We start from the raw sequence: 44,756 nt of genomic DNA on the forward strand, positions 1-44,756 counted from the left end.
GGAGTAGGCGGTTCAGCTAAAGACGGAGAGATAATGGTACAAGGAGATTTCAAGACCAAGATCATAGATCTACTCATCAAAGAAGGATATACTAAAACCAAAGGCGTAGGAGGTTAAATTAAATAATACAAGATATGAGAAAAGTAATATTATTCTGTGCGGCAACACTATTCTCGCTGCTGTCATTCGCACAAGAAAGTGATATGGATATTGTCAAGGTAGGTGACAATATGCCTGCTTTCACCCTTCATTCAACAGCAAACGGTACTGTAAACTCTGCAGATCTAAAAGGGAAAGTTGTATTAATCAATATTTTCGCCACCTGGTGCGGTCCTTGCCAAAGCGAACTGGCTGAAGTTCAGAAAACACTCTGGCCTAAATATAAAAACAACAAGGATTTCTGTATGTTAGTAATCGGTCGCGAGCATACAGACGACCAATTAGCGGAATACAATAAAAGAAAAGGGTTTACATTTCCCCTCTACCCGGATCCCAAACGGGAAGTTACAGGTAAATTTGCCACCAAAATGATTCCCAGAAGTTATTTAATAGACAAAGAAGGAAAAGTAATATCAGCTACTACCGGCTATGAAGATGGAGCCATAGATACGCTGATGAAGCAAATAGATAAAGCACTGAAATAGTCCCTATCCCTAAGATATGCCTTAAAGAAAAAGAGTCCGGTGCAATACCGAACTCTTTTCCTGAATTTTAAATGTAAAAAATGACTTGGCAAGTAAGTAATACTTAACAAGAATTGAATCTGATTATTCAGCTTTCAAAGTGAAACGCTTGAAGTCAACAATCTTCAGTTCAGGATCAGCAGCAGCCAACACTTCTCTTACAGTCTTCTTAGCGTCCATGATATCTTCTTGGTTCAGCAGGCAAACTTCTTTCAAGAACTTAGCCAGACGACCCTTAGCGATGTTCTGAATCATTTGTTCAGGCAGATGTGCAGCCTTTTCAGCAGAAACAGTAGCAATGATTTCTTTTGCTCTCGCTACATCTTCAGCTGTAATCCAACCTTTAGCCATATTGCTTTCCATGTGGTCTTCACTGTCTACATGAGCCGGGTTGATGTTAGCTTTCTTCAGAGCAGCTTCTACAGCCTTCTGTACCTGTTCAGCCTTTGTCTTTTCGATAGCTACTTCGATTTCTTTTTGCTTCACTTCTTCAGAAACACCATCCTCATCAATAGCGATCGGATTCATGGCAGCAATCTGCATAGCTACTTGCTTAGCCAACTGCTCGTCAACGTTCTTGTTAAAAGCAACAATCGTACAAAGACCATTTCTGTTCATGTGGTTGTAAACAGCAGTGCTTGCACCTTCTACAGTCATGTAACCATCAAGTTCCATTTTTTCACCTGTGATACCGCTACGGTCAGTCACTGCATCCTGCACAGTACCGTTACCCATCGGCAATGCTTTTACTTCGTCCAATGTCTTGCATTTGTTAGCCACAGCAAGATCAAGAATATCCTGAGTCAGTTTCACAAAGTCAGCATTCTGAGCTACGAAGTCAGTTTCACACTTCAAAGCAATGACAACGGCATAGTCACCGGTAGTCTTAGCCAGAACGCAACCTTCAGAAGCCTCACGTTCAGAACGCTTAGCAGCAACAGCTTGTCCTTTCTTACGGATAATCTCCATTGCCTTGTCGTAATCGCCATCAGCCTCTGTTAATGCATTCTTGCAATCCATCATACCAGCTCCGGTCATTTTGCGCAGCTTGGTAATATCAGCCATAGTTACAGCCATAATAATTTCCTTTATTTAAATGAATAATAATTTTCGAAACAAAAAAATGTGCCAATCTGCCAATCAAGATGCAAGTGTATAACAATACCCTTGCACATTAGCAAATTGGCACATTTTATATATTAAGCCTCTTCGTCTTCCTTGATGAAAGCAGCAGCTTTAGCTGCGTTGATAGCTTCTTCGTCAGACTTGTCGAGTCTAGCTTTTACTGATTTCTTCTTGCCTTTGTTAGCAGGAGCCTCACCAGCTGCTTCCATGTCGATCTTTTCAGCTTTTCTTTCTTCCAAACCTTCGATCATTGCAGCGCAACAAGCATCCAGGATAACTTCTATTGATTTAGTAGCGTCATCATTAGCAGGAATTACGAAATCCACGTTTGAAGGATCAGAGTTAGTATCAACGATACCAAATACAGGGATACCCAAACGGTTAGCTTCGCGAACTGCGATATTTTCTTTCATTACGTCGATTACGAACAATGCAGACGGCAGACGAGTCAGGTCAGCGATAGATCCCAAAGTCTTGTCTAATTTTGCACGTTGACGAGAAATCTGAAGAACTTCTCTCTTAGAGAGGTTAGAATATGTACCATCGTTAGTCAATTTATCGATAGTAGCCATCTTCTTCACAGCCTTACGGATAGTCGGGAAGTTAGTCAACATACCACCCGGCCAACGCTCGATTACATAAGGCATATTAACAGATTGAGCTTTCTCAGCCACAACTTGTTTAGCTTGTTTTTTAGTAGCAACAAAAAGAACTTTCTTGCCAGATTTGGCAATCTGTTTCAAAGCTTCAGCAGCTTCGTCTACTTTTGCAACTGTTTTGTGGAGGTCAATGATATGAATACCATTGCGTTCCATGAAAATATAAGGAGCCATTGCAGGGTTCCACTTTCTCTTAAGGTGTCCGAAGTGGCAACCAGCCTCCAATAATGTATCAAAATTTGTTCTTGACATCTTGTTTTTTCTTTAAATCGTTTACTTTCTTTTTTGTTTTTTCTAAACCAACCGCTGGGTAGTCTATGAGCAGAGTCCCAGTAGTTTAGATACTAAACATATTCCTCTATCAGGCAGCACATTAACGCTTGCTGAACTGGAATCTTCTACGAGCTTTCGGCTGTCCCGGTTTCTTACGTTCAACAGAACGAGGGTCACGAGTCATGAAGCCTTCTGCACGAAGAGCAGCTTTATCTTCAGCGTTCATCTTAACCAGTGCACGAGCGATTGCCAAACGCAATGCCTGAGACTGACCTGTGAAACCACCACCACACAAGTTAACCTTGATGTCATACTTCTCAGCAGCACCCAGCTTGTTCAATGGTTGTTTTACAACATACTGAAGAATAGTTGATGGAAAGTACTCTGCAAGGTCTCTCTTGTTAATAGTAATCTTTCCTGTACCTTCGCTTACGAATATGCGTGCAATAGCACGTTTACGTCTGCCTAATGCATTTACTACTTCCATTATATCTTATTTATATGAATTAATATCAATCATTTTCGGGTTCTGTGCAGCCTGTTTGTGTTCGCTACCAGCGTAAACATACAAGTTGTTCAGCAATTTAGCTCCCAGAATATTCTTAGGAAGCATGCCCTTCACTACTTTTTTCAGTAATCTCTCTTCACCGTTCGGTTTTGTAATCAAACGGGCAGGAGTCATTTCTCTCTGACCACCAGGATAACCAGTATATGACAAATATACTCTGTCATTCCATTTGTTACCAGTCAGTTTTACTTTGTCTGCATTGATGATGATAACGTTATCACCGCAGTCTACGTGAGGAGTAAAGTTTGGTTTGTACTTTCCTCTCAGCAATTTTGCAACTTTTGCTCCCAGACGACCTAAAGTCTGGTCTGTAGCGTCAACGATAACCCATTCTTTGGTTACAGTCGCTTTGTTTGCAGAAATGGTCTTGTAACTTAAAGTATCCACTCTAATTTTGTTTTTTAAATGTTACTACTAAAATTGTCTTCACCACTTATTAGTCTTCCCCGGACAAAGGAATACTAACTAGCTATGAATTAATCTCTTATCATTTTGTGATAATAATCGGCTTGCAAAAGTACGGCTTTTCTTTGAATTGGCAAACAATTTCTTCCTTTTTTTGGATTTATCCGGTTGAATAACAAGAGATATAAAGATATTATCGGAAAACAAAAAGTCATCTCTGGAAGATTTCAAAGTAAATTATAATTCAGACTATTATATAAATAAGGTGTAACAGAGATCTGCCACCTTCCCTACAAGCATCACAACAGGTATCGGGATAAATTCTAAAGGGTTTTAGACGATTTCAAAAGCCCCCTATCTGTTTTCAAAAAAAGGAAAAACAATACTAAAATAGTAATAGAAAGAAAAGCATCTATCTTTGCCATAGATTCTTAATCCAGAAAACAACGAATAGAATTGATATGAAAAACATTCAAAAACTTCTCTTTCTTGCGGTTTGCCTTTGCACCGCACTTACGGTCAAAGCACAAAACCTGACTGTCACCGGAAAGGTCATAGACTCGGAAGGTCTTGAGGTGATCGGTGCCAACATTACTCTGAAAGGTACTCCCGGCGTCGGTGCAATCAGTGATTTAAGCGGAAATTACAAGATTCAGGTAAACAATGCCGCTAAAGACATTCTCGTATTCTCTTATATAGGAATGAAAACACAGGAAGTACACGTAAAAGGAAAAACGGTCGTCAATGTCACGCTGCAAAGTGATGCCAAAGCATTGGACGAGGTGGTTGTGGTAGGTTACGGAACCAGTAAGCGTAGTGACCTGACCGGTTCTGTGGTTTCTGTAAAAAGCGAAGATTTGATGAGAATGCCTACTTCCGACGTCACCCAAGCATTGGCGGGACGGGTGGCAGGTGTACAAATAACCCAAAGTGAAGGTGCCCCGGGGTCTACCATTTCCATACGTGTACGCGGTGGTATTTCCATTACGCAAAGTAATGAACCTCTTTATATTATCGACGGCTTCCCCAGCGAAGACGGAATGTCTACTATCGACCCTGCCGAGATTGAAACGATTGATATCCTGAAAGATGCCTCGGCAACTGCCATTTACGGTGCACGCGGAGCAAACGGGGTAGTGGTAATCACCACAAAGCAAGGAAACAAAGACGGTTCCAAGATGAGTATCAGTTTCGACAGTTATGTAGGCGTGAAGACTCTGGCACGCAAACTGCCGGTACTCTCTACCAAGGAGTTTGTCCTGCTGGATTATGAGCGCAGATTACAATTCAACGGTGAAACAGGAGTGAAAAGTTTCCAGTCTATCTACGGTTCTTTCCTGGATATTGATGAAAACTACGGCAACTACGCCGGAATCGACTGGCAGGAAGAGACTTTAGGAAGAGTAGCCACTTCACAGAATTACCGTGTACGCATCTCCGGAGGAAACAAGGAACTGCAATACTCCCTGAACTATACTTATTTCAAAGACCTTGGAGCTATGCAGTACAGCGGAAACGACAAGCATAATATTTCATTCAGCCTTTCCCACAAACCTACCAAGCGTATTTCTGTCAATGCCCGTGTAAACTACGACCAGACCTATATATATGGTATGGGGACTTCCGACCAGTCCACCCGTTTCAACAAGATGGAGCATATCCTGCAATATCGCCCCACCAAAGGGATCTATGGAGATGACGAGAGCCTGCTGAAGAATGAAGAAGACAATATCACCGACGAAGAAGGCAATCCGATGCAGAATCCGCTCACCTCTGCCGCCCAAGAAATAAACAAAAGGCAATTGCGTACTTTCCAAGCCAATGGAGGGCTGACTTTCAATATTGCCAAAGGATTCAGTTTCCGCAACAATACCGGTATGCGTTACCAAACCACGCGCTTTGATGTCTTTTATGGAGAGAAATCCAGCATCGGAAAACGTTCCAGCGCCAACGGATATATCCAATACGCGGAAAACAACAGCTTCCAGACTTCCAATGTGCTCAACTATGAATACAAGAAGAAAAAGCATAAATTAGTCGCTATGCTCGGACAGGAATGGGTATCACGATGGACACGCAATATGCGCGCCAGTGCCACCAATTTCCCCAATAACGATATTAACCTGGATGATATGAACCTCGGCATTCCGGGTTCCATTACTTCCAATGCCAATTACGATGACAAATTACTGTCCTTCTTCACCCGGTTCAATTACAATTTCGGAGAAAAATATCTGGTGACCGCTACTTTACGTGCCGACGGTTCTTCCAAATTCAGTGAGGACAAGAAATGGGGACTTTTCCCCTCCGTTTCTGCCGCATGGCGTATGGGCGAGGAGAAGTTTATCAAGAACCTGAACTTGTTTTCCGACCTGAAGTTACGTGTCGGATATGGTATGTCGGGCAACAACCGCATCGGCAGTTATGCTTCACTGAACCTGCTGAATTCCGTGAAATATCCGAATGGTGAAAGTAATATGCCCGGATACGTACCGACCGCTATCCCGAACGAAATGCTTCAATGGGAATCCAACAACACACTCAATATCGGACTGGATTTAGGTTTTCTGGAACAACGCCTGACTATATCCCCGGAGTTTTACGTGAACGAAAGTACCCACTTACTCCTGAACTCACGCATACCCAGCTCTTCAGGATACAGCAATATGATTCGCAATATCGGAAAGACGCAGAACATCGGCGTCGACCTGACCATCAGTTCCGTCAACATACAAAAACGCAACTTCACATGGAATACCAACTTCAACTTGTCTCACAACAAGAATACGATCAAAGCATTGTCCGGAGAGCAATTCTTCCTCGAAGAAGCCAAATTCGGTTATAACCAAAAGACACACAAGATAGAAGTAGGCAAGTCAATCGGACAGTTCTACGGATACCGTACCCTCGGACTTTATCAGGTAGAGGACTTTGATTATGACCCGAACACTAAAAAATACACATTGAAAGAAGGAATCCCTTACAGAGGTTCCCGCAGTGAAACGCAACCGGGTATGTGGAAATTTGCCGATACCGACGGGAACAAAGTGATTGATGAAAACGACCAGACGGTTATCGGTGAAGCCAATCCGAAATTCTTCGGCGGATTGAACAACACTTTCACTTATAAGAATTTCGACCTGAGCATATTCTTTACCTTCTCCTACGGAGGCGAAGTATTGAATGCCACCAAACTGACCAATACCCAAGCCGGCAAATCCGGATACAACGTACTGGATGCAGTGAACAGCAGCAAGCGCTGGATGACCATCAACCGGAATGGTGACATTATAACAGACCCGCAAGAGCTTGCCGCATTAAATGCAGGCAAAAGCGCAGCCGTTGTCAACGATATGGAACAGGGAGACACCTATATCCACTCATGGGCAGTAGAAGATGCCTCTTACCTGCGGCTAAGCAACGTGACTATCGGGTACAACTTCCCCAGAAAATGGATACGGAAAGCCGGCATCCAGAAACTCCGCCTGTATGCGACAGGCAGCAACCTGTTTGTCTGGACTCCCTATACCGGATTCGACCCGGAAGTTTCTACCAAAGGCAGCAACCTGACTCCCGGAGTAGACTACGGAGCATATCCGAGAAGCCATTCCTACGTATTCGGTCTGAATGTGACCTTTTAATTCACCTTAAAATAACGGAAAAATGAAAATCTACAAAACATATCTTTATGCGCTCGGTATATTGGCAGGAGGCCTGCTCAATACTTCCTGTGCCGACCTGTTGACTGAAGACCCCAACTCTTATTACGAGAAAAAGGACATATTCTCCACAAAGGCAAAGGCCGCCATGGCCGTTACCGGAGTATACGAACGACTTCCGGAACTTTATGGGTATATGGACATGGCGTTTCCCTGTTCGGACGATACTTATTATGTGTCGGGAGTGACTTCGGACAAAGGCCGGCGGGACATCGCCCACTACAAAGTGACCAGTTCAAACACATGGGTAAATAGCGTCTGGCAAGGCAACTACACCGGAATTGAACGTGCCAATTATACCGTTGAAGGTATTGAAGGCATGGCTGATTATGAGAAAGACAAAGAGCTGCAATCACTGGTCGGAGAAGCTAAATTCCTGAGAGCCTTGTATGCATTCAATCTGGTGCGTTACTGGGGAGATGTTCCCTTCAAAACGACTTCTACGAATGTAGACAAAAATGTCTTCCAACCACGTTGCAGCAGAGAAATAATCTACGACCAGATTATTGACGACCTGAATTTTGCCAAGACTCATTTATCGTGGGCTACCCCGGCCGTTACCCCGGAGAAAATCACCCAAGGCGCTGCACGCGGATTGCTTATGCGCGTACTATTGCAACGTGCCGGATACAGTCTTCAAATGAACGGAAGCATTACCCGCCCGGACGATGCCAAGCGCAAAGAATATTTTGAAGCTGTCATCGAAGAGTGGGAAGAGTTCAAAGCAAACGGCTATCATGATTTCTATCCCGAAGGTTACAGAGAGCTGTTCAAAGGTTTCTCGGCAGGAACACTTAACTCTGTAGAAAGCATCTTTGAAATCGCATTTTATAGTCCGGACGGAAATACAGGAGCCAAAGGATACTGGGGGACTTACATCGGCCCGCTGGTTGCGCATCCCGGCATCTCCGTCACTGAAGTCAACCAGTTCATGGGACGTGCCAATGCGATGTTCCGGGTGGTTCCCGAATGGAAAGCATTCTTTGACGTACAGGAAGAAGACGCAGACGGTAATGTAATAACGGGGGACGAACGCCGTGACGTGATGATTTGCGACTACAAATACAACTGGGACAAAGAAATCTACAATCACGTGAAAGTGGTTAACAAGAACGGAAAAGACTGGTATCCCGGCAAATGGCGCCGCGAATGGATGCCTATCGGATACAAGAACCCGAACGTTACCGATGTCAATTTCTGCTATCTGCGCTATGCGGATGTCGTACTGATGGCAGCCGAAGCCTACAATGAAACGGGTGATACATCCGAAGCATGGAAACTGCTCAACAGCGTACGCAAACGTGCCGGAGCCAGAGAAATTACCACAGAAAATTACACCGAACTGATGAAAGAGAAAGTGTACAAACTCAACTTTATTTCCGATGCTGATGATGCCGGCAAGTTCCGTACGGCACTTTATTGGGAGCGTGGTTTTGAACTCGCTTTTGAAGGGCAACGTAAATACGACCTTATCCGCTGGGGAGTTATCAAAGAGGCATTAACCTTGTTCAGCAGCCGTTCATCAGTGAAGAGCTCTTATCCTGCCGGAGACAATTTCCAAAAGGGCAAACATGAGTTATTCCCTATTCCGCTGGACGAACTACAATTGAATCCGATGTTTGAAAGCAAAAACAATCCTAATTATTAAATAATACCATGAAGAAATTAATCAGCAGCATACTACTTTGTTGTCTGGTGTCCGGTGTACAGGCACAAGAGAAGCCGGCACGGATCAGACTTACGGACGTAACGCTTATGCACGAGATGCGTGCCACCCCGTCGCCGTTGGACAAAGCAACGGTGTCCGACCGTGCAGTCTCGTTCCAATGGCCTTTGCAGGCAGATATAGATACTTCCGAAGAAGTATTGGACGGAATGAAGTCCCGCAAGAAGAAAGTAGACAAGTCCCGTTTGAAATACCAGTTACGCTACTCGCAAGATGCAGCGCTGAAAAGTAATGTGATTCAGGAAGAGACCCGCTGGCCTTTCTTCAATCCGGAGAAAGATTTAGCTCCCGGTGTATGGTACTGGCAATACGGATATGTGAATGAAGGAGGAAAGACTCAATGGTCTTCCGTTTTGCAGTTCACGGTTGAAGCCCATCCGGACAAGTTCTGCCCGCCATCATTCAAGACGATGCAGGCAAACCTTTCCAAAAGTCATCCGCGTATATTGGTGCAGAAAGACCAATGGGCGGACTTTATGAAAAACAGCCGGTCGAAACCGGAGTACCAGTGGTATTTGGAACAAGCCGATAAAGTATTGAAGACTCCGATGCAGTCTGTCAATAACATTAATACCAAACTGGCTGACGGTCTGGACAACGCCATGCAACGCAGTGCCATGTTAACCAGGGAAAGCCGCCGCATCATCGATCAGGAAGAAGCCAATGTAGAGCTGCTGATACGTGCCTATCTGCTGACACAGGACACGAAATATAGCAAAGAAGCTATAAAGCGTGTGATAGAAATGGTCGGCTGGGATGAGAACAAAAATGTCATGGGCGACTTCAACGCTTTTACCATGCTTTCGCTCAGCTCATTGGCTTATGATTCATTCTACGACCTGCTGGACGAAGGGCAGAAGCAAACTTTGCTGAAAGAGATTAAAAAACGTGGCAGTGAATCCTACAATAACTTCAACAACCGGTTGGAAAATCATATAGCCGACAATCACGTATGGCAGATGACCCTGCGCATTTTCACATTTGCAGCATTCAGCGTGTACGGTGAGCTCCCTGAAGCGGATACATGGGCGGATTACTGCTACAACGTTTGGCTGGCACGTTTTCCCGGTCTGAACAAAGATGGAGCCTGGCACAATGGCGACGGTTACTTTGCGGTCAATTTCCGCACGCTTGTCGAAGTGCCCTACTTCTATACCACCGTCACAGGATTCAACTTCTTCAACGACCCGTGGTATCAGGGTTCCGTGATGTACACCCTCTACCAGCAGCCCCCTTTCTCCAAATCAGCCGGCAACGGTAGCGGACACCAGGGAAATATGAAGCCGAACTCTATCCGTGTGGGATATGCCGACGCATTAGCCCGCATGACCGGCAATACGTATGCCGCCGATTATGTGCGCCGCATCGCCACTACTCCCGACTTCCACAAACGTTTCCTGACTTCCAAATCCGGCAGCCTGGCATGGTTCCGCCTGCAATGCGACAGACCGTTGCCCGAAGGCGAAGGGCTTGCCAATCTCCCGATGGGGTATGTTTTCCCGGAAAGCGGACTGGCTTCCTTTATGACCAACTGGGAGCGTGTGGGTGGAAACGCCATGTTCAGTTTCCGAAGCAGCCCTTACGGCAGCACCTCGCACGCCATTGCCAACCAAAACGCATTCAATACATTCTTCGGCGGAAGCTCGCTCTTTTACAGTAGCGGTCACCACATCGCATTTGTAGACAAGCATAGTATGCTTTGCCACCGTTCCACCCGCGCTCACAACACTATTCTGGTGAACGGCATGGGACAGCGTATCGGTACGGAAGGGTACGGTTGGATTCCCCGTTACTATATAGGCGAAAAAATCGGCTACCTCTTGGGGGACGCTTCCAACGCTTACGGTGAAGAAATCTCCCCTATCTGGCTGGAACGCGGAAAAGAAGGCGGAATAGAATACACTCCTGCCAACGGCTGGGACAAGAGCCACCTGAAAACTTTCAGACGTCACACCGTCGCTTTAGGCAAGACCGGATTAGTATTCATCTACGACGAACTGGAAGCCGACGAACCTGTCACCTGGGACTATCTGCTGCATACGGTCATCCATCCGATGAATGTCACCAAGAAAGATAAGTTCGTACACATACAGGCTACCAACAAAAACGGAGCTTCCGACGCTTATCTTTTTTCAAGCGGCACATTAAAGACCGATACGACCAGCCAGTTCTTCGCTCCGGCTGTAAACTGGTTGCGCGCAGACGCCAAAGGACAGTTTGCCGCTTATCCCAACCACTGGCATTTCACAGCGACTTCCGAGAAACAGAAGACGTACCGTTTTGCCACCATTATAAACACACATCTTCTCTCCCGCCCTGTCGCCGACCCGGAGATACTTCCCGACGGACGCATCAAAGTGGGGAGCTGGATTATCAAGGTGAATGTCTCGGCAGAGGGTGCTCCTTCGTTTTTCATCCGCTCTACCCGGAAAGGGGAAGATGTAAACATCACCTATAAAGGCGGAGCGACGATAGTACGTGAAGACGGCTATGAAACGACTCTTGTAGACAAACGTCCGGAACTGGAAATCTAACCGATTATAAGAAACATATGAAAACAAAAAGATACTTAGTACAAGGATTCCTGCTGCTGTTCTGCTCCATGACAGCCATAGCCGGTTCTCCTTCCGAAGAACTGCAACATCCGCAGCATCCACAGAAACAGGAAGGTAAACGTCCGCGCATACAGACTTCCGCAAGCGAGAAAGAAATTGTGTTCAAACCCAATGCGGAAACGGGAAAAGTGGAGACAGCAAAGACCCAAGCAGTCAAAGCCATCGGGAAGGAGCGGAAAGAAACGGCAGCCAAGCCTAAAAAGAAGCCTCATCCGAAGAAAACTTCCGAACGCTACCGGGCGTTCAAGACCAATATTGCTTATGATGCAATCGCCGTGCCGAATCTGGCTTTCGAGATACAATGCAGCGAGCATATTTCCGTAGAGCTTCCCGTCATGTTCAGCGGCTGGGACATCAGTGACAAACACGCAGTCCGTACTTTTGCCGTTCAGCCGGAAGGACGCTGGTGGTTGGAAAAAGCAGGGACAGGCCATTTCTTCGGTGTACACGCACACATGGCATTGTTCAACGTGAAATGGGACGAAAACCGTTATCAGAACACGGGGCGTCCGTTATTGGGCGCAGGTGTCAGCTACGGATACAAACTCCCTTTCTCCAAACATTGGGGAGCGGAATTTACCTTGGGAGCCGGCTATGCCAACATGAAGTATAATACCTATTATAATATAGACAACGGTGCTCTGATTGAAACAAAAAGCCGGAATTACTGGGGAATCACCCGTCTCGGTCTATCACTGTCCTATCATTTTTAAGTCTGTTTGATTATGAAAAAGAATACCTATATATCCATTATCCGCACGTTGGGCTGTTTGCTGTTACTGTCGGTTTTCGTAAGCAGTTGCCTTTATGAAGAACCGGAATTGACGGCCGACGGTGAACTCGGAGTAGACCCCACCGCTGTCAACATCATGACGAACCTGACACTGGAAACGTCGTTTGACCCCGTGAATGTGAATCGCGGTACACGCGCGGCAGCCACCACCTACTTGCACCGTTTTGTCGTTGCCGTTTACGAAGGCTCGCAAAAAGTAGCCGGTCAGGTTATCTATCAGGAGATGCAGAGCGGTGAAACAACTGTCAATATCCCGCTTAGCATGAAGTTACATGCCCGTAAGTATCAGCTTGCCGTATGGGCAGACTATGTGGAAAAGCCGGAAGAGGAAACTTATCAGACTTTCTATGATGCAACGGACATGGCATTCATACTACGTGCCACACCCTACAAGGGAAACTCCCGATACCACGACGCTTTCTACGGAAATACCCCATTGGATTTGAGTGCCTATCGCGACCAGTGGAACGTAACCGTTCCCGTAGATGTCAAGATGCTTCGTCCGATGGCATCGTACAACCTGATAGCAACGGATGTAGCCAAATTCCTGAAGAAAGTGGCCGACAAGGAAATCACCGGAAAAAGATTTACCATGACTGTCAAATACAACTACTATCTGCCCACAGGGTTTGATGTGTTCACCGGCAGACTGAAAAACTCTTTGCAATATATAGAGTACAATAAGACGGTTGACCTGGCAACTCTCCAGAAAGAGGAAAACAAAGAAGAGTTCAACATCGGTTTCGACTATCTGCTTATCAACAATGAATCCGTATCGTCCATCCCGGTGACTATCGAGATAACGAATGAGAGTAAAACCGTGGTAGCCCGTTACCAAAATCTGAAAATCCCCTATCAACGGAACAAAGAAACAAACATCCGGGGATATTTCCTGACAGCCAGTCCGGGTATCAGTTTCGACCCTGATTTCAACGACGAGGACATCATCATAGATGTGACTCCTATTGTAAAAAACAACTAATAATTATTATACACTTTAATCATTACCATTATGAAAAAGAACTTTGCCTATTTAGCGATTATGCTATTCATGGGATTATTCGCCTCATGTAGTCAGGAGAATGACCCAACTACTTCGGACAGCCGGAACAAGCTGGTCAATATCTCCGCCGAACTACCGAAGGAATTTGCCCAAACACGTGCCGTTCCGTCAGCAGACGGACATTACCTGCGTTGCATCCTCGAAATAACGAATGAAAACGGCGACCGGGTGTATAGAGAAGAGAAACTGGGAACTGAAGGCAATGCGGACGGTAAACTCTCCTTTACTTTTGCCCTTGAAGAAGCTGGTACGTACAACTACAAGATGTGGGCTGACTTCATTGAAGCCAACGGACAGGAAAAAGATCCTGTGACAGGCCGCTACACCGACAAGTTTTATAACACGGAAGACCTTACAAAGATTACAATCAAAGATCCGGCTTTGCTTTATAACACCGATGCGTGTGACGCATTCTCCGGCAACGGAACTTTCGAGAAAAGTCAGGCAACGTTAGAGAATCCGCTTAGTGTCACATTGATTCGTCCGTTTGCCAAACTGATTGTATCGGACAAGAGTAAGGAGAATTTCGCTAAATGTACTTCTGTCAGTATCAGTCAGGAAATTCCTGGCGGATTCGATGTATCGACAGGTAAGATTTCTACGGAAACAGTGGAAGCCGTTCTTCCGGCTACTGCTCCTATCGGCACAGGAGAACAAGAAGGAGAAGGATTTGATTTAAGACTCTTCTCATGCTATATCTTTGCAGACAACGACGCTCTGGGAGAAATCGGACTGACTTTTGTAACTACCGACGGTGGCCGTACAGTCGCCATTCCCGCCAATGTGCCGGTGAAAAAGAACACACGCACACTGGTAAGAGGATACCTTGTAGCCGAATCACAAAACAACGGACAGATTGATACTGATTTCGGTGAATGGAATCCGGATATAGACGGAGGAGACGTTGAACCGACAGAACCGACTATCGACCCGAAAATTGGTGATTACTATTATAAGAACGGTGAATATTCTTCGGAACTGAGGACGGATGCCGAAAACCCATGTATCGGAGTTGTATTTGCCACTAAAGCTATAAACGGCGATGAAGCAAGCAATTATGGTGAATATACCCGTATCAAAGGATATGTGATGGCTTTGGAAAGCGCGCCGAGCAATACACGTAAAGAATTCTGTGATAAAGCTATGAATGGTACAATTGATTTCACCGGTATGGAATTGGTAAAAACAGGCTATGAAAATACGAAAGCCTTTTTAGCGGACAGTCGCTATACAGACAACAGTACCTCTTATCCACTACTTCTCGACTTTATCGCATTCAAAGAAAAAACAGCCACTCCCGAAAAGTCCAGTGGATGGTATATACCTTCTATCGAAGAGTTAAAAGAAACAATGATTAAATATCACGGTTTTGAGGAAACTCCAGCCAACAATGTATTCGTTGAAGCCGTAAATGCCATAGAGGGTGCCAACCAGTTTGTTCACACTACATCTGCACGTTACTTACTTTCCAGCAGTATCAGTAATAAAACAATTACCCCTGTAACGTTAACCGACGGTGTATTAGATACCAATACCAGAACGCAGGCAATATTTAATTCAGATCCGCAAAAAGCCGGTGTGCAAGGACAAATCCGTCCTATCCTCACTATCTTGGAATAAACAGCCAAAAGCGAAACACAATAGAAGAGCCAAGATAAGCAAGGCATCCCCTGCTAGCCTTGCTTATCGGCTTTTCCTCTTTATTTGCTATTTAATTTCGTTTTATTTCCTCTTTATCTCCCAATCAATCTTTTATTTAATTCATCCTTATGAAAACAACTCTCCGCTTCAGCACTCTTTTCTTCATGCTTGCCTGCCTGTTTTTAGGCACTGCTTGCAGCGACGATGCGCTTCCCGAACCGACAGACACGGGAACGGAACAGCCGGGAGAATCTCCCGATGCCTTACACGACAAGACACGGGAAAAGCCCTATCCTAAAGCGGACAATGAACTCTACATCAATCCCGCTCCGTTCATCGTGCCCCAAGCCATGAAGACCGGAGACAAACTTCAATTTGCCTTTTCACAGTCGAAAGACTTTCCTGATACGGAAACCACTGTATCCACTCCCCGGCAATGGTGTATGTACAATGCGCACCGGACACTCAAAAGCGGTACATGGTACTGGCGTTTCCGCTCTGTCGGCAATGACGGAACCGAACAGGCATGGAGCGAAACCTACTCTTTTGAAGTAAAAGACGAAACGCCCAAATTCGTAACTCCTACCTTTGAGACATTGCTCAAGAATGCTCCCCGCACTCATCCCCGCCTGTTCTGTTTTCTCGACAACGGACTGGAACAGGCACGGCGTAATGTCAAGTCGCATCCCGAATACAAACAATTAACAGGCCGTGCACAAACGGCATTGGGCACGGATTACTCTCTTCTTCCCAACCCTTACGACGCAGCCGCCCAAATAAAAAACTCCGTCCAACATCTGTATCAAGCCTATCACCTGATACAAGACAAAAAATATGCAGACAAACTGCACGAGATACTGACCATTCTGCTGGCATATCCCGTATCGGACTCCCAACTGTTTGCCAGTAATTTCGGCGCTACGGATATCGCCATCAGCTTTATCGAAATCTACGACTTACTCTACAACGAACTGGCTCCGGAAGAAAAGCTCGGAATTGAAGAACTGTTGATGCGTGTTTCGCGCTACTATTTCCAATCAAACTGCGGAAGACAGGAAAACCATATTTTCGATAACCACTTCTGGCAACACAATATGCGCATATTGTTCCAGGCTTGCTTCATCCTTTACGATAAAGCAGCCTATGCGGACGAAATTCTCCCGATGCTGGAATACTATTATGAAATATGGAGTGCCCGCGCACCGGCTTCGGGGTTCAACCGGGACGGAATATGGCATAACGGAACGGGCTATATCGCCACCAACATAAAGACACTGTATTATATTCCTTCCCTCTTCTCGCACATCACGCGAAGTGATTTCCTGAAACATCCGTGGTATCTGAACGCAGGGAAAGCACTGGTCTATACCAGTCCACCCCACTCCAAAAGCATCGGATTCGGTGACGGAAGCGAGAGCGGAGAAGAGCCGAGCCGGGTATTAGCCGCTTTTGCCGACTTTCTGGCTAAAGAGAACGCCGACCCGTATTCGGGCTGGTATGCCGACCAATGCAAGGAGTTGGTACAGCAAGACTATGAGTTCAGGCTCTACCGCATGGTACGCACTCAAAGCTATGCCACCGAACTGCCATCGAACACTCCCAAGCTAATCTGGTATAAAGATGCGGGAGAAGTTGCCATACATACCCATCTGGCGAATCCGGAACAGGATATGGCTATCGGCTTCCGTTCCAGCACCTTTGCTTCGGGCAGCCATACGGTAGCCAATCAAAACAGTTTCAATCTCCTTTACAAAGGAGTGGATGTGTACCGCAGCAGCGGATACTACCAGAACTTCAGCGACGCGCACAACTTGATGTCTTACCGCCATACCCGCGCCCACAACACTATTTTAGTCAACGGCATCGGCCAGCCTTATTCCTTGAAAGGATACGGCAACGTCACCCGTGCCATGGGCGGCGACCACATTTCCTATTGTCTCGGAGATGCCTCTCACGCTTATAGCGGCATCAGCGACGACCCGATGTGGGTGGCCGCCTTTGCAGCCGCAGGCATCACCCAAACCCCGGAAAACGGATTCGGCAAAACTCCGCTTACCAAATACCTGCGCCACCTGTTGTTGCTGCATCCTTATACCGTAGTCATCTACGACGAACTGGAGGCTTCCGAAGCTGTCCGCTGGGACTGGCTCCTACACAGCCCCACGCAATTTCAACCAGACAAGGACAGGAACATGAGTGTCACCGAAAACACGACGAAAGGATTCAAAACCGTTGTTCGGCAATTCAGCAATTCTTCTTTTGAATACTCGCAAACCGACCAGTTTGTTGTACCGCCTGCCACCCCCGCTCCTGCCCAATGGCATCTGACTGCAACCTACGGTCCTTGCGCCCAAAACCGTATCCTGACTATTATTCAGATTACGCCGGATTCGGAACAGGCTCCGGCAATCGTACGTACCGGAGACAGCTTCCAATGTGACGACTGGAGCATCCAAGCCGTCCTAAGTCCCTCCCAACCGGCCGAACTGATAGTCACCAACCGGACAAACAACGCGCTATTCAGCTATTCGGCAGACAACCCGGTCATCGACGGAAGTATGTATCTCCGGAAGTCTCCCCGTTCTTCTTTACTCTACGACCAATCGAACGGCAGATATGGCGTGACGGAACAAACGGATTATATCCCGGCTTCCACACGGGCTGTCGGCTATGAACATAAAACAAATCCCTAATTGACTATTATGAATATGAAACAAGTATCTATCTTTCTAATTCTACTGTTCGCTTATTGCGGCGCTTACTCTCAAAGCTCCAAAGAAACCATATCGGCTTTTTACACTTTCGACAACGAAGAAGAAATTGCCGACTGGCTGGTGGAAGGAGAAGGCAAAGCGTATATCGAAAACGGAAAGCTGATTCTGGAACCTCTGTTCTTTCCACTTATGGAAACGTTGATGAAAGCCGGAGCAATCTCTGACGACAACCGCATGAAAGAATACGAGCCCTATCTCTATGCAGCCATGAAAGCCAAATACGGAAAGGACGTCAGAAACTATTTTCTTTTAGGAAAAGGAAAGCCCGTATTCATGGGCGGACATTTCAACGTATGGAACCGGCGCATCCGGACATCCGATAACTTTGCCATCGAATTTGATTTCACCCCGCTTTCACCCGCTCCCTTGCACATGCTGATGTTCTGCGGCTCCGGCTTGGAAGGAGAAAGCGTTTTCGATGCTTCCCTGCCCGCACGCTACGGAGTGGAAGACGAAACGATGTACGACATGGCAATGTATCGCGTCTCATTCTTCCATAAGTCACGCCGGAAGGCTAACTTGCGCCGTGCCCCCGGCAAGATTATGGTTGCGCAGGGAGCAGATGTGGTGGTTTCGGAAGACTGGACGACAACCAGCCGTTGCCGGGTGGAAAGAATCGATGGGACAGTGCGATTCCTGATAAACGGAAAAGAAAGTTTCTCCTTCAAGGACGAGCAGCCGTTGAAAGGCGACAACTGGGGATTCAGACTAATGGCTTGTGCCAAAGGAGCGTATGACAATATTAAAGTACTCACAATTAAATAAGGTATCCTTATGCATATCAGACAGACATTTATATGGCTGCTTTTACTGCTCGCTTATAGCAGCATTCATGCGCAAATTCCGAAGGAAGCCATAAATCCGAAAGAAACCGTATCCGCGACCTACACGTTCGATACGGAAGAAGAGCTTGCCGACTGGTTGGTGGAAGGAGAGGGCAAAGCATCCATAGAAAACGGGAAACTGATTCTGGAACCTCTGTATTTCCCGCTTATGGACTCTTTGATGAAAGCCGGAGTAATCTCCGAAGATAACATCATGGAAGAATACAACCCCTATCTCTATACGGCAATGAAAGCCAAATATGGAAAGGACATCGGCAGGTATTTCCTGCAGGGAAAGGAAGAAGCGACATTTACAGGCGGACACTTCAATATCTGGAACCGGAAAATCAAAACAGCCGGAAACTTCGCCATCGAATTTGATTTCACTCCCCTTTCGCCCGCCCCCTTGCACATGGTTCTGTTTTGTGCTTCCGGACTGAAAGAAGAAAGCATCTTTGCTCCTTCCCTGCCCGCACGCTACGGTCTGGGCGAAGAACTGATGTATGACATGAAAACCTACCGCCTTTCATTCTTTCATCAGTCACGCCGGAAAGCCAATTTGCGCCGGGCTCCGGGCAAAGTCATGATTGCCCAAGGAACAGATGTAGTTACTTCGGAAGACTGGCGTACAACCAGCCATTGCCGGGTGGAAAGAATCGACGGAACCATACGCTTTCTGATTAATGGAAAAGAAAGTTTCTCCTATAAAGACGAGGAACCATTGAAAGGCAACAACTGGGGATTCAGACTAATGGCTTGTGCGAAAGGAGCGTATGACAATATACGGATTATCACAATCTATCAATAGCCAACTCCAGTCGGCTATGTGGTCAAGTAGAGTTGTCTATTCAGCCAACTACTGTCAGCTATGTGGCCGACTGCATTTGGCTAACCCCATCTTACCTGTTTCCACCCGGTATTCAATCGTATTCGCCTTCTTATGTCCTTTCAGATTAAGGAAGCACCTACACTTTTGTCTTAACCGGGACTTCTTTCTTAAAAGTGTGAACAGAGTGAAGGGTGTGAAAGGCTAAAAAGAGAGCCTTAAATCACAGTATACATCTGTCATACTACAACTTACGGATTGGTGAAACTTGTGAAAAGCAAAAGTGAATTATAAAACCAGAATGAATCAGAATCAGTTTTGATTTCGTCTTTTACAGCTTATTGTCAGAAAATGAAATTCTTTAAATAGAATCTGAAAGTCATTTAATCTCCAGTTACCTATCTTTGCCCCCATGATAAAGCATAATCAGCGTTAAAGAATTAAATAACACAATACCATGAAAAAAGATTTTCTACCTTTTTTAATTGCATGTTTCATCTGTTCATGCATCAGTTTTCAGGCATACGCACAGGAAAAAGTGTTTGCCACTTATTTTGATATTCCTGTCAATAGCCCGGAAGGAACGGAAGTTACCGGACGCATTCATCTGGAAAGGAATAAAGATGTACTGACTTCTCCTATCCCCAAGGGATATAAGTTCGAGATTGTCACACAGCCTGCGGAAGCACTGTTCAAGATAGAAACCCGCTACGATTTATCCCAGCGTATCATGGGAATATTGAGCGTTGACAAAAAGAAAAAGACCGGCCCCAAAGCCATCTCCTATCCCATGACAATCGCCCTGAAAGACGGGAACAGGGAAATAGAGAAATTCGATATTACGGTTCATATCGCTAAAAGCACTTTATGGACGTTATTATACGACCGCTACCTTCCCCATGCCATCGGCAACAGCCGCCTGTATGGCCGGATGAAGTACTCGGACAAAGAAGTAGCGGAGATAATAGATGAATTAGAAAAGAACAACGGACGTTTCAGCGGATTCAGATGTTATACTGCCCGTCCACAGGATTATAAAGCGGAATTCAATCCTAAGAACGACCATCTCAACACAAAAACCATTGAATATGACTGGGAAAAAGTAGCCAACCGGATTGGAGGACTCGGCTATGCGTATGCCACATCGAAAGTCTATGGTCCGGAAGGTTCGCCGGAGAAAAGGAAAGAATTGCGCGATGCTTTATACAAAGCAATATTAGCCTATACCCTGTCTGTTCCAGTGGAAGGGAAAGAGGTGGAAATAAACGGGAAGCCTATCGGCAATTGCACCGGCGACGCTTTCAGCCTGCTTCAAGCCAACAAGCTGTCGGGCGTTCAGATACCGACTCATCAGTGGGTGCTGACAGACCCGTTGGTGGTGCCTGCACTCTACCTTATGCCTGACATTCTGAAAGGGATGCAGGAAAATGACGAGACCTGCCTCAAAGTGCATAATGCACTGGTACGTTATAATCAGTTATTTATGTCCATCATAAAGGGGCGCAGAGCTATTGACAACCCCAAAGAACGCTGGGGGGAAATACAGGATACCCTTTATTCGTCCGGAGCGTGGACAGATGCCAATCTGGGACATCGCTCGCGCACCATGTTGGCTCTCCCGCTTATCTGGGCGGACTACAACCGTCCGCTGACGTACGTACAATACTGGTATAGCGACTTCTATAAGGATAAGCCTTTCAAGAATTTCAGTTTCTCTCCCGGATGGAGTCCGCAAGGAGTGATAGCCGACGTCAGCCGATGGATGACGAAATACAATATTCCCGCACACAAGTATATCCAGTCGGGATTTCAACCGGATGGCACCATATCCCACCACATTGGCCGTGCTACTGACGCAGCTATGGTAGCCTACGGCTTTGAATGGCTGACGGATTGCAACGTGGGATACCAATATTTCAAGAACACGCCCTTCAAAGTAGCTGCCCCGCAGTATCAGTTCCAGTTAGACCATTTATTGAATGTATATCCCAAGTTAATCTATAAGCAGCACATGGACTTCCTCGTCGCCGGACGTTCTTATCTGGACGATTTGAAAGGATTTGCAACCAAGCGCTATCCCAGAGCGGTCAATGAAATGCTGAAAGCCCGAAGCAAAGATACCCAATTGAGTGGAGTGGAAGAATTGCAGACAGTAATCAAAGCAATCAAAGCGAATACTCATGAATATTCGGGTACGGATGCTTATTGGGTGAATGAATATCTCGTGCACCGCCGGGGCGAAAACGAACCTGCGTTCTATGCGTCCCTGAAACTGAAATCGGAACGTACGGTAGGAGCCGAAGATTTCAGCAAGGTACGCAAGTCCTGGCATCTGGGATATGGTATCCTGCAACTTAAAGTACGCGGAGATGAATACGCCAGCCGCGTTTTGAAGAATTATGACTGGCACGCCGTGCCGGGACTGACGGAAGAATGGCGTACCGACGCCCTGCCCGCCGAAGGTGGCGCACAGGCTTCTTTGCCCGGATTAAACAAAATATCCGGTGTACTGGCCGACGGCAAAACGGGTATGGGAATCTACCACCATCTGCCGAAAGAGAAATACAGTTCCTCAACCGCATTCAAGACGTACCATTTCATCGAGGATAAAATCATCGCACTGGGAAGCGGCATCTCCCGTCTCCGTCCGGGACAGGGAAAGGAAATCACCACATTCCTCGACCAGTCTGCCTTCAACCGCGAACTGACCTGGTGCGTCAACAGTAAAGAGCAAACTGTGAATCCGGGTGAATCGGTGAATATCACCGAAAATATAGAATCTGTCTGCTGGCTTCACCAAGGAGAGAAAGGATATATCATTCTGCCGAAAAAGAGGCTGCAACTGGTGATTAAAACCGGAAAAGAAATCAATATCACCGACCGGGCAATAGCCGACAAACAGCCTAACTTTATTATCGCCCTCAATCACGGAGTCACTCCGGGAAGCGGTCTGGATGATAGTTATGCCTATTACCTGATACCCAATATCGGCAAAGAGGAGATGAAAGCCCGCGTGGCAAACCTGCAAAAAGAGATTACGACCGTAGAAAACACGGCTTCCGCCCATGCGGTATATTCCGCTGCCGACAAGACCTGGCAATATGCTTTCTTCAAGCCCGGAACGATTTCCGCAGGAAAGACTGAAGTGACTTCCGACGATGTGGCATTAATCATGCTGCGCGATAACGGTGACAGTTGGACTTTATCTGCTTCCAATCCGATGCCGGACGGCAAAAAGCAGAGACTGACTTTCCGTGTCAGCACTCCTCTGGCGGCAGGCACTTATACCTACCGGACAAAAGGCGTTTATCCGCTGGAAGGAGAAACCGTGACTGTTTCTCCGGATAAAGGGGGTGCAAAGGTGGTGGTTGAGCTGCCGGACATCAGAGATGAGAAACAGTACAATTATCAGTCCGACTTATATGCGGCAACCCCGATTGTAGTTACTATTCCTAAATAAATCGTTTTCAATATAATACACCAGCATCATAAGAAGATGCACTTATCATCATTGGTTGAGATATGAAATCACTTCAAAAAAGAAATATACTTATTCTTCTACTCCTGACCGCCTGTTTCTGCGGAAACTCGCAGAGCTTTGCCGCCGAACCGGGAAAGAAGGTTCCGCAATGGGTTCAACACGCTTTTTCCGTGATTGAGAAACAGGCACAGAAGATGTCTGCCAAAGTAGAAAAAACATCTTGCCTTCCCCGTTCCATCCAACGGGGAATGGTAAGTCCGACCGACTGGACCAGCGGCTTTTTTCCGGGAATGTTGTGGTATGTGTACGAATATACCGGAAAAGAAGAATGGAAAGCGCGTGCCGAACGTGCCACTGCCTTACTGGAAATGGAACAGTTCAATGCTTTCGACCACGACATAGGTTTCAAAATGTATTGCAGCTACGGTAACGGATGGCGGCTGACCCGGAATCCGGACTATAGCAAAATTATTTTCCGTTCTGCCAAGACTTTAAGTTCACGCTATTCATACAAGACAGGGCTTATCATGTCTTGGGAAGAAGACAGCACACGTGACTGGCAGTTCCCGGTTATTATCGACAACATGATGAATCTGGAATTACTGATGGAAGCCTATAAATTATCTGGAGACACCACATTGCGCCACATCGCCCTTTCCCATGCCGACAAAACAATGAAATGCCAATACCGCGAAAACTATTCATGCCCCCATGTGGTAGACTATGATGCGGAAACGGGCGAAGTCCGCAAATTCGACTGGAACAACGGCTCCGATGATGTCCGTGTTTCGACCTGGGCACGCGGACAGGCATGGGGACTTTATGGGTTCACGATGATGTACAGGGAAACAAAGAACCCGAAATACCTGCGCCATGCCGAACATATCGCCGACTTTCTCATACAGCATCCCAACCTGCCGGCAGACGGAATTCCTTATTGGGACTATTCCGGCAGCCAGGTTTCAACGATACGGGATGCTTCCGCCGCTTCCGTGATGGCATCGGCGCTCATTGAGCTAAGCACCTACTCTCCCCATAAAGGCTACTTCAAAACCGGAGAAAAAATGCTGAAAAGTCTCTCTTCCGATGCGTATCTCGCCAAACTGGGAAAACATTCTTTCTTTATTATAAAGCAGGCTATCGGGAATTATCTCCGAAACAGCGAACTGGAAGGTGGATTGTCATACGCCGACTACTACTATGTGGAAGGGTTGCTGCGCTACTTAAAACAAATCAACCCATCCATGGAACAGAAGTAAAAACATCGAATAGGCTGGAAATGTGAGATGAATAATCCGAAAGTATATTTGGCTATTGAATGAAAGATGATTATCTTTACCTTACATTTGTAGTATTCACATTTATCATTCAGCACACATGAGAAACCGATATTTGCAAACAAGCCTCATCTCCGGCCTCTTCCTCTGTTTACTATCCGTTTCGTTCTGCCATGCGGCGACCGGCGGATCGGAACACATTCATTTCCGGCGTCTGTCGGTCAATAACGGAATGTCGCAAAATACGGTTCTCGCCCTCACGCAAGACCATAACGGTAAAATCTGGGTGGGAACCATGGATGGTCTGAACTGGTATGACGGATACCGTTTCGCTCTCCTCTACAAGAATCTGAACGACAGCACCAGTTTATCCAACAATCATGTTTACTCACTCTGTACCGACGCAGAAGGTACTGTGTGGGTAGGCACTTTAACCGGACTATCCAGATATAACATTGTAGGAAACAACTTCACCAATTTCTACTTACCCGGAAAATTACCCATACAAATATTCGCCATAGAAGACCTGAACGACAAGAACCAGCTCTTATTGGGAACCAATAGCGGGCTTGTTGTCTTTGATAAAAAAACGGGGTACATGAACCTGCATCCCCTTCTGCGGAAAGTCAACGTTTATTCCATTTGTAAAATAAAAGATGAAGTGTTGCTTGGAACTTCATCCGGTCTCTACCATTACCATCCCCATGACAATTCTGCCGTGCAACTGCTTCCGGAATTGAAAGAAGAAGTGTTCTCGTCCATTCTCCACGACCCGAGAAAACAGGTCAGCTGGCTGGGGTCGCTGACCAACGGAGTCTATTGCATAGATGAAAAATTCCGGATAAAGAAACATTATTATGACAAAAGCCCGCAGCAACTAGCTGAAAAGGCCGTCCGCACATTGGCACAGGATGACAAGGGAAGAATCTGGATCGGTACCATAAATGCCTTATTCATATTGGAACCTGAAACCGAAAAAATACAGAGACACGCCTTCTCCCATGAGGATCAAAATTCATTGGGACATAACTCTGTACGTTCCATTCTAAAAGATAATCAGGGAGGAATGTGGGTAGGTACTTTCTATGGCGGACTGAACTATCATCATCCCATGGCTCCGGCATTCGGGACGTTAGTTTATTCAGCCTACAAAAATTCCATCAGCGACAACACGGTCAGTTGCATCGTCGAAGACCCGCATACCGGCAATCTCTGGATAGGAACCAACGATGGCGGGCTGAACGAGTATGACCGTAAGAACAACCATTTCTCGGTTTACCGGGCCAATCATCACAACGCCCGCGCATTGCAATCGGACAATATCAAATGTGTATTGCCCGACGCGGACGGCATTTATATAGGAAGCCACGGCGGTGGATTGAGTTATTTATCCGCCCGCACCAAGCAAATTGAGAACTATACTTTCCCCGAAGCTGTCTCTTTCAGCAACAGTTGTTACTCTTTACTGGACGGACAGGACGGAACACTTTGGGTAGGTTCCATCATCGGATTGTACCGTTTCGATAAAAAGACCGGGCAGCTATCCCTGCATCCTCTGGCACAAGAATATCCCCGGCTGAACTCCATCCTCATATCCGTCCTATACCGCGATTCGGCAAACCGGATATGGATTGGAACGGAAGAAAGCTTGTTCGTATATGCCAACGGCAAACTGGAAGAATGGAAAGACGGCACATCCGGCGTTCCGGCTCTGATACAGGCTTTCTGCATACAGGAAGACAGCAATCATCGTATCTGGATAGGCTCCTCCGACGGCCTGTATAAGTCGGATGACGGAAGTGTCGGACAGCAAGTCCGCTATTCTACACAGAACGGATTGCCTAACAATTTCATCTATGGCATACTGGAAGACGGACGGGGACGGCTCTGGCTCACGACCAACCGAGGTTTATCCTGTTTTGACCCTGCCGAAGAGACGTTCCTCAATTATACCGTACAAGACGGATTGAGCCACGGGCAGTTTAACACTTACGGAGCGTGTAAGACCAAGGACGGCATCTTCTTTCTGGGAAGCCTGCAAGGAATTACCTATTTCAATCCGTATGAGTTTGTAGACAATCCGTATTCTCCGAATGCTGTCATTACGGGAGCCAGCATCCAGAACCAGCCTGTGGCAAAAATAAAAGATGGCGTTTCCAAGTTTTTCCAGGCAGATGACGGGAAACTATTAGGAATGTCCTTTCCTTCCAACCGCAAGTTATTCAGCGTCCATTTCTCCGTAATCAATTATCTTTCCGGCAGACGGAATCTGTTTGCCTACAAACTGGAAGGATTTGATGAGGACTGGATTTATTCGAGGCAGATTGTTCCGTCGAGAGGTGTCGCCTATTCCAATCTGCCGCCGGGGAAATATGTATTCAAGGTAAAAGCCTGCAACAACAATGGCCGCTGGAGTCTTACTCCGACCGAATTCTTTGTACATATCACTCCTATGTGGTATCAGACATGGTGGGCAAAGATGCTCTATGTCTTATTTACATTGGGCGGACTTACTTTCATCTTCTATTTCTTCATTGCCCGCGCGAAGATGAAAATGCAGATGCAGATTGAACATCTGGAACGCAATAAGATTGAAGAAATCAGCCAAGAGAAAGTACGCTTCTACATCAATATGTCCCACGAACTGCGTACTCCGTTGAGCTTAATATTGGCTCCTCTGGAAGAACTGGTAGAAGAGAAGAATAAGTTTGACGACCGGATTCAGCAGAAACTTTCGTATGTGTACAGAAACGGACGCAAATTACTTCACCTTGTCAACCAGTTACTGGATTTCAGAAGGGCAGAGTCGGGAGCGCTTCCCATTCATGTTGCCATGAATAACGTGGATGAACTGGCCGGAAATGTCTTTACGATGTTCAAGGAGAACGCGCAGAAAAGAAACATTGCCTATCAGTACCGGTCGGAACTGGATGCGAGCCTGCTCCCGATAGACAGAACATATGTGGAGATGATACTAACCAACCTGCTTTCCAATGCGTTCAAATTCACTCCGGACGGTGGAGAGATAACGCTCTCTGTCTGGAAGAAAGAGAATTGTTTCGGATTCACGGTCAAAGATACCGGCGTCGGAATCGCGCCGGAGAAATTAGCACGCATCTTCGAGCGTTTCTATCAGGCGAGCGAAGGCAGGAAGGGAAGCGGAATCGGACTTTCATTAGTCAAATGCCTGGTCGAAAAGCATCACGGAAGTATCAGTGTGGAGAGTAAGCCGAACCAAGGCAGTGAATTCCGTATCGAGTTGCCGTCCGATCTGTCAGTATATGCTCCGGAAGAAATAGAGAACCCACATGAACAGCATATCCCCGAACTACAAACGGCTTCATTAGCCACTGAAACAATGGTGGAGGACGGAGAGTTCCGGGCAGTAGAGGAATCTGCCGCACCGACGGAAAATGAGTCATCGGATGAGATTACAGAAACAATCCTGCTGGTGGATGATAATAAAGAGATGGTGGACTATTTGAAGAATAACTTTAAATCCAAATACATCACATTGACCGCCGGAAACGGGGAAGAGGCACTGGCCATCCTGAAAGAACAGAAAGTGGACATTGTATTGTCCGATGTCATGATGCCGGGTATTGACGGGATAAAGTTGTGCGAACTGATAAAAAAGAATATGCAGACCTGCCATATTCCTGTCATTCTCTTATCGGCCAAAGGTAGTATCGAAGCCCAGACAACCGGTATCCAGACCGGTGCGGATGACTATATCCCCAAACCTTTCTCGATGAGTCTGCTAAAAGGTAAAATCAGTAATATACTGAAAGCAAAGCAGCGGTTGAGGCACTACTATTCCAACACGATTGACATTGATACGGCGAAAATAACGTCCAATGCGCTGGATGAAGAGTTTATGAGCAAAGCGATACAGATAGTCGAGGAAAATATTGACGATGAAAATTTCACGGCGGATGATTTGGCGGAGAAACTTTGCATGAGCCGTTCTTCCTTGTACCTCAAGATGAACTCGATATCAGGGGAACCGCCGGCTAACTTTATCCGTCGTATCCGTTTTAATAAAGCCTGCAAATTATTGCTGGAAGGAAGGTATTCGATTTCCGAAATCAGTAACAAGGTCGGCTTTAGCTCGCCCTCCTATTTCTCTACCAGCTTCAAGAAACACATGGGTTGTCTGCCTTCCGACTATGTGAAAAACCAAGGAAAGAGAGAGGCTGAATAATATTCAGCCCTCTCTCCTGTTTCATTTTTAATATCCTTTCTGACAAGGTACCATCAAAGGGTAACGGTCGATTGTCTCCTGACAACCGGAAGTCTTATTAATCAATAAAGTGCTATGCGAGAACTTCCGTCCTTTCGCTTTTACTGCTCCGTTGGCAGGGCCATAAAGCAGGTATTCTCCCGTCGTCTTGTTTTCAATTTCCAGACGGGCTTCCTGACTGGTGTCCATCTGCGCTTTGATACGATAGTTGCCGATGACAATTGTGTTATCTGCATCCGGCTTCGCATCAGCAAATGACATGGAGTTGGATTCATCTATCTGAATAACTGCCAGGAATCTCATATCCTTGCATTTACGGACGTTCTCGAATTTACCGTGATATTGATTTTTTTCAAACTCGATTGCTTTTCTTCCACGCTGCGGGTTCAGCCAGTCGAACGGTTTGACGTACGACGTATCAACCAGGGAAGTAGTCAATTCGGAACTTCCGAAAATCCGGGCAAGCACATCACAATTATCCGTATCGGCTATCAGTGAATTCCCGGCATCGCCAATCTTCATGCCTGCACGTTCAAGCCCATTAAGCTGAAAAGTCCAGGTTACTTCTTTTTCCGCTTCCAGTTCATCATATAGTACGATGATATTAGGACGCAACATCACCAAGTGACGACGGAATTTACGGACTTGCGGATTATCATTATCATCCAGTATAAAACCGTTTTCGGAGGTGTAAGCCTGTGCATTCTTCAACACAGTAGTCCAGTTGAGGGCACTTTGGTCAAAAGGTACATATGCGTTTGAAGCATCGCCCAAAGCATAGGTAATATCGTTGCCGTCCAGATAACGGGCAATCCATCCGTAACCGCTATGCGAATAGGCCTGCGTCTTTCCGTCTACGGTAATGGTATTACGCGCCCGGCTATGCTTGTGTGCCAGCAAGTAATGCTTGTCTTGTGTCGTCACTTTATATCCTGTAGGATAAAATATCGGTTTCCCTTTGTAGGACACATTGAAACTGTTTTGCTCTGCCATTCCGTGAGAACCGGATCCGAAAGGTGAACTGCGGAACGAGACAAACAGATTGTCCGAAGCATTCAGCACATCGGTATTCATGACGACGATACCGGTTTGAGGAAATACGGCAGACTGGGGAATGTTCGCCAGATTCACTGCCTCTACCTTCCGCGGACGATGCTGCAAACGATAGGTGTCAAAGTCAGTTTTCTTAAAAGCGAATGGAGCGGCAGGCGATTGGCCGGACAGCTCATAAGCGTAATGGATAGCAAACGGATTATTCAACTCTTGCCCCAGAATGTATGCAAACTCTGCCCGGAGCCGGTTTACTTCATAGACCTTGTCGCTCCCGTCACCGAAGCCGTCACCGGCAGAATGTACAGGCATCGTGTAAGCCAATGCATTGGCACAATTGGCATACCATGGATGCTTGAAGATATTCACGTTGAAAAGATTACGAAACAAGATGAAGTTATTCACCATCGATTCCATATTCACATGGATATAGCCCATGTTTCCGTTAGGCCAGACACCGTCCGACAAGAAGCCGCCGCCCGGTGAACGTGATAACCAGATGTCATAAAGCATACCGAACCACTTCTCTGCCTGTACATCATGGCCTTTCATGACGATAGCGGAAGTAAATGCGTTATAAAAGGTATGCTGAAAGAAATGGGCGCATAGTATGCCATCCGCCGACCCGACATTTTCCTGCATGGCATCGTCTATAATCAGCCCAATGACGGTCGTGATGAAGTGCTTATAATTCTTTTTCTGTTGTTCGTTCAGATAGGCATAGGCCACGTCATAGGTCATACTCAAGGCGGACATGGACTTGGCACCCGTAAAGTCGGCAGCCGCATACATTGCAGCCGGTTCCTTTGCCGCGATGTAATCTGCCAAGGCTACAGCTTTATCGAGATATTCCTTGTTCGAAATCAGCCGATAGCCATTCAACAAGTGTTCAATATCTCTGTTGATTCCTTCTACTTCGTATCTCAAACGGAATTGCATGATTTGCTTTCGTTCTACTTCAGAAGCCGTTGCAGGTATGGGGTCGCCTTTCACCTTATAACTCGCCACCTCTTTATTCAAAGCCGCATTCGCAGCTCTCCGGTAAGATGCCCTTAATTGTTTCTGATCGGCTGTCAGCACTTTGCCGGATATGGCCTCTCCGAAAATACGAGGATGCTTCTCCGGTATCATATCATACGCTTCTTCGGCATTCGGTGACTGAAATTTAGGAAGATTTTCGGGGATATTCACTTCGTATACCTTCGACCAGGATTTCCCTGACACCCGATAGCGCCAATACCACGTACCCGGTTTGAGAGGCTTGTGGTTATTATAAAAGGCCAGTTTCAACCCTGTACGGGTAAGTACATCTTTATCTGAAAAGTTTCTTGTACGTCCCATTTGGAAGTCATACTGCAAACAGCGATCCGTTTTTCCGCTTACTTTTTTTACAGGAAAGACTTTAGGATACTCGTAATCAGCCATCGGCCAAGTGAAAACCGGCGGATTGGTTATAACCTCGTGCCCCTTCACCGGGTAAGGAAACTCCCGGTTTCCCTTTTGCCGGATGCATCCCATAGTCAATGGGGTAATGCCACTCTTACTATCATCCGCCTCCTCTTCATTCACCTTGAAACCGTCGGCAAACTGATGGAAACCGCTGAATACCTGCTGAACCGTTCCATCCGACTGCGCGAATACTGACTGCACGGAAACGGACATTACCGCCACCGTTGCGCCAAGCCATACTTTGATTTTATTCTTCATGATACTCTTAACTATCTATCTGCTATAAATTCTTTTTTATATTTATTGAATACATTCCGCCATCTTTACCTGAAAATCATTCATCATGGCAACCATTTTTTGTGTTATCTCCGGATATTGCCCAACCAAATCTACAGTCTCTTCGGGGTCTTTCTCCAAATCGAAAAGCGCAAGGCCGGTTTTGCCTCCCCTTGCAAGCTGCACGCCCGGCAGACCATCCTTGCCCGGTTCTGTCACGATGCGATATTCGTGAGGAGCCACACATTTCCATTTCCCGTCTCTCACCGCTTCTACTTTACCGTCATATAAGAAGTAAAACGGTTTATGACTCTGTGCTTGTCCGGTAAGTGTCATCCATACGTTCTCACCATCGAACTCGTTCATCCGCGGCATTTGTGAACCGGTCAGTTCTACAATGGTAGGGGTAATGTCCAAAGCCGACAGGAACTGCTCGGAAACTTTACCTGCCGGAATACGACCGGGCATCCGGGCTATGAACGGCACACGCTGCCCACCTTCAAAAGTAGTACCTTTTCCCTCACGAAGTCCGCCTGTAGAACCGCCGTGATTGCCGTAACTCAGCCACGGACCGTTGTCGGATGTAAACAATACCAGGGTATGATCGTCCAAACCGTTTTCTTTCAATGTTTTCATTATTTCACCTACCGACCAGTCTATCTCCATAATTACATCAGCATATAGCCCTTCTCCGGATTTTCCTTTGAACTTATCCGATACGCCCAGAGGAACATGAGGCTGTGTATAAGGAACATAAAGCAGGAAAGGTTCATTCTTATGCTTGTCAATGAATGCCGTTGCACGTTCTGTGATACGGGTAGTCATGTGATTCACTGTAGGATTATATTCCACCACGCGCTCATTGTCGTAAAGCGGCAATGCCCGGTACGGATGTCCCGGCTGAGGATGGAAAGGCCACATATCATTGGAATAAGGCAAACCGAAAAACTCATTGAAACCGTGTCGGAGCGGTAGGTGTTCGGGAAGACATCCCAAATGCCATTTGCCGAAAATGCCGGTAGCATAATTATTCTGTTTCAGGTAGTCGGCAAGGGTAAATTCATCGCTTTCCAATCCGTTTACGGACAGGTCGTCTACAACTCCCTGTAAGCCTGCCCGTTCGGCATATCGCCCTGTCAGTAAGGCGGCGCGCGATGGAGTAGAGGCTGCCGCACCTGCATAAAAGTTAGTGAAACGGATACCCTCCGCCGCCAGTTGGTCCAGATTGGGAGTTTGCAAACGAGAGTTGCCGTAACACTTCATGTCTCCATAGCCTTGGTCGTCAGTCAGTATAATAACGATGTTGGGCTTTTCTGCAGCGTTGCTTCTTGAAGAAGCATTCGCTGTTTCAGATGATTTTGAGTTTGAACCGTTGCAGGCGGATAATCCTGCAACAGCCAAACATAAGACTGATAAATTATTCATAAAACTTACTGTAAACTATCATTTTTTTACTTTAAAGCTAAAGGCTAACGGTTCATTCTTCAACCCTTTGGGCAGAGTAACAGTCACCTTGCCATCCTTACAGGAATACTTCACGCTCTTGCCGTTTTGCAACAGAGTCATTCTGCCTGTCGGCTCGTTACCTTCCCACTCAATGGTGGCAGGCAATGTTTCTTTTTCGGGCAGGGCGTAGATGGCATATAATGTTTTACCGTCTTTATTGGCAGTAAACCATACTTTACCGCAGTTATAGTTTGGTGTAGTACGGGTGGCGTAGATAGCCGCACCATTCTGCTTCAACCAATCACCAACTTCTTTCAAGCGGTCGATAGCGCCTTGCTCAATCTCTCCTTCCGGAGTAGGTCCGATGTTCAATGCCAGGTTTCCGCCTTTGGCTACAATTTCAGCCAGCATATTGATTACCCATGAACAGGATTTGTATTCAGAGTCCGGACTCCAGCCCCAAGTTTTAGCCAAAGGGATACAAGTTTCCCAGGGGTTGTTTATCTGTTTTTCAGGAATGACACGTTCCGGTGTCTGGTAGTTCTCGTTACGTCCCGGCACGGTTCTGTCCGCCACGATAAGACCCGGTTGTTTCCGGCGTGCTTTGTCTACGATTTCATCCATCTTGATATCCTGTTCCGGTTTACGCACCCATCCTCCATCAAGCCACAAAATGTCGACATTGCCGTAATTGCTCATCAGTTCGTCAATCTGGTTGGCGGTAAACTTCTGGAAGTTCGCCCATTTCTTATGGTATTTCTTTACGTCATAGTTTACGTTACGTGTGGGAGTAGCCCAAAACGGATCCCAATAATCTTTGTGATGCCAATCCGGTTTGGAAAAGTAAGTACCAATCATGAAACCTTTCTGCCGGAAAGCATCGAACAGGTGCTTGGTGACATCACTGTATTTTCCATTCTTATACGGCCCTTTTGTAATGCCGTAATCCGTGTATTTAGAGTCGTACATACAGAATCCATCATGATGCTTAGTGGTGAAGACAAGGTATTTGCATCCGGCATCTGCCGCAATGTCTGCCCAACGGGAAGGTTCGAACTTGACCGGATTGAATGAATCCGCCAATCCCCAGTACCATTTTTTAAATTCGTCGTAAGGTTTGTCCGGAGCTACTCTCTCTCTGCGCTTGGTAAAGCGGTCTTCCGAACAAAGCAACCATGATTCCGTAATACCCGGCACTGAGTAAATGCCCCAGTGGTACATGATACCGAATTTCACGTCTTGCCATTTATCCAGTTTTTCCAGTACTTTCGCATCCGTAGGCCATTCATAGCTTTCCGAACTTTCGTGTATCAGTTCTCCGTCTTTCGTTCCGAAAACTTTTTTGTTTTGCGCATTCAGTGCCAGCGACAGACCGATACACGCAACGAGTGATAAAACTTTTTTCATAAATAATTCTTGTTATTGCATTAGTAATAGATATTTTAGTTCTTTGAGTCAGAAACGCTTTCTATAAAAGTAGGTTCGCCCTGCAATTGCTTCACGATATTTTCCGCTTTCTCAACTTCTGCTTTTGTGCCGCAAATTAGTAATGACACGCCACCTTCAGCACCGTCCACACCACCTTTCGCCGTGACGTGAACATCTACATCGGCAAATTCTTTCATGGCTTCGATTTCAGTATAGATATTGCCTTGCGTTACATTGAGACGCACTGTACCCTTACCGCGTTGTATATCACCATTTGTTATCTTCTGAATTTCAAACAGGTCTTGCGTTGTTTCTTTTTCGAGGCCTACCGGCACAATCCAGCGTCCTTTACCTTCATCTGTGTATTTGCGCAGCTTCGCTACAGTGCCTCCGTCAGGTGCTCCTACACATACGGCTGCCTGACGTTTGGCGTAGTTCACCATGTTAGCACCTTTAAACACGATGTCCTTCGCATTCATACGTGCTAAAGCATCGGCATAAGATATGTCAGCAGGCTTCCCTTTCATTAATACTATTTCCGACTGACGTTTCATCCCACTAGCAAAATCTTCTTTCGAACTCGGGAAGATTCGTCCTGTGACGAAACTCCCCCGGGGAGCTGACAGTCCGGCAAGTTCTTCTGCAAGATAAGTATTAGTTGTTCCCAAAGTTATGATGACAATGCCGTTCTCCAATCTGTCCTTGACATCTTTATTTGCCGCAATACCCTTAGCTATCAGACGTTTGCTTTCACTGACCGTCAACCGTGCGGTTGTCATATACTCATATGCTTTCTGCGGAATAGTTCCCGCCGCTTCTTTTTTTTCTTTAAGTTGCTGCATACAGCTACTGAATGAAAGTGCTATCGCAGTTAGTAGGATATAGTTGATTGTTTTCATATTTAATGTTTTTACCTGATATTTAATGTCTTTATCTGATTAGATTTCCAGTTCGGGAACTTTATCAACCAAGACTTTTTCAGTACCGTTTTCTTTGATAATGGTAGCTTTACCTTTATAGTCGATGCTTACGTTCTCACCTTTCTTCGTATTGCGAACGAAGAAAGAGGGAGCACCTTTAGAGGATAAATTAACCTTGATATTCCAGTCACCTATCTCAATACAGCCATCTTTCAACATTCGTGGCTGCGCGGTGGGGGACAGTTTGGCATGAGTATCGATAATTGTAGCAAAACGATATACTTTCTGCTTGTCTGACGTAGCTGTGAAATGCCAATGATTTGCGTACGTTTTAAAATTACCTTTCTCGTCAGCAATCAGCCAATTGACGGCAGGCGTAAAGAATTGGCTGGTCGTATCGGTTTTCAATACTCCGGTGGAAAAAAGGTAAGCATCAGAGATTCCTTCTTTGTTGGTAGCCTGTACGTGTACCCAATCCGGATTGCTTTTATCCACATTCATCGGATTAGTAACCGTATGCAGCAAGTAACTCCAAGTGACAGGCTGTTCAGCTTCCAATTCGTCATAGATAAAGGTAAGACCTGTTTTTCCGAGTTCCACGATATGACGGCGGTAAGTTTTCAGTCCGACTTCGTCCCAACCATTCTCAGGGGTATATTCCAGCCCGGCAACTTTGCCACGTTCTATCCAAAGCGGAGAGATTACTTTTCCATATGCATTAGACGCATCCCCTACCACATAACCTATGTTTTCACTTATATAATGACGGGGAATCCATCCGTAACCTTCGGTACCGATACGCTGTCCCATACCATTAACCAGTATCGTATTGTGAGCACGAGTTGCACGGTAACAATAAACAGAATGTTTATCAATAAAAGAAGTACCATGACCTGAGCTATAAAAGAGCGACTGTCCGCCCCAAAAGGTATTGAACGCATTCTGATTGGTTAGTGCATGGGATGTGCCACCGTAAGGACTGCTACGAAAACTAATCATGGCACTGTTTTCTGTCTGCGATAAACGGGTGGAGAATGAAGCCAGACCGGATTGCGGGAAAACGTGTCCCACAGGCAGGTCGGCAAGACCAGCCCCCACAGGCAATGGTTTGTCACACTGCAAACGGAACCATGCCAGTCCGCCTGCTTTGGACGTACTGCCTTCATTCAAAATGTTCGGCTGACGTGCCCGGATAGTACGCACATAATCAGCAGCATACGTATTGCCTGTCATCCGGGCGACAGCATCCGCGTAACCGACTCTTACTCCTCTGGGCGTTAACACCTTTTCATGGGAACTACCATTTCCGCCCGATTTTGAAAATGGGGGTTGCTGATAGATAGTGTACAACACCGAACCTTGATACCAGGGATCAGAGAAGAAATCAAATCCGGTCAGCCTGCTGTAAAAATAAGGAACTTCTATCAATGTACGTGTGTTTACAGTGAAATAAGAGTCACCATTATGCCATGCACCATCCTTATTCAGACCGGGGAAACGGGCAAGCCACACGTTATAGCAGTAATCTACCCAAGTATCAGCCTCGGGCAGTTCACCGTAAACAGTGAAAGCCGCCATTGTAAGAATCCGGAGCGTCATTTGCCAGACGTGATTCTCAGCGATATGATTTTCCAGATAATTATTATAATGGTCATACATCTTGTTTCCATACTTCCGGATGCAAGCAAGCAGGTCTTTTCGGGTATCTTCATCCAGAAGGTCATAGAGAGCATCATAAGCCAATGTGCCAAGTGATACGAAAGTAGCGTCATTAAAATCGCCTTTCACATTATCACTTTCCCCCCAAGTGATAATTTCCTTGATACGCTTGATGGCTTCATCGGCATAGCGACGTTCTTTAGTCAGCATATAAGCACGTATGATAACATCCAGGTTCGACTCTTCTCTGTCGACAATACGGCGACTTTCACGAGTAAGCATTGCGTTGCGCTCCATTTCGCTGTTCAAATTTGCGAGCAGCTTGGTGTTGACGTCATTGATAGACTTCATAGGTGTCTTCATCGCCTTGTTGGCAGCCGAGATATAAATCTTGCGTTCCGGAGTGGAAATGCTACGACGGATAAAGTGCTCCCACTCTTTTTTATCAAGCCAGACGCGGGGATGTTCATGTGGAACTTTGGCGAGGACTTCTTTCAGGGAAGGCGGACAGAACTTGTCAGGATTGGTTTCAACCGTAAATTGCTGAACCGTAGCCCATTTTGTCTTGCCATCCTTTACGTTGCCATATTGCCAGTACCACACGCCGGATGTCAAGTCTTTCTCCGGATTGTAAAAAGGCCAACGGGTTTCCACCTGTACCACCCCGGTCTTGAAAGTGGGATCTTGAGAGTAGCGCAAGCTATAACGGACTTTACTCTTGTCAACCTTATGCTTAGTATCCAGCCCGTCCAGCCCGCTCTCTACCACATAAAGCCCTTCCTGCAACGGCCATTGAAAAGAAACGATACGGTCGGCAACCACTGCTTTGTCCGACGGCGAGGGAGTAGCACGCATTTCGTGCATCAAAGTGACATCTTTCAGCCGGATATTAACAGGCGACTGTTGAGCATACAGTCCGGATGCCAATAAACAAATTGTAAAAGTATATAAAGTAAGTTTCATGGTTATTTGTTATTTATAATCTAGCAGTTAAGCGTTTTTCATTCTATATTCATTCTTGTTTAGCCGAACTTCTTCAATTCTTTATATCGTCTTAATGCTTCCAGATAATAATAATCCGCATAGTTTAACGGTACATCCACCTCGCTATCATGTGGAAAACTACCCACCGAGTGTTTCAGGATGAATCCTTTATTCTCATTCTCCTTCGCCAGATAATCCGGTGAAGAAAGCTGTTTTAATATATTTTCCGCATACTCCATATAACTGTTACTTAGATTCTTATCATCTGTATATCCGCATAGTTCGAGCAAAGCGGAAGCGGTAACAGCCGCGGCGGAAGCATCACGCGGGGCGTTCGGAATATCCGGTGCATCATAATCCCAGTAAGGAATATAATCATTTTCCGAAGGACGGTTCTCCATTATAAATCGGGCAATCTTATGCGCAGCTTCCAGATAAGCGGAATTTTTCGTAAAGCGGTAACACATCGTGTAACCATACACTCCCCATGCTTGTCCGCGTGCCCAGGCGGAAGAATCGGAATATCCTTGGAAAGTTCCTTTAGACTCCACTTTCCCGCTAGGTACGGAATAGCTGACTACATGATAGGAAGTCATGTTCTCACGAAAATGATTCTTCAAGGTTTTGTCAGCGTGAGCCATCGCAATATCACGATATTTAGAATTTCCGGTTTGTTCGGATGCCCAGAAAAGCATCTCAAGATTCATCATATTATCAATAATCACCGGGTAACTCCAATCCCCAAAATCCCAGGAACGAATCAAGCCGACTTCCGGACTGAAACGTGCACAAAGGCTCTCGGAAGAATTTACCAAAACCTGTTTATCTTTCGGTTCCGGTTTCAAACGAAGCGCCTGTCCGTAGCTACAATACATCATAAAGCCAATATCATGGTTTCCTGTATAATATTGAATATCTTCCAGACGGTTCGTATATTTACGGGCCTCCTTCGCCAACGCCTCATCCCCTGTCATCTCATAGGCCAGCCACATGGAACCGGGATAAAAACCACTTGTCCAGTCTTTGGCATTTTCCAGACGGTAACTTCCATCCGCCTTGGTAGAACGTGGAAAACAAACTGTGTCAGGTACATTTTTCAACTGATCCGCCATATAAAGTAACTGATGACCGGATGTTTTCACCGCAGTTTCAAACCATTCCGGCGTACCCGCTTTAGGAATATCACAAGCGGTCAGCAGACCTATTCCCAAAACCGCCATATACAACTCTCTTTTCATTTCCATATTTATAGTTTTAATGATTTATTTTAGATTTAATGTCTCATCTTTACCGATAGCAAAATTAGGGATTGCCGAAAAGAAAGGCTTTATATATCTATTTTTTCATCCTTGATTCCATATGCGTCAATGTAGATTTCGTCCAAAACACTTTTGTTTTTGTCTATTCTCATATAATCATACAAAAATTGCGCACACCTTCTTTAAAAAAGAGGATGTGCGCAATTTTGTTTCAGTCTGCGAACCTTGCTTATCTCACAATATCTTCCGGAAATTTAGCCGGCATCTCCACCCGTTTCCAAGTTTCATAATACCAGGTATTCAACTCGTTTCCATTCAAATCATTCTTGATGAAATATTTCAGACACAGATAATCATTGTCTTTTATTTCAAATTCGAGGATATTATCCTGATTATCCAACATTGGCAGATGAATATTCTTCTCGATACTTTCTTTATAAGAATCATCCGTCAGTTGTTTCCACATTCCATATCCTGTAATGATGGCATCCGAACCGGGGATAATGGTAAAGTTCACGATCCGTCCGTCATCACTCAACACTTTAAATGTATTACTGGGTTTCAATGCTCCCGGAACATCGGGAGATTCCGACACATAGTGGCAGAGCTGCCAAATACCTTTTAAATCGGCCGCTTTGAATTTTGTTTTCTTTTGGGCCATCGCACCTGTTACCGCTAACAACATCATTGAAAGCATGGTAAAGAAAAAGAGCTTTTTCATTGTCGTATGATTTTAGTTAACACTCTCGAAGGCGTATGTCCAAATATAAATATTTATTTTGAGAATATAACTATCAAAGACATAAAAAAACTCGCATAACCCAAAGATTATGCGAGTTTTACATAAATATACTGAAATATTAGAAATCAGCATTTCTCGGTGTACGCGGGAACGGTATCACGTCACGGATGTTCGCCATACCTGTAACGAATAATAACAGACGTTCAAAACCAAGTCCGAAACCGGAATGAGGACACGTACCAAACTTACGGGTATCCAGATACCACCACATATCTTTCATCGGGATGTGCATTTCTTCAATACGGGTCAGCAGCTTGTCATAGTCCGCTTCACGTTCGGAACCACCGATAATTTCACCGATCTTCGGGAAAAGAACGTCCATTGCACGTACAGTCTTACCATCTTCGTTCTGCTTCATATAGAAGGCTTTGATTTCTTTCGGATAGTCAGTCAGAATCACCGGACGTTTGAAGTGTTCTTCCACCAGGAAGCGTTCGTGTTCAGAAGCCAAATCCACGCCCCAGTAAACCGGGAACTCGAACTTATGGCCTTTCGCAACAGCTTCTTCCAGAATCTTGATACCATCTGTATAAGGCAGACGTACGAACTCATCTTTCAATACACCTTGCAGACGTTCAATCAAGCCCTTGTCGAACATATCGTTGAGGAACTTCACATCATCCGCACAGTTATCCAACGCCCATTTCACACAATATTTGATGAACTCTTCCGCCAAGTCCATATTGTCTGTAATATCGTTGAAAGCAACTTCCGGCTCAACCATCCAGAACTCTGCCAAGTGGCGGGGAGTGTTGGAGTTTTCGGCACGGAACGTAGGACCGAATGTGTAGATAGCTCCCAAAGCAGTAGCAGCCAACTCACCTTCCAGCTGACCGGAAACGGTCAAACTTGCCTGCTTACCGAAGAAATCATCTTCATAAGAGATAGAGCCTCTCTCGTCTTTCTTCAAGTCATACAGGTTCATGGTAGTCACCTGGAACATCTGTCCGGCACCTTCACAATCGGAAGCCGTAATGATCGGTGTATGGAAATAGAAGAAGCCCTTTTCATGGAAGAACTTGTGAATAGCAATCGCCATGTTGTGACGGATGCGGAACACAGCACCAAACGTATTCGTACGCGGACGCAAGTGAGCAATCTCGCGCAGGAACTCCATAGAGTGACCTTTCTTCTGCAATGGATATGTATTATCACAAGTACCCAGCACTTCGATTTCACGAGCCTGTACTTCCACTTTCTGACCGGAACCTACTGACTCTACCATTTCTCCGTTCACGCTAATACAAGCGCCGGTAGTAATCAGTTTCAGCATCTCTTCATCGAAATTAGCCAAATCTACTACGACCTGCAAATTATTTATTGTAGAACCGTCATTCAGTGCGATAAAGTTTACTTGTTTGCTACCTCTGCGGGTGCGAACCCATCCTTTCACATTGACCATCGCGCCAATATCTGTGCGCTTCAACAGATCAACAATTTTTGTTCTACCAATCTTTTCCATTTAACTTTTTCTTTTTAGATACAAGAAGACGAGGTTTCAATTACAGGGTTCATTCTTTCCTGCTCTCTTTCCTCGTCCTCTGTCAAGTTGTTATTTATTGACTTATTATTCAAACGATCCCATACGGAGGTAGTTTACTTCTGCTTCCGACAGGTAACGCCAGTCTCCGCGACGCAGCCCTTTTTTGGTCAGTCCGGCGAAGAACACACGGTCGAGTTTTACTACTTTGTAACCCAGTGATTCGAAAATACGGCGAACGATACGATTCTTACCGGAGTGAATTTCGATACCTACCTGGTCTTTTTTGAAATCATCTGTATAGCTGATTGCATCTGCATGGATTTCGCCATCTTCCAACTGGATACCAGCTGCAATCTGATCCATATCCGCTTTTGTCAGGTTCTTGTCCAGATGAACATGATATATTTTCTTCTTCAGGAATTTCGGGTGTGTCAGCTTGGAAGCCAGATCACCGTCATTCGTCAGCAAGAGTACACCAGTCGTGTTACGGTCAAGACGTCCTACGGGATAAATACGTTCGTTGCAAGCGCCTTTTACCAGATCCATTACCGTACGGCGTTCCTGCGGATCATCCGATGTAGTAACCGTATCTTTCGGCTTATTCAACAATACGTATACCTTACGTTCGATGCTTACCGGTTCATCGTGGAACTTAACCACATCCGAACGTTTGATCTTTGTACCCAATTCCGTTACTATTTCACCGTTTACAGAAACCACACCTGCCGTGATAAATTCATCAGCCTCGCGACGTGAACAAACACCGGCATTAGCCAGGAACTTATTCAGACGGATCGGTTCATTCGGATCAATAAACTGTTCCTTGTACTCGATCTGTTTCTTTACGCTATACTTAGCATTCGGATCATAATCGCCGGTACGCGGACGAGGACGATAGCCTCCTTGTGAACGGTCATTGTTGTATCTCGGACGATAGCCGCCACCACCGTTGTTGCTACGATAGCCACCACCTTCACCGTTGTTGAAACGGGGACGATACGGACGGTCACCACCTTCACGGTTGTAAGAAGGACGTTGAGGACGGTCGCTACCTTCGCCGTTATTGAAACGGGGACGGTACGGACGGTCACCACCTTCACGGTTGTAAGAAGGACGTTGAGGACGGTCACTACCTTCGCCGCTATTGAAACGGGGACGCTGGGGACGGTCATAAGAACCACCTTCACGATTGTAGGAAGGACGTTGGGGACGGTCATAAGAACCACCTTCGCGGTTGTAAGAACGTTGCGGGCGTTCGCCTCCTTCATTATTGTTATTGAAGCGAGGACGATACGGACGATCGCCACCTTCACGATTGTAAGAAGGACGTTGGGGACGGTCGCCATAAGAGCGGTCACCATACGAACGCTGCGGGCGTTCGCCTCCTTCATTGTTGGCATTAAATCGCGGGCGATACGGACGATCCCCGCCTTCACGGTTGTAAGAAGGACGATACGGACGTTCTCCACCTTCTCTGTTGTAAGACCTGTTACCATCACGGCCGGCACCTGTATTCTCTTCATTGAAAGAATTTTCGCGCCATTCTTCGTTTTCTGTGCTCATTTTTTTTATTCGAATAAAATTAGACTTTGGCCTCACGGCCTATTTAAAAACACGTTTATTATATAAGTAAACAATTAAAGCCCCGTATAAGTATGGGGAGTGATTGCTCTTAACTCTTTTTTAATATCTTCGCTTACATTCAATTCTTCGATAAACTCTTTAATAGAACTTTCTGTAATAGCCTGATTGGTCCGGGTTAAAGCTTTCAAAGCTTCATACGGATGCGGATAAGCCTCACGGCGCAGAATAGTTTGAATAGCTTCTGCCACTACGCTCCAGCAGTTATCCAAGTCACGATAGATAGCCGGTTCGTTCAGCAACAGTTTACGCAATCCCTTCAAAGAACTCTGAATGGCAATCACGATATGACCGAAAGGCACACCTACATTACGCAGCACTGTCGAGTCTGTCAAGTCGCGCTGCAAACGGGAAACAGGAAGTTTCACAGCCAAGTGTTCCAGGATAGACGTTGCTATACCCAGGTTACCTTCCGCATTTTCAAAGTCAATCGGATTCACTTTATGCGGCATGGCGCTTGAGCCCACTTCTCCGGCTTTGATCTTCTGTTTAAAGTACTCCATAGAGATATACTGCCAGAAGTCACGATTCATATCGACCATAATTGTATTGATACGCTTCATGCTATCAAAAACAGCAGAGAGGTTATCATAGTTCGAAATCTGCGTAGTATATTCTTCACGTTCCAGCCCCAGTTTTTCTGCAACAAACCGATTACCGAATTGTTTCCAGTCATATTGAGGATAAGCTACATGATGCGCATTGTAATTTCCGGTAGCACCACCAAACTTAGCGGTAATCGGACATGCTTTCAACATGGCCAGCTGACGTTCGAGACGGTAAACGAATACCATCACTTCCTTGCCTAAACGAGTAGGAGAAGCCGGTTGACCGTGAGTTTTGGCAAGCATCGGAATGTTAGCCCATTCTGTTGCATAAGTTTTCAACTGCGCAATCAACTCTTCAATCAACGGATAGTAAACCTGTTCCAATGCTTCTTTGATAGAAAGAGGAACAGACGTATTGTTAATATCCTGAGAAGTCAGTCCGAAGTGGATAAATTCTTTATAGTCATCCATTCCGCCCATCTTGTCAAATTCTTCTTTCAGGAAGTATTCTACGGCCTTCACGTCGTGGTTAGTTACACTTTCGATATCTTTAATGCGCTGTGCGTCTGCTTCAGAGAAGTTACGGTAGATATTCCGTAAAGTTTCAAACACGTTGCTATCGATTCCTTTTAATTGCGGCAAAGGGAGTTCGCACAAGGTGATAAAGTATTCCACCTCTACCTGTACACGGTATTTAATCAGTGCAAATTCAGAGAAATAAGCTGCCAAAGCTTTAGTTTTGCCTCTATATCGACCATCAATCGGAGATATGGCCGTCAATACATCAAGTTCCATACGTTTTCTTAGATAATTATCAGACTGCAAAATTAACTCTTTTTCCTGAGTTATAAGGTAAAAGGAGAAAGAAAGTTTGTATAAAAGAGGTAAGAAATAAAAAAAAGTCTCACGAATTCATCCGTAAGACTTCTTTTTGTGTGGGCGTTGACGGATTCGAACCGCCGACCCTCTGCTTGTAAGGCAGATGCTCTGAACCAGCTGAGCTAAACGCCCTTGTTAATGAGCCGGAAGTGCTTCGTTTTTTTTGTGTGGGCGTTGACGGATTCGAACCGCCGACCCTCTGCTTGTAAGGCAGATGCTCTGAACCAGCTGAGCTAA

At 45.8% G+C, this 44,756-nt stretch carries 28 protein-coding genes and 2 tRNA genes (1 of these 30 running past the window's edge); 14 read left to right on the forward strand and 16 right to left on the reverse strand.

Annotated elements, in window-relative coordinates:
• Together AAHJ11_RS07445 and AAHJ11_RS07450 are read left to right on the forward strand one after the other, a co-directional pair.
• Positions 1-117, forward strand: partial view of a translation initiation factor gene (locus tag AAHJ11_RS07445; protein WP_148366556.1) — the final stretch only. 234 nt of this gene lie to the left of the window's left edge; 117 of the gene's 351 nt are visible here — the last part of the coding sequence; its start codon lies beyond the left edge, outside the window; its stop codon occupies positions 115-117.
• A 17-nt stretch (positions 118-134) separates the two neighbouring features.
• Positions 135-644 (forward strand): TlpA family protein disulfide reductase, encoded by a 510-nt coding sequence (locus AAHJ11_RS07450; RefSeq protein ID WP_148366557.1) that lies wholly within the window; start codon positions 135-137, stop codon positions 642-644.
• Positions 645-767: 123 nt separating this feature from the next.
• Here AAHJ11_RS07450 and tsf read toward each other — a convergent pair whose 3' ends face one another.
• From tsf to rplM, 4 genes are all read right to left on the reverse strand, one after another.
• Positions 768-1,760, reverse strand: coding sequence for a translation elongation factor Ts (tsf, locus tag AAHJ11_RS07455; protein ID WP_148366558.1), 993 nt, complete (start codon positions 1,758-1,760; stop codon positions 768-770).
• Positions 1,761-1,882: 122 nt separating this feature from the next.
• On the reverse strand, positions 1,883-2,719 hold the full coding sequence (gene rpsB / locus AAHJ11_RS07460) for a 30S ribosomal protein S2 (RefSeq protein ID WP_004305566.1): 837 nt from the start codon (positions 2,717-2,719) through the stop codon (positions 1,883-1,885).
• A 121-nt stretch (positions 2,720-2,840) separates the two neighbouring features.
• Positions 2,841-3,227, reverse strand: coding sequence for a 30S ribosomal protein S9 (gene rpsI, locus AAHJ11_RS07465; RefSeq protein ID WP_004297203.1), 387 nt, complete (start codon positions 3,225-3,227; stop codon positions 2,841-2,843).
• Between the two features lie 6 nt (positions 3,228-3,233).
• The gene (gene rplM / locus AAHJ11_RS07470) at positions 3,234-3,695 is read right to left on the reverse strand and encodes a 50S ribosomal protein L13 (protein ID WP_004297202.1); all 462 of its coding nucleotides are present in this window, start codon (positions 3,693-3,695) and stop codon (positions 3,234-3,236) included.
• A 479-nt stretch (positions 3,696-4,174) separates the two neighbouring features.
• Between rplM and AAHJ11_RS07475 the strand changes: the two genes are divergently transcribed.
• The 12 genes from AAHJ11_RS07475 to AAHJ11_RS07530 all read left to right on the forward strand — a co-directional run bounded on the left by AAHJ11_RS07475 (position 4,175) and on the right by AAHJ11_RS07530 (position 28,656).
• Positions 4,175-7,354: a TonB-dependent receptor gene (locus AAHJ11_RS07475; RefSeq protein WP_320974399.1), complete on the forward strand. Its 3,180-nt coding sequence runs from the start codon at positions 4,175-4,177 to the stop codon at positions 7,352-7,354.
• Positions 7,355-7,376: 22 nt separating this feature from the next.
• Positions 7,377-9,080: a RagB/SusD family nutrient uptake outer membrane protein gene (locus AAHJ11_RS07480; protein ID WP_258979437.1), complete on the forward strand. Its 1,704-nt coding sequence runs from the start codon at positions 7,377-7,379 to the stop codon at positions 9,078-9,080.
• Positions 9,081-9,088: 8 nt separating this feature from the next.
• Positions 9,089-11,692 (forward strand): DUF4962 domain-containing protein, encoded by a 2,604-nt coding sequence (locus tag AAHJ11_RS07485; protein WP_320974400.1) that lies wholly within the window; start codon positions 9,089-9,091, stop codon positions 11,690-11,692.
• A gap of 17 nt (positions 11,693-11,709) precedes the next feature.
• Positions 11,710-12,486 carry a DUF3575 domain-containing protein gene (locus tag AAHJ11_RS07490; RefSeq protein ID WP_195648638.1) on the forward strand — a complete coding sequence of 259 codons (777 nt, stop codon included), beginning with the start codon at positions 11,710-11,712 and terminating at the stop codon, positions 12,484-12,486.
• Positions 12,487-12,498: 12 nt separating this feature from the next.
• Positions 12,499-13,548: a DUF6562 domain-containing protein gene (locus tag AAHJ11_RS07495; RefSeq protein WP_320974401.1), complete on the forward strand. Its 1,050-nt coding sequence runs from the start codon at positions 12,499-12,501 to the stop codon at positions 13,546-13,548.
• A gap of 30 nt (positions 13,549-13,578) precedes the next feature.
• The gene (locus AAHJ11_RS07500; RefSeq protein ID WP_320974402.1) at positions 13,579-15,249 is read left to right on the forward strand and encodes a DUF6562 domain-containing protein; all 1,671 of its coding nucleotides are present in this window, start codon (positions 13,579-13,581) and stop codon (positions 15,247-15,249) included.
• A 149-nt stretch (positions 15,250-15,398) separates the two neighbouring features.
• The gene (locus AAHJ11_RS07505) at positions 15,399-17,963 is read left to right on the forward strand and encodes a DUF4962 domain-containing protein (protein WP_413579253.1); all 2,565 of its coding nucleotides are present in this window, start codon (positions 15,399-15,401) and stop codon (positions 17,961-17,963) included.
• Between the two features lie 15 nt (positions 17,964-17,978).
• Positions 17,979-18,809 carry a DUF1961 family protein gene (locus tag AAHJ11_RS07510; RefSeq protein WP_229118797.1) on the forward strand — a complete coding sequence of 277 codons (831 nt, stop codon included), beginning with the start codon at positions 17,979-17,981 and terminating at the stop codon, positions 18,807-18,809.
• Positions 18,810-18,818: 9 nt separating this feature from the next.
• Positions 18,819-19,676: a DUF1961 family protein gene (locus AAHJ11_RS07515; RefSeq protein WP_320974403.1), complete on the forward strand. Its 858-nt coding sequence runs from the start codon at positions 18,819-18,821 to the stop codon at positions 19,674-19,676.
• Between the two features lie 475 nt (positions 19,677-20,151).
• A complete protein-coding gene (locus AAHJ11_RS07520) occupies positions 20,152-23,154 on the forward strand; it encodes a polysaccharide lyase family 8 super-sandwich domain-containing protein (RefSeq protein WP_320974404.1) in 3,003 nt (1,000 codons plus the stop codon).
• Between the two features lie 62 nt (positions 23,155-23,216).
• Positions 23,217-24,434, forward strand: coding sequence for a glycoside hydrolase family 88 protein (locus AAHJ11_RS07525; protein WP_320974405.1), 1,218 nt, complete (start codon positions 23,217-23,219; stop codon positions 24,432-24,434).
• Between the two features lie 118 nt (positions 24,435-24,552).
• Positions 24,553-28,656: a hybrid sensor histidine kinase/response regulator transcription factor gene (locus tag AAHJ11_RS07530; RefSeq protein ID WP_148366569.1), complete on the forward strand. Its 4,104-nt coding sequence runs from the start codon at positions 24,553-24,555 to the stop codon at positions 28,654-28,656.
• A 27-nt stretch (positions 28,657-28,683) separates the two neighbouring features.
• Here the strand turns inward: AAHJ11_RS07530 and AAHJ11_RS07535 are convergent, their stop codons facing one another.
• From AAHJ11_RS07535 to AAHJ11_RS07590, 12 genes are all read right to left on the reverse strand, one after another.
• Positions 28,684-31,452 carry a DUF4962 domain-containing protein gene (locus AAHJ11_RS07535; protein WP_320978546.1) on the reverse strand — a complete coding sequence of 923 codons (2,769 nt, stop codon included), beginning with the start codon at positions 31,450-31,452 and terminating at the stop codon, positions 28,684-28,686.
• Positions 31,453-31,494: 42 nt separating this feature from the next.
• Positions 31,495-32,895, reverse strand: coding sequence for a sulfatase (locus AAHJ11_RS07540; protein ID WP_320974408.1), 1,401 nt, complete (start codon positions 32,893-32,895; stop codon positions 31,495-31,497).
• Positions 32,896-32,913: 18 nt separating this feature from the next.
• Positions 32,914-34,323 (reverse strand): alpha-L-fucosidase, encoded by a 1,410-nt coding sequence (locus AAHJ11_RS07545; protein ID WP_217721408.1) that lies wholly within the window; start codon positions 34,321-34,323, stop codon positions 32,914-32,916.
• Positions 34,324-34,358: 35 nt separating this feature from the next.
• Positions 34,359-35,243 carry a hypothetical protein gene (locus AAHJ11_RS07550; protein WP_413579255.1) on the reverse strand — a complete coding sequence of 295 codons (885 nt, stop codon included), beginning with the start codon at positions 35,241-35,243 and terminating at the stop codon, positions 34,359-34,361.
• 39 nt (positions 35,244-35,282) lie between these two features.
• Positions 35,283-37,886, reverse strand: coding sequence for a DUF4962 domain-containing protein (locus tag AAHJ11_RS07555; protein ID WP_413579256.1), 2,604 nt, complete (start codon positions 37,884-37,886; stop codon positions 35,283-35,285).
• 59 nt (positions 37,887-37,945) lie between these two features.
• Complete coding sequence (locus AAHJ11_RS07560) at positions 37,946-39,145, reverse strand: glycoside hydrolase family 88 protein (RefSeq protein WP_320974412.1); 1,200 nt, start codon at positions 39,143-39,145, stop codon at positions 37,946-37,948.
• A 250-nt stretch (positions 39,146-39,395) separates the two neighbouring features.
• Positions 39,396-39,887 (reverse strand): DUF4488 domain-containing protein, encoded by a 492-nt coding sequence (locus tag AAHJ11_RS07565; RefSeq protein ID WP_195648648.1) that lies wholly within the window; start codon positions 39,885-39,887, stop codon positions 39,396-39,398.
• Positions 39,888-40,026: 139 nt separating this feature from the next.
• Positions 40,027-41,430, reverse strand: coding sequence for an asparagine--tRNA ligase (gene asnS / locus AAHJ11_RS07570; protein ID WP_148366576.1), 1,404 nt, complete (start codon positions 41,428-41,430; stop codon positions 40,027-40,029).
• 105 nt (positions 41,431-41,535) lie between these two features.
• The gene (locus AAHJ11_RS07575; RefSeq protein ID WP_195648649.1) at positions 41,536-43,014 is read right to left on the reverse strand and encodes a pseudouridine synthase; all 1,479 of its coding nucleotides are present in this window, start codon (positions 43,012-43,014) and stop codon (positions 41,536-41,538) included.
• A gap of 74 nt (positions 43,015-43,088) precedes the next feature.
• Entirely contained in the window at positions 43,089-44,435 is a 1,347-nt protein-coding gene (gene purB, locus AAHJ11_RS07580) for an adenylosuccinate lyase (protein ID WP_195648650.1), read from the reverse strand.
• 141 nt (positions 44,436-44,576) lie between these two features.
• A tRNA-Val gene (locus AAHJ11_RS07585) sits at positions 44,577-44,651 on the reverse strand.
• A 36-nt stretch (positions 44,652-44,687) separates the two neighbouring features.
• Positions 44,688-44,756 (reverse strand) — tRNA-Val (locus AAHJ11_RS07590).

Origin of the sequence: Bacteroides sp. 90-K9/2, assembly GCF_047310725.1 — a bacterium.
GTDB lineage: Bacteria > Bacteroidota > Bacteroidia > Bacteroidales > Bacteroidaceae > Bacteroides > Bacteroides vicugnae.

Bases quoted from the DNA above. Each gene is read 5' to 3' on its own strand.
- AAHJ11_RS07535 (WP_320978546.1), bottom strand. From the start codon at position 31,452: ATGAAGAATAAAATCAAAGTATGGCTTGGCGCAACGGTGGCGGTAATG.
- AAHJ11_RS07565 (WP_195648648.1), bottom strand. From the start codon at position 39,887: ATGAAAAAGCTCTTTTTCTTTACCATGCTTTCAATGATGTTGTTAGCG.
- AAHJ11_RS07545 (WP_217721408.1), bottom strand. From the start codon at position 34,323: ATGAAAAAAGTTTTATCACTCGTTGCGTGTATCGGTCTGTCGCTGGCA.
- AAHJ11_RS07560 (WP_320974412.1), bottom strand. From the start codon at position 39,145: ATGAAAAGAGAGTTGTATATGGCGGTTTTGGGAATAGGTCTGCTGACC.
- AAHJ11_RS07540 (WP_320974408.1), bottom strand. From the start codon at position 32,895: ATGAATAATTTATCAGTCTTATGTTTGGCTGTTGCAGGATTATCCGCC.
- rpsI (WP_004297203.1), bottom strand. From the start codon at position 3,227: ATGGAAGTAGTAAATGCATTAGGCAGACGTAAACGTGCTATTGCACGC.
- AAHJ11_RS07520 (WP_320974404.1), top strand. From the start codon at position 20,152: ATGAAAAAAGATTTTCTACCTTTTTTAATTGCATGTTTCATCTGTTCA.
- rpsB (WP_004305566.1), bottom strand. From the start codon at position 2,719: ATGTCAAGAACAAATTTTGATACATTATTGGAGGCTGGTTGCCACTTC.
- AAHJ11_RS07500 (WP_320974402.1), top strand. From the start codon at position 13,579: ATGAAAAAGAACTTTGCCTATTTAGCGATTATGCTATTCATGGGATTA.
- tsf (WP_148366558.1), bottom strand. From the start codon at position 1,760: ATGGCTGTAACTATGGCTGATATTACCAAGCTGCGCAAAATGACCGGA.
- AAHJ11_RS07530 (WP_148366569.1), top strand. From the start codon at position 24,553: ATGAGAAACCGATATTTGCAAACAAGCCTCATCTCCGGCCTCTTCCTC.
- AAHJ11_RS07575 (WP_195648649.1), bottom strand. From the start codon at position 43,014: ATGAGCACAGAAAACGAAGAATGGCGCGAAAATTCTTTCAATGAAGAG.
- AAHJ11_RS07505 (WP_413579253.1), top strand. From the start codon at position 15,399: ATGAAAACAACTCTCCGCTTCAGCACTCTTTTCTTCATGCTTGCCTGC.
- AAHJ11_RS07515 (WP_320974403.1), top strand. From the start codon at position 18,819: ATGCATATCAGACAGACATTTATATGGCTGCTTTTACTGCTCGCTTAT.
- AAHJ11_RS07495 (WP_320974401.1), top strand. From the start codon at position 12,499: ATGAAAAAGAATACCTATATATCCATTATCCGCACGTTGGGCTGTTTG.
- AAHJ11_RS07510 (WP_229118797.1), top strand. From the start codon at position 17,979: ATGAAACAAGTATCTATCTTTCTAATTCTACTGTTCGCTTATTGCGGC.
- AAHJ11_RS07475 (WP_320974399.1), top strand. From the start codon at position 4,175: ATGAAAAACATTCAAAAACTTCTCTTTCTTGCGGTTTGCCTTTGCACC.
- AAHJ11_RS07480 (WP_258979437.1), top strand. From the start codon at position 7,377: ATGAAAATCTACAAAACATATCTTTATGCGCTCGGTATATTGGCAGGA.
- AAHJ11_RS07490 (WP_195648638.1), top strand. From the start codon at position 11,710: ATGAAAACAAAAAGATACTTAGTACAAGGATTCCTGCTGCTGTTCTGC.
- AAHJ11_RS07525 (WP_320974405.1), top strand. From the start codon at position 23,217: ATGAAATCACTTCAAAAAAGAAATATACTTATTCTTCTACTCCTGACC.
- asnS (WP_148366576.1), bottom strand. From the start codon at position 41,430: ATGGAAAAGATTGGTAGAACAAAAATTGTTGATCTGTTGAAGCGCACA.
- purB (WP_195648650.1), bottom strand. From the start codon at position 44,435: ATGGAACTTGATGTATTGACGGCCATATCTCCGATTGATGGTCGATAT.
- AAHJ11_RS07550 (WP_413579255.1), bottom strand. From the start codon at position 35,243: ATGAAAACAATCAACTATATCCTACTAACTGCGATAGCACTTTCATTC.
- AAHJ11_RS07485 (WP_320974400.1), top strand. From the start codon at position 9,089: ATGAAGAAATTAATCAGCAGCATACTACTTTGTTGTCTGGTGTCCGGT.
- AAHJ11_RS07450 (WP_148366557.1), top strand. From the start codon at position 135: ATGAGAAAAGTAATATTATTCTGTGCGGCAACACTATTCTCGCTGCTG.
- AAHJ11_RS07555 (WP_413579256.1), bottom strand. From the start codon at position 37,886: ATGAAACTTACTTTATATACTTTTACAATTTGTTTATTGGCATCCGGA.